The following is a 43,829-nucleotide window of genomic DNA, read 5'->3' as shown; positions in this document are numbered from 1 at the left end:
GGCTGGGGCAGGCGTTGCTGTTGCGGGGCGGCCTGCCGGTGGGCGGGGTTCATACTCGGTGCTCGTGTTCGACCCGGTCGTCAACCTGGTCGCCTGCCGCCGCGGACCGGGCATCGGGCGGGTCGGGCCGGTCCAGGTCGGCGCGGTCGGGCTGGCCGCGGAAGCGGTGCCACAGCCGCCGCCCGGCCAGCAGCACCAGCACGGCCGCGGCGGTCATCGTGATCGCGAACAGGACCTTGCCGTAGGCGTTGGAGTGCACCGACAGACGCACCGGTTCGCCGAGGCGCATGCCGTCCGGGGTCCGCAGCGACACGTCGATGGCGACCCGCTGGGTGAAGTTCACTTCGATCGGCACCCGCAGCGGCAGGTATCCGGGCGGCAACTCGATCTGGCCCACGTCGGTGACGGTCATCCCCGGCGGGGCGTCGACCTGCAGTCGCACCCGGATGGGAACGGCCAGGCCGTTGTGCAGCGCCAGCGGCAGCGGGCTGTGCTCGGTGGCCAGCGTGTACGAGCCGCCCGGGTTGACGATGGTGACCGCGCCGAACAGATCGTTGATGGTCTTGCCGACGACGGCCAGGCGCTGCTGGGCCAGACCGTTGCGGGTGTCGGGCGGCTCCGATTGGCTCAGCGCGCGCAACATGTCTTCGCGCAGGGGGGCGGTGTATGCGATGCCGGTCAGCCCGGTGCGTTCGTCGGTGCTGAGCGCGGAGGTCAGGCCCCACAGCCGGCCGACCTGACCGGCGACCGCGGCGGTGACGTCGTCGCCGAATCGGCCGCGCGCGGAGGTGTAGGCGCCCGCCGGCTGGGACGGCTCGGTGCGGGCGGCGGCCTCGGCGACCACTGCCGGCAACGGTCGTGGCACGGCCAGGCCGGAACGGACGCTGGTGGTCAGCGCGGTCAGGATGACGTGGGCGTCGTCGGCCTGCAGGTTCCACGTCCCCGGCGGGACCAGGATCTGGGTGCGGGGAGCGTCGTCGCGCCGCAAGGCGTGCCAGAACATGGAACCCAGGGCGTCCTGGCGGCGCGCGGTCACCGAGTCGTGCGCGAGCCGGACCGTCAGCGAGGAGTCCAGGTAGGTCGGCACGGCGGGGGAGCTGCCCGCCCCGGCCAGGGCGGCGCCCACCGCCGGGTCGAACGGCGCTTCCACCACCTGCGGGGACAGCCGCCGCGGGGCGGTGTCGACGGTGGTTTCGGTGGATCCCTGCGCATCGGGGGCGGACAGGTCGGCGGCGGCGATGGCGACGGTGCTTTCGTTGGCGCCCAGCAGGGACACCGCGCGGTTGGTCAGCGGGCCGTCGGGCAGCAGCGTGGCGCCGCGGACGGAGGCCACGTCGAGGATGCGGTCGACGATGCTGTTCACGCTGGTGGTGGCGGCGGCGCTGAGCCCTCGGTCGTTGACGCGCTGTAGGGCGTCCAGGTCGGCTTGCGCATAGGGCAGCGGCACGACACAGGTGCGGTGTGCCAGGGCGCGGAGCCGGTTGAGCCACTCGACCGCCGCGGCCTGCCCGGCGCCCGGATGCGTCGGGGTGCCCGGGAGTTGCGCGGGCCCCTCCGGGGAATCGGAGACCACGTAGCCGGCGGTCATCGCGTTGACGGTGACGAGTAGGTCGGGGTCGACGGCAAGACACAGGGCGCGGCCGACGGCGCCGTCGGGGTCGACGTCGTGGCTGGTGGCGACCTCGGCGGCCGACAGCAGGATGTCCAGCCGGCCGCCGCCGGCCAGGGAGGTGGCGAGGTCGTCGTCGACCAGCCGCACGGGGATGGTGCCGCCGGGGACGCCCGGGGCCAGCCGGGGCCGGTCGGCCAGCGGCCACAGCATGGTGATCCACACCGGTTTGGAGGTGTCGGGCGCGACGGCTGAACTCAGATCGCCGCTCTGGTCGGGGGGGACGCCGACCACGGGCAGCAGGAACCGCGCGTTGTCGAGGCGGGCGGGGGCGCCGTAGTCGGGTGTGCCGTTCACGTTGACCAGGACCGGATAGATGCCCGGCTTCTCGACGCCCAGCGACTGCTTGGTCAACGAGCGCAGCGGCGCGGACAGGGTGAAGCCGGCCTCTTGCCCGCGCTGCAGTTCGGGAGCCACCGTGAGGAAGTCGGCGGCCGGTTGGTACTGGTCGGTGTCGCCGTCCAGGCTGGTCCGCAGGCCCGTCGACGCGGTGACCGCACCGGCGTGTTCGAGCCGGACCATCACGTCGCGGACGGGACGGTCGCCGATGTTGGTCACCATGCCGCTGACGGTGACGACGGGCTGGCTGGACGTGGTGACCACGTCCGGAGTGACTTGGTCGACGCGGACCCGGACGAAGGGCGTGACACCGGGTTCGCCCGCGGCCGCGCGCGGAATGACCGGCCCGGTGAGCATTGCAATCCCGGCCACGATGCCGATCACTGCCGCGAGGCGCAATAAGCAGAGTCGGGACGCCGTCACGGCCCTGGCCTGTGGCCGTTCTTCCGGCTGGTGGCCGGCTTGTCGGCGTGCCGGGTGCGCGAGTGCGTCTGCGGGCGGCGCCGGGGAGAAGTGGCGGGCAACGGCGGCAAGGCGGCGGGGCCGTCGCTCTGCAGCTTGTCGATGAGCTCGTCGGCCACGCGGGCCAGTCGACGTTCGTCGGCGTAGGCCAGCTTCGACGGCAGTTCGTGGATAGGCACCCAGGCGACCTCGGCGACCTCGAGGTCGTCGTCGGACAGCTCGCCGCCGGAGAAGCGCATTAGATAGTGATGCACGGTCTTGTGCACCCGGCGGCCGTCGGTGACGAACCAGTAGTCGATGCGTCCCAGTGCGGCCAGCACGCTGCCGCGGATGCCGGTCTCTTCGGCGACCTCCCTTATGGCGGTCTGCTCCGCGGTCTCACCTTGTTCGATGTGCCCCTTGGGCAGCGACCACAGCATCCGCCCCCGCCGATCCGTGCGGCCGATCAGCGCGGCGACCTGCGAGTCGCGCGGACCGTCGAGGCCGTCGATCACCAGACCGCCGGCGGATGTTTCGTGCACGGTGCGCAACCGGTCCGGTCCGCGGCGAGACGAACGGGATCGGCGCGATTGCGTCGCCGTCGAGTCGGTGGGCGCTTGGCCGTTCGTCTGGTTCTCGGTCGGACCCGCAGCGTGGTTCTCGGTCGGACCCGCAGCGCCACGACCGCGGCGCCGCCCCCGGCGCCGACGTGGCTTGCTCTGTTCGCCGTCCGACACCCAAGCGATAGTAGCTGGCACGGCATCGTCTCCCAGGACATACTCGCCGCTGGGGGGCGTGCGATGAAGTTACCGAACGCGTCTGCTCAGATCGGGCCGATCGCGTTGGCGAGGACAAACGCGGGAATGAAGATCAGGAGTGAGAGGGGCCCGGACAGGCTGCCAATCATCATTCCGCGGCCGATCTGGCCCCATCGGCCCGATGCCCTTGCTATCACTGCGCCGATACCGATGTACGACAGCGTCACGGGGAGAACGACAATTACCAAGGGCCACATCGGCAGAACAAACAGCCAGGTGACGAGATCGACCAGCAAGACGTGCACTATGGCGACCGCGAAACTCAAGGGCCCGTAGCGATTCTCGGCGGTGGTGGCCAGGGGCGTATCTGTCATCGAGGGCCTTTCAGCGCAGGACTAAATAGGCGAAGATCGTTCCGCCCGCGAGCACGACCGCCGAGCAGCTGACGACGCTGATGCCAAGGCCGCGATTACGCGGCGATCCGGACTTCAGGAGTGCGGCGCCGACAACCAGCGACACCACCGCCGTAATCACGGTCGCGGTCAGCATCCATGCGCGCTCACCGGCGTACGCACTGTGCGTGTCGAACGGCCACTTACCCAGCAGCCACATCGCGACAAGCAACACTCCCACGATCAGTTGAACGACAAAGGGCGCCGACCATGTCGCCGTGCGCCAGGAGCGGGTGTCGAAGAAATCCGCTCGGGTAGAAGTCGACATGGTGTTGCTCTCTGTCACCTGATGCTCGTGCTGGCCGGCTGAATCGCAGTGTGCCCCGTAGCGCGAACGCTACTACCGCACGTCGACCGGTCAATTCACCGTCGGCGCGGGCCGGCGGTTGGCACGCGCGGGTGCGAGGCTCCTCACACGGGTTCTTCGGCCCCGGCCGACTACGCTGATCGAACGTGTCCGAAGCCGATGTCGAGCTGCTCGCCGCCGCCGCGGTTGCGCTGAACCAGCACGCGCCCATGCTGCGCGAGTTGGGGTCGGCGTTCGACGCGGCGGGCCACGAGTTGTACCTCGTCGGCGGTTCCGTGCGAGACGCCGTCCTGGGCCGGCTGAGTCCCGACTTGGACTTCACCACCGACGCGCGACCCGAACAGGTGCAAGAGATCCTGCGCCGCTGGGCCGACAACTTGTGGGACACCGGCATCGAGTTCGGCACGGTCGGCGTCGGCAAGGGCGGCCATCGCTTGGAGATCACCACCTTCCGCGCCGATGCCTACGACCGGGTTTCGCGCAAGCCCGAGGTGCAGTTCGGCGAGCGGCTCGAGGACGATCTGGTGCGCCGCGACTTCACGGCCAACGCGATGGCCGTGCGCATCACCCCCGAGGGTCCGGGTGAATTCCTCGATCCCCTGGGCGGTTTGGCCGCGCTGCGGGAGCGGGTGCTCGACACGCCGGCGGCTCCGTCGGTGTCCTTCGGCGACGACCCGCTGCGGATGCTGCGCGCGGCGCGGTTCGTCGCGCAGCTCGGCTTCGCGGTCGCCCCGCGGGTGCGCGAGGCGATTGAGGAGATGGCTGGCGAGTTGGCGCGGATCAGCGCCGAGCGGGTGGCCGCCGAGCTGGACAAGCTGCTCCTCGGCGACGACCCGGTGTCCGGCATCGACCTGCTGGTGCAGACCGGCATGGGCGAGGTCGTGCTGCCCGAGGTCGGCGGCATGCAGATGGCCATCGACGAACATCACCAGCACAAGGACGTCTACCAGCATTCGCTGACCGTGCTGCGGCAGGCAATCGCGCTGGAGGACGACGGCCCGGATCTGGTGTTGCGCTGGGCCGCGCTGCTGCACGACATCGGCAAGCCCGCCACCCGGCGGCACGAGGCCAATGGCGGCGTGAGTTTCCACCACCACGAGGTGGTCGGCGCCAAGATGGCGCGAAAGCGGTTGCGCGCGTTGAAGTATTCCAAGCAGATGGTCGACGACGTGTCGCAGCTGGTGTATCTGCACCTGCGGTTCCACGGCTACGGCGAGGGCAAGTGGACCGATTCCGCCGTGCGCCGCTATGTGACCGACGCGGGGCCGTTGTTGCCGCGGCTGCACAAGCTGGTGCGGGCCGACTGCACCACCCGCAACAAGCGCCGGGCCGCGCGGCTGCAGGCCAGCTACGACCGGCTGGAGGCGCGGATCGTCGAGCTGGCCGCCCAGGAGGATTTGGCGCGCGTGCGTCCCGACCTGGACGGCAACGCGATCATGAAGCTGCTGGACATCCCGGCCGGCCCGCAAGTCGGGGAGGCGTGGCGGTTCCTCAAAGAGCTGCGGTTGGAACGGGGGCCGTTGACGACCGAGGAGGCGACCGCGGAACTGCTGCAGTGGTGGCGGTCGCGGGGGAACCGGTAGCGGCGGTTGACCGTCCGACCTTGTGTGGACCTTTGTATGAGCGGTGACGACGGCAGCGCGGAGATCTGGCACCGGGATCTCGACCTCGATCTGGACGGCGATGGTCGGCTCGATGCCTTCGGGCTGGACTTCGATGGTGACGGCCTGCACGACGACGCATTCGTGGATCTCGATGGCGACGGCGTCGCCGATCATGTGGTGCTCGACCTCGACAACGACGGAACGCCTGAGGCCTACTTCACCGACGACGGGTCCGGGACGTGGGGGGTGGCCACCGACCAGGGGCGGCAGCTGCGCTGGTTCGGGCTCGACGGCGCCGAGCACACCGGCGGCCCGTTGGTCGATTTCGACAGCCACGGCGGCGCCGACGATCGGCTGTTCGATAGCGACGGGGACGGGGTGGCCGATCGGGTGCTGTGCGCCGGCGACAAGGGTGTCACCGGATACGTCGACACTGACGGCGACGGCAAGTGGAATGTCCGGCTGACCGATTCGGACGGCGATGGTCATGCCGACGGGGCCAGTGCGTTGTGAGGTGGACAAACTGTGCAAGGAGTCGAGGCGGTGCAGCGCCCTGCCGTAGGCGGAGATTGGTAGCCCGGACACCGCGACAGAGGTGTCGGGCAGTTAACCCGGAATCTGATTAAGGCAGTAGTTGGTGACATCGAGCGCAGCTTGCTGGCCCCTGTCGGTGTTTATCAGTTCGACACCGACGTCGATCAGCACGTTGTTTTTGGCAGCTATTGCGCGGTCAAGGCGCGATCGAAGCAAAGGTCCTTGCGCCGTCACCACCATGGTGGTGATCCCGTTCTCGCCGATGTCGGGGACGCCAATAGCCGTCTTAACGGGCTTCAAACCTGGAGACCCGTGCAGTGTCATGGTGGAACCCCCGCACTGGCGCCAGATCGACAATGAGTTCGCGAGCTGTTCTTGGGCTGCTGCGGGGTCGCGAAAGGTCAGAACTGCTTCGCCCACCATCTGGTAGGCGGGTCCATCGCGCGGTTCGAGGCTGACCAATGCGTAATAACCAGTGACCGCCTGCATGTCGTACGAATTGTGAGCACCGCCCCCTAGAACCGGGCGGCACTCCTCGGGGTCGAGATCTCCAGAAGTTTTGCTGGGCTGGAAGGTTGGCGGTTGGGCTACAAGGTTCTGGATACCGACGAAGTTTTTTACATCGTTCAGAGGTGGTAACAGCCGGGGTAGCTCCGCTGGCCTCACCATGGGCGGTGGCGCCGGTGAGGGCACAGTCGTTGGGGAAGCGAGGGTTGGATCAAGGATAGACTTGGCAGGTGGCGCCTTGTGTGGAGTCATGATTGCCGCGGTGATTGCGCCGCCGATCGCCAATATCACGGCCGCGACTGTCACTAGTATTCGTCGGCGGTACTTTCGTCCGGCTGGCGCGTAGTTTGCCTGGCCGTAAAAGGGAGTTGAGCCGACTGCGGTCGGCAGGCCGCCTGGATCCTGCTGCCACCATCGCGAATCAGGCGGGTTGCGAGAGGAAACATTTTGTGACCCGAAGTGCGGCGGAGTTCCCCCTGCGGCGCCACGTCCGTGCAAGGCCGAAGAGGCAGCATGGGCCAGCTCCCGCGCTGAAGTAAACCGGTGTGCGGGATCCTTTGCCATGGCGGTGGCGATCACCTCGTCCATCGCCGTCGACAGCCCAGGCAGCTTATCGGAGATCGTTGGGGGCGGCCTGTGCAGATGCGCTGCGATTACCGCTACAGCGCCACCCCCGGCCGAATACGGAACCTCGCCTGTGAGAAGTCGAAACAGCGCGCATCCCAAGGAGTAAAGATCGGCGCGCCCGTCGAAATGCTGTCCAGCGAGGACCTCAGGCGCCGCATAGGAGAGGGTGGCCAGGACTGAACCGGTTGCAGTCAGACCGGCATCGTCAAGTGCTCGGGCGATTCCGAAATCTCCTAGGAGCACCCGCTGATCGGCTCCAACCGGCCCCGACATCAGAAAGTTCGCAGGCTTGATATCGCGGTGCACCACGCCGCGTTGGTGTGCATAATCGACTGCTTTCGCGATCTCGCCGATTACGTATACGGCCTGTGCTGCGGGCATGGGCGCGGCCCGCATGGCGTCTTCAGCGTTAACACCGTCGACGTACTGCATCGCGATCCAAAGCTGGCCCTCGAACTGACCACGTTGATGAATCGAAACGATGTTGGGATGATCCAGCGCTGCGGCAACGTCGGCCTCCCGGATGAAACGGGTTCTGAAATCCGGGTCGCGCGACAGCTCCGCAGCGAGTACTTTCAAGGCTTCATTTCGCGGCAAGTCCGGGTTACGGGCCAGGTAAACGGTGCCCATCCCGCCGGCACCCAGCACCCGTTCGATTCGGTATCCGGCAAAGACAGACCCCACGCTCAGCATGACGGCGACCGGCCGTTCAAAATCAGCCGCGTCACCACACCCCACCCGCATGGCGCAAGCGCAATGACCCCAACCTCCTTAGGGCATACAACTACCAAATCACGATAAACAGCCTGAGCCGCGGGCGGCGCGATCTCCAGTCAGAGGACCGGATAAGTCTTTTCAGCACGCCGGACGCACCGTCAAGACCCTTCTTGCCTGTCGACGTGGGGCAGGTCATCCCGACCGCGGGGGACTGACAACTGGCCTGAGCGCCGGCAACGACGTTTTTGGCGGATGACCGAAGCATCCTCGGCGCTGTCGACGTACATGCTTCGCGGTTGAGGACGAAGCCACGGGCGGCAGCAGTGGGACGTGAGCGGTGGAGCGATTCGGACGGTGCGTTCAGGCAACAGGGTCAACGCGCTGGCATGGTGACAGCGGCAAACCACTTGAATTGACCGCTGCCGCTCGTCTATTTAGCCTGGTCAGTACTGGCGGGACTTGCGGTTCGATGGCTTCGTTCGTTGGCGCAGCCGATCGGGAGGGTGGCAAATGTTTGTTGATACAGCGTTATTGCACTCCGGGGGTAATGATTCGCACCGCGCCGGCGGGCATGCGCAAGAAGGAGCAGATCAGTTGGCCCGTGGGCCGTTGGCTTCGGGAATGTTCGGCGACTTCGCCGAAGCCGATTTATTCCACGAAGCGGTGAGCGCTGCGCACACGCGACACGTTGAGAACCTGCAAGGCCACACGCAGACATTGACCGATGTCGGTTCGAAGGCGCATTACGCGGCTCGAGGTTTCACCAGCATGGACCAGCACAACGCCGGCGAGATGGAGGCTGCGCGGCCGGGGCCTGGTCCTTCGACGTTGCGGGTGTGAGAGGCGGGTCGGGTAGGCACGAGTTCTGCGGAAGTGCCGTTTTTAGCCTGACCGAGAGCACGTCCCGGCGCTGACCTGCCGCATGCATTTTCAACGGCGGGTGCGCCCAACCTGTGGAAACACTCGAATAAGACCTGCAAGAACTGCGCCCTTGCCGTAGCTGCTCGCGAGAGGCGGACGTGCCGCACGACTGCGAGGTCGACTCGAAGCCGCAGAATGGGGCCCCTGCGGGTGGTTTCACTGGACAGTCAAAGCTGCTGAGCTGGCAGCTTCGTGGCGTTCAGTGATAGTTCGGCACAGTGATTTGATGGCATCCCGTTCGTTCCTTCACTATTGAAGGCGAAGGGCAATCATCCAGCGGGGATCTATCCGTCAGGGGCGGACAAGGAGGGCACATGGCGGGGGACCTACCTCCTAATCGTGGTGAAGGTTCGGCGGGTTGGCCAGCTTTTCCCGGGCCACCGAACCCGACCTATTCAACTGAGCGAGCCATATCCCGGAGTTCCTGGCTAACGATTGTGCTAGCCGCGATTGCCGTGTTACTAAGCGGTGCTGCACTGATCCTCACACTGATGAAGCCGTCGGCGCCGGGCCAGCCTTCAGCAACCACAGCGCCCACCTACACCGCCGCAGATATTACGGCCGCACACCAGAAATTGTGCGATGCGTACCGCCTGGCAGCTCATGCCGTGCAGATAGAAACAAACGGCACTAGCCCCGAGCGCGCAGGCATCGCCGAAGTGAATAGTGCGATGATCTTGGAAAGTGCGGTGAACGCATCTCCAGCGTTAGGGTCCAGCGACCGGGGCGCCGCAGTTGCCTTGGCCCGGGCGTATAACAACCTGGCAGCGGTCGCAAGCCTCAATGACAATTTACTTTGGCAGCCAGCACTCAACGACGCCAATGCTAAAGACACCGCAATGAGAAAGGTCTGCGGTGAGCCTTGATCTTCCGCCGGGCAAGTTCACGTGGTCGCTGATCGGGCCGTGGTGGCCCGCGCCACCCGCTGTTCTCCGGGAGGCTGCGCGATATTGGAATCAAGCCTGTCAACAACAGCAGCAGTTTGCACAAGATTTGCGCAATCAGCGGACCATGGTGACGGCTCATAATCGGGGTCGGACAGCTGAAGACTTAAGTGCTCGTTACTACAACGGTGAGCAATTTCATTTAGACCTTGCTGAAAAATACCGGGACAAGGCCTCTGCGCTAAACGCCTGCGGCGACCAGATCGATGCTTTGCGTTCCAAGCTGGCGGCTATCGCAGCTGAGGGAAACCAAGAGATTGATCGAATACTTGCATCTAAGGAACCGGAACTAGCGAAACTAGCGGAAATACAAGCCGCTCAAGCTCTATGCAATTCTCGGGCAGAAGTCGCCTCCGACGCTGCCCTGAGCAATATGTTTGCCGCCACCCAACCGATGCTCGCTAACGAGGGCATCCACGGTGATGCCAAATCGTGGGCGCGTGAGAGCGGCTTCGATACCGGTCATGTTCCAAGACCTCAGCCGATCAGCCAGGAAGACCTGAACTCACCGCAACCTTCGCCTGCAACGAAGGGGCTTGGTGGTGCGCAGGCTCCGAGTGATCCATTGCCCCACGGCACAACACCGACAACTTCGCCTGCGGCCGGCGGCGTTCAGGCGCCCGGCGGCTTGCCGCCTGGTGGGAGTACACCAGCGCCCTTGCCAGGAGGAGCAGGCATTGGAAATGCCCAACGGCCCGGGGTTCAGCTACCAGGCACTCATATGGCGCCAACGCCGGCCGGTACTTCTCCGGTTAGCGCTGGCGGGTCAGTTCCGAGCGCGCCGTCGATGAATGCGCCCGTACCGACGACCGGCGTGGGACAGGGTATGTCCGGGGGATTGGGCCAGTCATTCGCGAGCGGACTTGCGACGGGACAAACGGCGGGTGCGGGCCCGCAGTCGCTGTCGACGGGTGCGATGAACGCACTGGAAGGGGGGTCGCCCCCGGCTGCGCAGACGGGCAACCCGGTTCCTCCGCCAGTAACACCGAGCGTTCCGGCAGGGGGAGCATTTATCGCGCCAGGCCCTGCGGCCGACCCGTCTCCGACCACGACCGCTCCACCGGCACCCGCCTCTAGCAGTGGGCTCACTTCCGTCGCGGCACCTGTGGTGACCGGAGGCCGGTGGTCGGTGCCGGCGGCACCTGTCGCCGGCAGCCCTGCCGGTCCGTTGCCCGCGTACGGTTCGGACCTCCGTCCACCGGTGGTGGCACCCCCCACGATGCCAGCGGCCCCTTCGGGACCGGTATCCGGCGCCGCGGTCGCCCCCTCGCCGGGTTCATCACCCTCGGCCGGTGGTCCTTTGGTTTCCCCGGTAGAGCGGGCGGCGCAGGGAGCTGCGGCCGGGCAGGCAGGCACAGGCTCGTCCACGATGGCCGGCGCGTCGGCGCTCTCCGCGGCGTCCGGCGCGACAGCCGGCGCCGCGTCAAACAAAGCGGCGGAACAGCAACGGCTGCAACGGATTGTCGATTCGGTAGCCCGCCAGGAGCCGCGGCTGTCCTGGGCGGCTGGATTACGCGACGATGGCACCACGACCCTGCTGGTCACCGACCTAGCGGGTGGCTGGATTCCTCCACACGTCCGACTGCCCGCCCACGTCACTTTGCTTGAGCCATCAGCACGACACCGCGATGCCAACGTGGTTGATCTGCTGGGCCGCATTGTCGTCGCGGCCGCCCACCATGCCAAAACTTATGTGGGTGAGCCCGGCAACGACGAACCGCTGTTAACAGGCGATCGGCTCGCGCGGTCCGCCACGCCTCAGGTGGAAGAGCTCGGGCCGACCCTCGTAGAGGCTGTGCGCCGGCGCGATGGTCTACCACGTATCGCCCAGGCTGTTGCGGCGCCGGCGGCACGGAAGACAGGTGTCCTTGAAAACGAGGACCAGCTGCTGCGCGAATGTATTGCAGATATTCAGCATTCTGTGCTGACCACCTACCCACATCACGACCTAGCGGTGGTAGGGGATTGGATGCTTCTGGCAGCGATCGAAGCGTTGATCGACGAGCATCAGTACTTGGCGAATTATCACCTAGCCTGGTTTGCCGTCATTAACGAGCAAGGCAACGCATGAAGCATGCATCTCTGCTTGTCATTGACGATCTCGGTGGCCGCCAAGTGTCAAGGTGACTACCGCCCACAACGATTTGTGAGAAAATGGGGGTTCCCGCCGCCACCGCGCGGCGTGGTCGGCATCGGAAGCGGGGTGGAGTTGTGACTGTTCAAGCGGATTCACCCGGCTATCAGTGGGCTGCCAATGGTCCTTCGTTCCCGCCGCCGCTCGCGCCGTTCCCGCCTCCTCCGCCGGATTCGTCGCCGGCGGGTGGCCCCGCCACTCAAGCAGCAATAGCTGCTGCCAACGCCGGCGTGCCCAAAGATGCCGCGGACGCCGCCGCCGCCGACGCGGACCGCCGAGCTCACGCCGCCGACGCGGCCGCGAAATTTCCTGAAAACGAAGCTCAGTCGGCACAGCAGATGCAAAACGTCGGTCAGCAGGCCCCGCAGATGATGCAGCAGATGCTGCAGAGCATCACCGGCGCGCTCGGGGGAGCGGTCGGCGGCGTGATGCAGCCACTGACGCAGCTGCCGCAGCAGGCGATGCAGGCCGGCCAGAGCGCCATCCAGCCTTTGATGAGCGCGGTCCAGGGCGCCCACGGCGCGGGCCTCGTCAACGACGCGCATCTGGTCGACAGCGTCAAACCAGACGCGGGACTGGGCGGCGGCGCGGGTTCGGGCGGGGGCGGTGCCGGCCTTGGCGGTGGCACCACGCCCGCCAGCTCTCTTGGCCCGCCACCGGTGCCGACCTCGTCCCCGCCGACGACTCCCGCCGGCGCGGCCAAGGCGGGCATGCCGCCGCCGGTGAGCGGCGCGCCGACCACCGCGGGACCGACCAGCATGGGTGGCATGGGGATGATGCCCCCCGGCGCCATGGGCGGCCACGGTGAAGGCGGCAACAAAGAGAAGCCCCCGGAGAAGCGCATCTCGGCCCCGGGCGTGCCCAACGGCCAGCCGGTCAAGGGCCGCCTGACGATGCCGCCGAGCCCGCCGGCGCCCAAGCCCGGCGAGGACAAACCCACCGTGGTGACCAACCGGCCGAATCGGCGAATCGTGATCATGCCGACCGAGGACGAGGCCAAGGAATAGCCCACCCCGCGGCGCCATTTCTAAGACTCCGAAGGTGAGTGGTCGCAAGCCGGTCCCGGCAGTAGGGTCGCTACGTAATCGCTCGTTATTGACAGCGGAACAGCCGATTCGTGCATGCTATTGCTACGGATTTTTGCGGCCAGAGGGTGTGGGAGTAGCAGCTCGAGTGTCCAGGACGGATGGGCGCAATAGGGGACCAGGGTGGGGCAGTCATTGACTGATCCGCTGACGATGCACGCGGTGGCGGTCTTGGCCCGCGGCCACGGTCTGTTCGCCGGTGAGGTAACCGCCGCCCGGGTCGGCAACGCTCAGGGCCATCCCGAGCCCCGAACCGAGGGCCTCCCCGACGCGGCAGCGAGAAGGTCGACCAAAACCCTGAACGACCTCCGCCGGTCGAGCGCCACCGACCGCACGCTGGCACGAATCATGGCGATGGCGCACCAGGATCACGCGCAGGCGAGGGCCGCGACCCGGGCGATCCTGGACGACGCCACGACCGACCTGTCCACGGCCGATACCCCGATGGCACGGCGCGAGGCGATGGCCCGGATGGCGGGCAGGCTGCGGGCCCAGCGCCGGCACATCCTCAACTCGCGCCGGCGGGCACGGCTACTGGCGCTGCGGCTGCGCCGGCTGCGCTATCGACAGAGGCGGAAAATGCGTGGCGACCAGGGCAGCGGACGGCCGGCCGTCGTAGCGGCGATCCGTAAAGCGTTGGATATCAAGGGCCTTCACGATCCGGCCGCGCGTGCTCGCTGGGAGCGCGGCATGGATTTGGTCGCTCGTCGCGAGTCCAACTACAACGCCAACGCGGTCAACGACTGGGACTCCAACGCGGCGCGGGGCACGCCGAGCAAGGGCGCCTGGCAGTTCATCGCGCCCACGTTCGCGGCCTATCACCAACCGGGAACCTCGCGCGACATCCACGATCTGGTGGCGCAGGCGTGCGCGTTCATCAACTATGCGATGGGCCGCTACGGTGTCGCCCCGGACGCGTCGAATCTGGCCGATCTGATTCAGCAGGCCGATCCTCGCCGATCACCTAAGGGGTATTGAGCATGCCGCTGAGTTTGTCGAACCGCGACCAGAATTCCGGTCACCTGTTCTACAACCGGCGACTGCGCGCGGCGACCACCCGGTTCTCGGTGCGGATGAAACACGACGACCGCAAGCAGACCGCCGCGCTGGTGTTGTCCATCTTGCTGGTGGCCATCGCCGCCGGGTGGATGATGCTGCTCAACGTGCTGAAACCCACTGGCGCAGTAGGGGAGTCGGCGATTATCGGCGACCGGGACTCCGGCGCGATCTACGCCCGCATCGACGGGCGGCTCTATCCGGCGCTGAACCTGACGTCCGCCAGGCTGGCCACCGGAACGGCGAACGAACCGACCTGGGTGAAGCGCGGCGAGATCGCGAAGTACCCGACCGGGCCGCTGATCGGCATTCCCGGTGCGCCCGCGGCGATGCCGGTGAATCGGGGCGCGATTTCGGCGTGGGCCGTGTGCGACACGGCCGGGCGCCCGCGCAGCGGTGAGAAGCCGGTCGTCACCTCGATCGCGGGCACGCTCAACGGAGGTGGCCGCGCGGCACCGCTGGCCGACGATGCCGGCGTGCTGGTTACGTTCGAGGGCAACACCTACGTCATCTGGGGCGGTAAGCGTTCGCAGGTCGACCCGGCCAGCCGAGCCATCACCCTGAGCCTGGGGCTGGACCCGGGAGTGACGTCGCCGGTGGAGATTTCGCGCGCGCTGTTCGACGGACTGCCCGCCACCGAGCCGTTGCGCGTCCCGGACGTTCCCCAGGCGGGCGCGCCGTCGACCTGGGTGTCGGGATCGCAGGTGGGCGCGGTGCTGCAGGCCCAAACCGCCGGCGGCGGTAAGCAGTTCTACGTTCTCCTGCCCGACGGAGTCCAGAAGATCACCAGCTTCGTCGCCGATCTGCTCCGCAGCGCCAACTCCTACGGGTCGACGGCGCCCCGGGTGGTCACCCCCGACGTGCTGGTCAACATCCCCCAGGTGAACTCGCTGGCCGTCGACTACTACCCCACGAAGCGGCTGAATTTCATTGACACCGCGGCCAACCCGACCACCTGCGTCGGGTGGGAGAAGGGCTCGACGGACCCGCAGGCCCGCGTCGTCATCTACAACGGGCGCGGCCTTCCGGTGTATTCGTACCTGGACGACCGGATCGTGCACCTGGTGCGCGACGACCGCGACGCCGCGTCCGTGGTCGCCGACCAGGTTCTGGTGCTGCCGGGGGCGGCCAACTTCGTCACCTCGACCAGCGGGGTCATCACCTCGGATTCGCGCGAATCACTGTTCTGGGTGTCCGACAACGGGGTGCGGTTCGGCATCGCCGCCAACGACGACACCCTGCGGGCCCTCGGGCTCGACCCGGCCTCGGCGGTGCAGGCCCCGTGGCCGCTACTGCGCACTTTCGCTGCGGGCCCGGCCTTGTCGCGGGAGGCGGCGCTCGTGGCGCGCGACACCGTGCCGGCCCTGGGCAAGGCGGCCGTGGTGACGACATCAGCGAACGCGGGAGGCTAGGGGATGTCCAAGAAAGCGTTTCCCATCAACCGGGTCAAGATCGAGCCGCCGAAACCCGTTCGGGTGGCGCCGAATGCGCCGATCGCCCTGCCGGAGCGCGAACCGCGCAACATCTGGGTGATGATCGGGGTGCCGGCGCTGATCGTGGCCCTCATCGGCACCATCGTCATGCTCTACGTGTCCGGGGTGCGCAGTCTGTCCACCGGGTTCTTCCCTCTCATGGGCATCGGCGCGTTCAGCATGCTGGCGTTCTCCGGACGCTTCGGGCGGGCGCGCAAGATCACCTGGGGCGAGATGGAGAAGGGCCGCCGCCGCTACCTCCGCGACCTCGACTCCAACCGCGACGAGATCCAGACGGCGGTGTGCGCGCAGCGGGAATGGCAGCACGCGCTGCATTCGGATCCGCGTGGGCTGGGCGCGATCATCGGTGGTCCGCGAATGTGGGAACGTGGCCGCGGCGACGCGGATTTCCTGGAGGTACGGCTGGGCACCGGCGTGCAGCACGCGCCCGACTCGGTGTTGTCGGTGACATGGCCCGACATTCCCTCCGATGAGGAGCTCGAACCCGTCACCGGCCAGGCGCTGCGCGATTTCATCCTGGAACAGCGCAAGATTCGCGACATCGCCAAGGTGGTCAACCTGCGCTCCGCGCCCGGCTTCAGCTTCGTCGGCGAGGACCAGGACCGCCTGCGCTCGCTGATGCGGTCGGTGTTGTGCTCGCTGGCGGTGTTCCACAACCCGCGCGACCTGAAGTTGATGGTGGTCACCCGCAACCCCGAGGTGTGGTCATGGATGGTGTGGCTGCCGCACAACCTGCACGACGAGCTCTTCGACGCGTGCGGGTTTCGGCGCCTGGTGTTCGCCACGCCGGAGGAGCTGGAGGAGACCCTGGCCACCGAGCTGCACATGAAGGGGAAGCGCGGCGCGTGGACGCCGTTGGCGGCGGCCAGCCCGACCGCGATGGGGTCCGCACTCGAAACCGGCGCCGACGCGGTGGATCTGGGGCCGCACCTGGTGATCGTCGACGACAACACCGGCAGCCCCGACGCGTGGGAGAGCGTGGTCGGCCAGGTCGGCAAGGCGGGAATCACGTTGCTGCGCATCGCGTCCCGCGTGGGCACCGGGGTGGGCTTCGCGCAGGACCAGGTCTTCGAGATGGGGGAGCGGCACAAGCTACCGGTCAACGGAGAAGTCACGTTCGGCCAGAACGGCTTCGACGCCGACGGCGAGGACGGCCGGCCCGGGCCCCTGCTGCGTCTGCGCGGCAAGTTCTTCGCCCACGCCGACCAGCTGTCCATCCACCGTGCCTACCGTTATGCGCGGGCCATGGCGCGGTGGTCACCGACCAGCCGTAGCGAGATCGCCGATTCGACCGGCGGCGCCGCCGAGTTGCTCCGCGCGCTGGGCATCGCCGATCCGCGCGAACTGGACGTCGACCGGTTGTGGGCCGAGCGGCGCGGCCGCGGCGACGAGCGGTGGTGCGAAATCCCGGTCGGCGCAAAACCCACCGGCGAGCTGCAGAACATCATCATCCGCGCAAAGGACTTCGGCGGCTTCGGGTTTCACTCGGTGGTCATCGGCACCAGTGGTTCGGGCAAGTCGGAGTTCTTCCTGTCGCTGGTCTACGGCATCGCGCTGACGCACTCGCCCGAGGCGTTCAACGTCATCTTCGTCGACATGAAGTTCGAGTCGGCCGCCCAGGACATCCTGGGCATCCCGCACGTCGTGGCCGCCCTCTCCAACCTGGGCAAGGACGAACGGCACCTGGCGGAGCGGATGCGGCGGGTGATCGACGGCGAGATCAAGCAACGCTACGAGCTGTTCACGTCGGTGGGAGCGCGTGACGCCAACGACTACGAGGAGATCCGGCTCGCCGGGCGCGACCTGCCGCCGGTGCCCGTCCTGCTCGTCATCGTCGACGAGTATCTGGAACTCTTCGCCAACCACGAGAAGTGGATCAACCTGATCATCCACATCGGTCAGGAAGGCCGCGGCGCGAACGTCTTCTTCATGCTGGGCGGGCAGCGGCTCGACCTGTCGTCGCTGCAAAAGGTCAAGTCCAACATCGCGTTTCGGATCGCGCTGCGCGCCGAGTCCGGCGACGACAGCCGCGAGGTGATCGGTTCGGACGCGGCCTACCACCTGCCGTCCAAAGAGAACGGCTTCGCCCTGCTGAAGGTGGGTCCGCGCGACCTCGAACCGTTCCGCTGCTTCTACCTCTCGGCGCCCTTCGTGGTGCCCAAGGTCAAGGAGGTGGCGACCACCGTCGACATGACGTTGACCAAGCCGCGGCTCTACAACTGGCAGTTCCAGCCGCTCGAGGCGTCCGACGCCGCGGCGCTGGAGGCGGCCGCCGCCGTCGACACCGAACCCGACGAATTCCTCTACCACGACGACGGTTTCAAGCGGAAGAAGATCGTCGACGTGTTGCGGGAATCGTTGCACCAGGTTCCGCACCGCGCGCCACGCCGGCCGTGGCTGGAGCCGCTGGAGGATCCCGAGCCGGTCGACACCTTGGTGGGGGCCTACCGGGGCAAGCCGTGGCATGTGGACTACGGCCAGAACCCGGGGCTGATGTTCCCGGTGGGCGTCATGGACATCCCCGAGGAGTCCAAGCAGGTGGTGCACGCGATCGACGCGCTGCGCAGCAACGTCATCGTGGTGGGGGCCAAGCAGCGCGGCAAGACGACCACCCTGATGACGCTGATGTGTTCGGCGGCAACGATGTACACCCCGTCGCGGGTGACGTTCTTCTGCATCGGCGGTGCGACCCTGGCCCAGGTGGCGTCGCTGCCGCACGTCACCGACATCGTGTCCCCGAAGGACGCCGAGGGCATCGAGCGCATCTTGAGCAGCATGGACGCCCTGATCGACGCGCGCGAGGACTCGTTCCGCCGGCTGAAGATCGACCTCGATGGCTTCCGCGAGCGCCGGTTCGCTCCGGGCAGTGACGGGCTGGGCGGCACGGACCCGAACGACCCCTTCGGCGACGTGTTCGTGGTGGTCGACGACTACGACGACGTGTACTCGAAAGACACCGTCCTGGGGGACCGCATCATCTCGTTGAGCAGCCGGGGCCCCGAGTATGGGGTGCACGCGATGTGCAGCGCCGGCGGATGGATCCACGGGCAGCGGCAGAGCCTGCTGCAAAACGCCACCGCCCGAATCCAATTGCGGCTGGCCGACCCGAGCGAGAGTCAGATGGGCCACTCGTCGCTGGAATCGCGCGACGCCGCGCGGCGGACGCTGAACCGCCCGGGCTTCGGCCTGACGGACAGCCTGCACGAGCTGCGGGTCGGCGTCCCGGCGCTGGCCGATCCCGCCACCGGCGCGCTGGTGAGCATCGTCGACGTCGGAGCGCAGATCGCCGATGTTGCCGGTGTGACGAAACACGCGACGCTGCAGCGGCTTCCGCAGCGGGTGGAGCTGCGGGCGATCCTGGAGTACCACGCCGCGCATCCGAGCGGTGACGACCTGTCCATCGCGTTCGCCATCGGCGAGCGCCATGAACTGGGGCCGGTGCCGCTGCGGCTTCGGGAGAGCCCGGGCCTGATGATCCTTGGCCGGCAGGGCTGCGGCAAGACCCTGTCGCTGGTGTCCATCGGTGAGGCGATCATGAGTCGCTTCGCCCCCGAGGAGGCGCAGTTGACGCTCATCGACCCGAAGACCGCGCCGCACGGTCTGCGGGATCTGAGCGGGCCGGGCTATGTGCGCGCGTACGCCTACGACCAGGACGAGATCGACGAGGTGATCACGGAACTCGCGCAACAGGTCCTGTTGCCGCGGCTGCCCCCGAAGGGCCTGAGCCAGGAGGAGCTCCGCGCGCTCAAACCCTGGGAGGGCGCGCGGCACTTCGTGCTGATCGACGACGTGCAGGACCTGCGTCCCGACCAGAGCTATCCGCCCAAACCCCCGGTCGGCGCGGCGTTGTGGAAGCTGATGGAACGCGCCCGGCAGATCGGCCTGCACGTCTTCACCACCCGCAACAGCGCGAACTGGGCGACGCTGCAGATGGATCCGTGGATGCGGTTCCAGAATTCGGCGAAGGTGGCTCAGCTGTACATGGACAACGACCCGCAGAACCGGATCAACCGCTCGGTTCGTGCGCAAGCGCTGCCACCCGGGCGCGGCCTGATGGTGAGCGTCGACGGGGACGTCGAGGGGGTGCTGGTCGGGATGCCGTCCACCGCGGTTATCCCGCAGCAGTAGCGAACGGACGGCCTCCCACGGCGACGGCAGCGCCGTCCCGCGCTGGATGTTAGAGCGGCGCGCCCTGCTCGGCCAGGTTCAGCAAAAGGTAAGCCATGCACATCAGGAAGTTGAGCACCACCAGGACCAGCCCGGCGAACATCATCGAGCGGGTGCCCTGCCGCTTCAGCCGCTTGTACCGCGCAGCGCGCGTCTCACGGTCGAGCCGCAGCGCGATCAGCGCGAAATGGACGTCCACGACTTCATGAGCCGCAAGGGGCGCCCCCGCCAGCATCTCCCGCACGCGGTCGGGCGCCGTCCGGACGCCGACGCGCTCGAAGTTCTGGCACATTCTGCGCGCGCGTCTTCGCGCGAGTGGTTGATATCGCATCTGTAGCTGATGCGCGAGTTGCCCTCGGTCGTCCCCCCACGGGTTTGACGGGGTCATCACGAAAGGGATTCTAAATCGCATCGGACTGATTACGGCGTGTCTACACGGAATTATGTTGGAGGCGGTTCGACCGGCGCCCCGCTCATCCGCTCGGACTGGGGTAGCTCCAGGTAACGCTCCAAATTGCGGTGCGTGTTGATCACGCGCCGTTCTTCGCCGGACAGCACGAGATGGGTGAAGCCGGGTTGATGCATCCCGCGCTGCAGGCCGGCGAGCACCCGGATGTCCTGGCTGAGCACCACGCCGGGCTCGGCCTCGCCGGCGGTTACCCGGACATCGGTCGGCTTGGCGCGAGGGGCACCCGGCGGCATCCGCGTCATCAAGAACATGACCAGCTCGCCGTGGTCGGGGTCCGGGCCGGGCCGCGAGCACATCACGGTCAGGTGGTCCGCGTTGGCCAGCAGCGTCATGTTCGGGAAGACGTTGTACTGGTGCAGTCGGGTGATTCGGTCCGTGTCCGCCCACTCGAGGTCCACCCCGCGGGTGGCCGCAAACGCCCGGGTGTGGGCGGCGATCAGATCCTGGACCGTCTGTCCCGGCCGGCGTTCGTCACCCGGAAAGGGGGTGCCTTCGGGAGCGCCCATGAGCGCGCCCTGTGTGTAAACGTAAGCGTCCCAGACTTCCTCGTCGCTCAACGCACCGTCGAAGCGGGGGCTCTGCACGCCGTAGGGCTGGTCCGACTTGCCAGTGTGACCCCAGATGCGTTGTGGCGCATGGATGTCGTCGACGCAGCGCAGCAACTCCGGGTGCAGCGTCTGGATGTGGTAGGTCTCGCTGTAGCCGTCGGCGATCGTCTTCCAGTTCGCCTCGACATCGACCGTGAGCGTCGCATAACAGCGGAAGTCCCGCAGGCGGCACCAGGCGACATCGTCGGGCACGGCCTCCAGGTATTCCAGCAGCGGCATCGCGCCGGGGTCGAGATTGACGAAGACGAGCCCTTCCCAGGAGTCCACCCGGACCGGCACCAGCGGGAAGTCGGACAGCTGGAGTGATCCGAAGCCCTTGCGGTTCGGGACCCGTTTGAGCGTGCCGGCCAGGTCCCAGGTCCACCCGTGGTAGCCGCACTTGAGTTCGCGCAGTCCCGAACCCGAGCCCACGCACACCGAGTTGCCGCGGTGGCGGCAGGCGTTCTGGAAGGCACGCAGCACCCCGTCGTCACCGCGCACGATCAGCACCCCGTACGGCCCGCAGCGGTACTCGAAGTAGTCGCCCGGCTCGGCGACGTGGTCGACCATGCACGCGAGCTGCCACACCTTCGGCCACATCCGCTGAACCTCGAGCGCGGCGAACGCCGGGGAGTAGTAGCGCTCGGCGGGCACCAGGGTCGGGCTTTCCGGCGGCGTGCCGATCGCGTCCTCTTGGACGTGCGAGCGGGTGCGGGCCGGGTTGCCGGCGGACGCGTGCATGCCGGAAGCCCTTAACGCGCTCCGCGCACCAACCGGCCGGGGCGGGCCCCGGTGTCGACGTCATTGCGCCGGGTCACGGTCCCGCTGACGATCGTGGCCGCGTAACCGCTGGCCCCCTGCAGGATGCGGTTGCCGCCGGCGGGCAGGTCGAAGGCCATCGCCGCGGGATGCAGCGTCAGGGCGTCCATGTCGATCACGTTGATGTCGGCCTTCTTGCCCGGCTCGATGGTGCCGCGATCGGTGAGACCGAAGAGGTGGGCGGTGTCGCGGGACTGTTTGCGGATCACGTATTCCAGCGACAGCTTCTCGCCCCGACGGCGGTCCCGGGCCCAGTGCGTCAGCAGGAACGTCGGATACGAAGCGTCACAGATCATCCCGCAGTGGGCGCCCCCGTCGGACAGCCCGAGCACGCCGGCGGGATGCAGCAGCATCTCGCGGATCGCGTCGCAGTTGCCCTCGGCGTAGTTGAACAGGGGCAGCATCAGCATCGCGGTCGCGTCGGCCTCGAGCATGAGGTCGTAGAGGGTGGACAGCGGGTCCTCGCCGCGGGCCTTGGCGATGGCCGCGACCGTGCGGTCCGGGGTGGGCTCGTAGTCGGGCGGGTTGCCGAGCGCGTACAGCCGGTGCAGCGAGTGCTGCACCAGGGCGAACATCCCGTCGAACAACAGGGTGGGGTCGGCGGGCAGGTCGTCCTCGGCCAGGATCGCGGCCTTGACCGCGGGATCGGCCAGGCGCTGCGCGAGTTCCTCGCGGCCGCATTCGGCGGCCAGCCGGCGGTAGGTGGGCCGGTGGCTGAAGCCGTGGTGGCCCTGGAATCCGATCATCATGCCGAAGGGTCGCGCGGCGATCTGCGGATACAACCGGGCGCCCGCGGCATGCGCGTCCGCGGAGAGGTCCAGCATCTCGCGCCACAGGTTCGGGTCGGCGTCGACCTGGATCAGGGCGAACGACACCGGCCGGTCGATCTCGGCCCCCAGGCGCCGCATCCATTCCAATTCCTTCTTCGGCGCGACGATGTCCTCGCCGGCGGCGCCCTGCGGGGCGAGCTCGAACACGGCCTGCCCGCCGGCCGCCATGGCGCGGCCGAGGCCGAACAGTTCGTCTTCGGCCGCGTACGTGCCGGGCACCGGTTCGCCGTCCATCGCGCGGTGGCCCATCGTGCGTGACGTCGAGAAGCCGAGCGCGCCGGCCTCGATCGCCTCCCGAACCAGCCTGCCCATGGCCTCGATGTCCTCGGGCGTGGCCGGCTCGTTGCGGGCGCCGCGCTCGCCCATCGCGTAGGCGCGGATGGCGCCGTGGGCCACCTGGCTGCCCACGTCGACGGCGAATTTCTGCCTGCCGATGGCGTCGAGGTATTCGGGATAGGTCTCCCATCCCCAGGTGATGCCCTCGGTGAGCGCGGTGCCCGGGATGTCCTCCACGCCCTCCATCAACTCGATGAGCCACTGCTCCGTGCCGGGACGGACGGGGGCGAAGCCCACACCGCAGTTGCCGGTGACCACCGTGGTGACCCCGTGACCGCTCGACGGTTCCAGCAGGCTGTCCCAGCTCACCTGGCCGTCGTAGTGGGTGTGGATGTCGACGAAGCCGGGGGCCACCACCCGCCCGGTGGCGTCGATGGTTTCGGCGGCCTCCCCGCCCAGTGCGGGGTCGTCGGCGCCGCGCCGGACGACGTCGACGATCGTGCCGTCCTTGATGCCGATGTCGGCGCGATAGCGCTCGGCGCCGGTGCCGTCGACGACGGTGCCGCCGATGATCTTCAGGTCGAGCATGAGACTCTCCTCGCCGCCACGGGCCGAAGGCACACAAGATCCGCAGCATTACGCTACGCGAAGTAGCGTAACTCGCGCGGGCCCATCGCGATAGGTTCGGTCCCAAGTTGTTTGGCTCAGAGCGACGCCTGCAGCGCGGCGACCGTCTCCAGGTCGTCGAGCGCCGCGACGCCGCGCCGCAGCCCCTCGATGGCGATGTCCTCGACCTGCATGCCGCCCATCCCTGCGGTGATCAGGGGCGCCACGTAGGCGTACAGCGCGCCCTGGCGGAACCGCAGCCACAGGTCGTCGCGGTCCAGTTCGGGTCCACCGGCCGCCGCGAGCGCCCGGCGGTAGTCATCGAGCAGCTCGCGCTGGGTCGCCTGGCGATCCTCGGGCGTGAGGCTGGTGATCAGCGTGTAGGCCAGTTCGCGTGACGGGTGCCCGCGCCGCACCGCCTGCCAGTCCAGCAGCCCGGCCTTGCCGCCGTGGAAGTACATGTTGCCCGGGTGCGCGTCGCCGTGCATGACGGTGTGCGGGGGAGTGTCGATGAGGGCGGCGACGGCGCGGTAGTTGTCGGCGATGAAGCGGCCCCGGTCGACGGGAAGTTCCGTGCGTTCGGCGAGGCGCTTGATCGAAGCGTTCATCAGCGAGCCGGTCAGCAGGGACGTGGCGTCGCCGGACGGCGTGTAGAGCCAGCCCAGCGGCCCGCGCCCGGCCGGGGAAAGGCGGGTCCAGAACGCGGCGTGCAGGTCGGCGAGTAGCTCGACGATCAGGCTGGCCTGATCGGGCGACAGCGGGTGCAAGGTGTCGGGGAACTCGCACGACTCGGCGGGCAGATCTTCCAGAACCAGAAGGTAGCGCCCGGTCCACGGATCGAATGCCGCACCGTAGGCGTACGGCGCGCCAACGACTTGCGAGGCGAGCTGGCGGTAGAAGCGCACCTCCGTGTGCCCGAGCCGGCCCAACTCTCCCATCAAACGGGTGGCCGCCGTCTTCGCCGCGAGCTTGACGAACACCGAGTCCGGCACGTTCCTTCCGGTGAGCACCAGCCGGGCCCGCGACGACGTCCCCGCGTCGCTGCTCAGGGCGCGGACCGACCTGACGGCCGCGCCCATCACTTTGGAGAGCACCGCCGCGTCGATGTCCTGCACCCGGCGGGGTAATCCCCATCGGCCGCCGACCACTGCGTCGGTGGCCACCCGACCCACGCCGCGGCCCAGGTGGGCGGCCAGACTGACGGCCGAAACGGCGTGCGGCGCGGGGTTTTTCATAGGATTCGTTTCTCGGTGCGGACGTGTCACCCGCACCGCGAGCCGGTCGGGCGTCGCGGCACGGGGTCAGACAAAAATACCTGAACGTCTGGACATCAGACAATACGACGTTATTGTCTGATCTGTGGTACCAGGGCACGCACCACGAACTGCTCGACGAACTTGCGCTTGTCGGCCGTCGAGCGGTACCGCCACGAGGGTGCGAGCAGAAACAGCGTGGTCGCGTGCAGCCACTGCACCACCGACCGCGGATCGAGGTCGGCGTGCAGGCGGCCCGACGAGGTCCACCGATCCAGCAACGGTTGGTAGTGGCGCAACAGCGTCTCGACGATGGGTTCCGAACCCTTCTCGAGAGCCGTTCCGAGGGCGGTGCTCTCGGCGGCGAACAGCGCCTCGTTCAGCGGATCGCCGTCCACCGACTCGACTCGGGCCAGCACCATCTCGGGCAGCGACCGCACGGGATCGTCCGGCGCGGCCAGCGAGCGCACCAATTCACCGAGCGCGTCGTCGACGCGGGCGAGGATCAGGCCCAGCAGCACCTCGTCGCGGCCGGGGAAATACCGGTACACCGTGGACCGCGACACCCCCGCCTCGTCGGCGACCTCACCCATCCGGAATTGAGTGTTGCCGCGGTGCACGATGCAGCGGCCGGCGGCGTCCAGGATGCGCCTGCGCGCCTCCTCGTCGTCGAGGATCGCGCGGTCGTCACCCCACCAACGGCTCGGTTCCATGGCGCAGATGTTACGGGATCGACCGCGCCGAACAACGAATTCCATTGCGAATCAAGCACATCGCCAGGGAGGGCAGCCATGGTCTACTCCGCCGCCGATGAGTCGTTCACCCACCAGTTGCCGACGACGTTCGACGCGGTGCACGACACCGACCCGACGTGGTCGGATCGGTGCTACTTCTTCGCGGCCGCGCCGGACGGCACCATGCTGCTGGCCAGCGGCTACGGCAACAACCCGAACACCGCGAGCGGGCTGGGCTACGTCAAGGTCAGCCTCGCCGACGGCCGGCATTGGGACCTGCTGTCCGGTCGGCCGGTGACCGGCGGCGACCGCGCCGCGTTGAGCGCCGGGCCGATGCGCTGGACCTGCGTTGAGCCGCTGAGGAAGTGGCGGCTCGACGTGGAACCCAACGGGTCCGGAATCGAGTGGGAGCTCTATTACGAGCCCACCGCGCCGATGTGGGAACTGCTGCCCATGAGGGTGGTCGGCAACGACGGCAGGCTGCTCGCCGACATGTATCACATGAAGGAACCCGGACGCTGGAGCGGATGGGTGCGGATCGACGGCGAACGCATCAGTGTCGACGGATTCCACGGCGGCCGCGATCGAACCTTCGGCGTGCGAGTGTCCGACAAGATCGACTTCTGGCTATGGCTCGACGCCGGCTTCGAAGACCACGCGATAGAGGCCTGGATCATCGAATCATCGGACGGCACAGTGCAATACGTGGACGGCGGCATCACCTATGCGAACGGCGCCTTATCCAAGCGGTTCGTCAGGATCGAGCACGACGTCGAGTTCGACGGCAAGCTGAAACGGCCCGCCCGCGCGGTGCTGGTCTTCACCGACGAAGACGGCGGGACGCATCGGGTCACCGCCGACGCGCCGCACCAACACGTCAACGCCTACTACGGGCTGCCGATGTCGCACTGCCAATACGAGGACCTGGGCGCCGGCGCATACTTCATCCATTTCCGTTGGGACAGCGCCGATTCGGAGCAACTGGCTGAGACGGAAGGCAAGTCGATGGCGCTCGACCAGCTGATGCGCTTCCAGCGCGAAGGCCACACCGGATGGGGCGTCTTCGAGTTGCTGCTCGGCGGTGACGGCTACCGCCGGTACCCGAACTGGACGGCGATGGACATGTCCGCGTTCACCCAGGACAAGACCCCCGTCGAGCGGCTGCCGGCCGATAGCGACGCCGAAGGGGCACCGCAGTGACCCTCGACGCGGCCTTCGAGGAGCGCCTGACCGCCTGGCTCCGCGCCCGCCTGCCCGGCTCCGAGGACGTCCGCGTCGAGGGCCTGGACCGGATGAGCTTCGGGCATTCGGCGGAGATGCTGATGCTCACCGTCGTCACCCGCGGCGGCGACCGGCAGCCGCGGCGGGACGTGGTGCTGCGGCTGCGCCCCAGGCCGCCCGCGCTGCTGGAGCCCTACGACCTCGCGCGCCAATTCCGCATCATGCGTGCGCTGCGCGACACCCCGGTGCGGGTGCCGAGGGCACTTTGGCTGGAGGAGACCGGCGAGGTGCTGGGCCGGCCGTTCTTCGTGATGGAACGCGCGGCCGGCGACGTCTACGAGATGCAGGCGCCCGACGGCGTTCGCGACGACACCGTGGTGCGGATGTGTCAGAGCCTGGTCGAGCAGCTCGCCGCCATCCATTCCGTCGACCTCACCCAGACCGGGCTCGGCGCGCTCGATGACGGCAGGACGCACCTCGACCGGGAACTCGACCACTGGACCGCGGAGATGGACCGGGTCAAACGAGGCCCGCTGCCCGCCCTCGAGCGGCTGCACCGGGCGCTGCGCGACGGTCGGCCCGCGCCATGCCCGACGGTCACCCTGGTGCACGGCGACGCCAAACCGGGCAACTTCGCGTTCACCGGCGGGGAGGTGAGCTCGGTGTTCGACTGGGAGATGACCACGGTCGGCGATCCCCTGACCGACATCGGCTGGCTGGAGATGCTGTGGGCGCAGCCCGTCGGCATCAACAGCCATCCCGCCGCCCCGCCGATCGACACCCTGGTCGCCCACTACGAGCAGGCGAGCGGCATCAGGGTGCAGAACCGCGCGTGGTACCGCGCCCTCAACGCGTACAAGATGGCCGTCATCTGCCTCATCGGGGCGATGCTCATCGAGGACGGGCACAGCGACGATCAAAAGCTGGTCCTGGCCGCCTACGGAACCTCGCTGCTGACAAAAGCGGGCCTCGCCGAACTCGGCATCGACGGACCCCTCGACGACGGTCCGGTCCTGCCGCGCGAGGAGCGCATCCAGCAGGTCCTCGCCCACGCCACGTAGGGCGGTTCAGTCAGACCGTTGTGTGAGGTCGGCCCAGGTCAACGTCACGCGGGTGCCGCGCGGGGTGCGATCGATGGCGACGTCGTCGGCGAGGGCCTCCATCAGGGGGATGCCGCGTCCACGCAACTGCTGCCGGTACTGCGCCGGAACCTGCCGGCGCCAGCGACCGTGGTCGTCGACGGTGACGGCCAGGCAATCCGACCGGCGGTCGTAGGCGGCGCTCACGTCCAGCGTCCCGCGCTGCGGGGCCTCGCAGTAGGCGAATTCCGCCGCGTTCGCGATGGCTTCGTTCACCGCCAGCAGGACGTCGCTGAACCGGTCGGCGCCGAGGGTGAAATGCGTTTCGAGCCAGGCCCCGAAGTCGGCTCGCAACCGAGCGGCGCTGCGGGGATCGGCGGCGACGCGATTCCGCGCGAACCGGAACCGGCCATCGAGATTTGACGCGCTATGCGGTTGATGATCAAAGCGCCCCATCGTTCCCCGCTGTGCCCCCATCTCGGGGTTCACCCACCAGCGATGCCGCTCAGCGCGTCGTCGAGCGAGCTGTAGAGCGCGAGCACGCTGTCGATTCCCATCAGTTTGATCGGCCTGCTCGTCGCCGACCCGTTGGCGACGACCGCGAATTGGGTGGGCGCCTCGGTGTCCGCCTGCGCGGTGACCAGGACCGTCATCCCGGCCGACGCCAAGAAGTCCACTTTCGACAGGTCGACGATCAGCGCGGCCGGTTTGGTCGCCAGCGCCGTCTGAATCGCCTCAGCCAGGTGCGGCGAGCTGAGCATGTCCACTTCACCCGAGACGGTGAGTACGACCGCCTGTTCGACCTGCTGTTTTCCTACGGAGAAAGCGGCCGGGTCGATTGGATCGCCAGTAAGTTCGCCCATGGTCTATCACCCACATTCGGTCCCGCTGGGACGCTGTTAGCTATCAAAATAGCCGCTGCCAAGCCCGGGGGCTGCTTGTTCAACCCCGCGAAAGCGCGTGCCCTTCGGAGGAGACACACTCCGTCGATTCACGCTGCTAGCCACAGATGCAGCCGCAAGTTCTCCAGTCGATGGTATGTCACGCGGCAAACCACACTCAAAACGAGTGAACGAATCGGGGCGCGGCCACGTCCTGTGAGTGTGTGCGACGGACCCGCAGAAGTTGCGCACGGCGGTGGGCCATGCGTGAATTGCTTCCACCGGATTCGTGTCCACTGCGGGCTGTTTGGCCTGCGCAAACGCGGGAGGACGGTGGCCGTGGAGCCCGGTGAAGGCGATGGCGGGCCGGACGGTCCGCCCGGTGACGTCAAACCCGTGCGACCCCTCGTCGACGCCCTGACGAGACGGCGCGCATTGCTGGGCATGGGCGCCGTGGCCGGCGTCGCCGCGGTCGACGTCGGTGGTTTCGCGTACGCCGGCGGCTGGCTGCGGCCCGGCGCGCTGACGCCGCCCCGCTTCGCCGACCGCTTCGAGCACGTCTACGGCCGCCACGACGGTTTTCGCCGCAACCACGCCAAGGGGTTGAGCGCCGTCGGGACGTTCTCCAGCACCGGGGCGGGGGCGGAGGTGTGCCGGGCCGCGGTGTTCCGGGCGGGGAGCGTGCCGCTGCTCGGACGCTTTTCCCTGTCAGGCGGTCTCCCGGATCAGCCGGACGCGCCGGCCACGGTCCGCGGGCTCGGCCTGCTTTTCCAGGGCCCGGACGGCCAGCAATGGCGCACCGCGATGATCAATATCCCCGTGTTCCCGGACAGCACGCCCCAGGGTTTTTACGACCGGCTGCTCGCGTCCAAGCCCGTGCCCGGGACCGGCAAGCCCGACCCCGCAGGGATGGCCGCCTTCCTCGACCGCCATCCCGAGACGGTCGCGGCGATGAAGGTCATCAAGCAGGCCCCGCCGAGCGCGGGGTTCGCCGACAGCACGTTCTACGGGTTGAATGCGTTCCGGTTCACCAACGCGGCCGGGGTGACCGTTCCGGTGCGCTGGGCCGTCATCCCGCAGGAAGCGGTGGGCGCGGTGGCGTCGCCGGTCGGCCAGGACTACCTCTTCGACGAGCTCATCCGCGCCCTGGCCCGGGGACCGTTGAGCTGGCGGCTGATGCTCACCATCGGCGAACCGGGCGACCCGACCCACGACGCCACCCAGCCGTGGCCGCGGCAGCGGCACACCGTCGACGCCGGCACCGTCACCGTGACGGCCGCACAGACGGAGGCGCCCGGCAACGCGCGCGATATCAACTTCGACCCGCTGGTCCTCCCCGACGGCATCGCCGCTTCCGACGACCCGCTGCTGGCCGCGCGATCGGCGGTCTACGCCCGCTCGTTCACCCGCCGCGCCGAGGAACCCAAGACGGCCAGCGCGGTCGATGTCTCCCGGGCGCTTCGGTGAGGGAAAGCAGCGCAGCGCCCCGGTTCGCGCTGCCATCCCGGCTGCTGCACTGGCTGATGGCGCCCATGGTCATCGCGCAACTATTCATCGGCGTCGCCATGGTCGCGGCCCTGAGCTATTACCCGCTGCTACTGGCCATCCATCGGCCGCTGGGCGTGCTCATCCTGGTGCTCGCCGTGGTGCGGCTGGCGAACCGGCTGCGGCACCGGCCCCCGCCGTTCCTGTCCACGATGAGTGGCGCCGAACGGCGCATCGCGACGTGGTCGGAATACCTGCTCTACGCGCTGTTGCTGGTGCAGCCCCTGACAGGGTGGGCGATGCTGTCGGCGGCGCGGTTGCCGGTCACGTTGGCCGGCCCGCTGCGATTGCCCGGCATCGCGCCGCACGACATCGACGTGTTCGCGGTGCTCCGCGAATGCCACGGGGCCTTCGCGTTCCTGCTGTTCGCGGCGTTTACCGCCCACATGTGCGCGGTAGGATTCCACACGCTCGTCCTGCGCGATCGGCTCCTAGACCGCATGGCACTGTGGCGGGTCAGGGCCGCCAGCCCGCAGCCAGGCACGCCGGAGCTCTGACGACCTGCCTCCCGGGGCTCTGATCGGCCGAATATGATCGGCACGATCATCGCAAGGGTGCCCAGCGCCGGAGGCGCCGCGTCCACACGGGACCACGAAGGAGTGGAGAACTTCCATGCCGAACCAGCAGCAAGCGGAGCGGATGACGTCGGGGAAGGGATTCATCGCGGCGCTCGACCAGAGCGGCGGCTCGACGCCCAAGGCGCTGCGCCTCTACGGCATCCAGGACGACGCGTACTCCTCCGAGGAGGAGATGTTCGACCTCATTCACCAGATGCGTTCCCGAATCATCACCTCCCCGGCGTTCACCGGCGATCGCGTGCTGGCCGCGATCCTGTTCGAGCAGACCATGGACCGCCAGATCGCGGGCAAGCCGTCGACCACCTACCTGTGGGAGACCAAGGGTGTGGTGCCCTTCCTCAAGATCGACAAGGGCTTGGCGGAGGCGTCCGACGACGTGCAGCTGATGAAGCCGATCCCCGGCCTGGACGAACTGTTGGAGCGGGCTGTCGGTCTCGGTGTGTTCGGCACCAAGGAGCGATCGGTGATCGGCGGCGCCAACGCCAAGGGCGTTGCCGCCGTGGTCGCCCAGCAGTTCGAGCTCGCGCACCAGGTGCTCTCGCACGGGCTGGTGCCCATCATCGAGCCCGAGGTCACCATCTCGATCTCGGACAAGGCCGAGGCCGAGGCGATGCTGCGCGACGAGATCACCAAGCAACTCGAGGACGTGCCCGACGGGCAGCGGGTAATGCTGAAGCTGAGCCTGCCCAGCGAGGTCAACTACTACCGCCCCCTGATCGAGCACCCGAAGGTGATGCGGGTGGTCGCCCTCTCCGGCGGCTACTCCCGCGAGGAAGCCAACGAACTGCTGGCGAAGAACACCGGGCTGATCGCCAGCTTCAGCCGCGCGCTGACCGAGGGGCTCACCGCCGACCAGTCCGACGAGCAGTTCAACGCCACGCTGGACAAGGCGATCCAGTCGATCTACGACGCCTCGGTCGCCGGCTGACCTACCTAGTAGCGGTGGTGGGCCATGCGCGGCGGGCCCTCGTCGGTGTCGTCCTCGTCCGACACCACCGCGGGCACCATCTCGCTCGTCACCAGCCCCTCCTCGCGGGTCAATTCGTCGATCACATCGAAGGATTCGGCGGTGTGGGCCGGGGTGTCGATGACTGTGGTCAGCACGGGGACGCGGCGACGTAGCGAGAAGAACTTGTCACCGTGCGGTCGATGATCGCCGTGATATCCCCAGATGCCGCGCACCACCGTCGCGCCGTCGGGTGATTCGCGCTGGCGGAGTCGCTGCACGATCGCGCGATGAATCGGTACCCCGTCGTGCAGGGCGGACTCCGAGGTGTAGACGGTCAACTTCTGCCACAGCGGCAGACCGCGTTCGTCAACCCCCGGCAACACGTGCGGCCGTTCCAGGAGTGCGCCGTCGCGTTTGCACACGCGGACCCGCTCGAGCGTGACCAAGGGTTGGTGGAGCAGCTCCGCCAGCTCCGGCAGCACCGCGCCGATGCGCTCGGCGAAACCGACGGCGACGATCATCATCGGCACATCGGCGTTGCGGCCGAAGAAGCGCGCCCGGTGCCGTTGCCCGTCGGTGACGCCGTCGACCCCCAGTAGTACCGATGCGCCGGCTATCCGGCGCCGGTGCAGCAGATCGCAGACGGCGACGTAGGCGGGGGAGCCGTTGACACGTTCCTTGCGGCCGACGTACACGGTCAGCTTGACGGCTTCCCGCAACTCCTCGGGGAGTGGCAGCGGCGCGATGCCGTCGCGCAGCAGCCGCGCCCGCTCCAAGGTGACCAGGCCGCGCTGCTTGATGGCGAGCACCGGTTCGAGCAAGGCTTCCATCTTCGTCCTCGTGTCGACGGCGATGATCGCGACGGGCGGATCTTCGGACAACGACAACGATTCGTCGGTTCTCAGGTGACGTCCGCTGCCGAAGCCGCCGATGCCGCGCAGCACCACGCCGCAGGCGACGCGATGTCGCGCGTAGAGGTCGAGCAGCACATCGGAAAGGAAGCCCTGCTCGGTGCGCCGGCGCTCGGCCAGATACGTGGTGAGCTTCAAACAGTCTTCGTCCATGGCCGCTCCTAACGCGTTGCGGTGCAGGAGTCTTCGCGCGTCGGTGGCAGCAGGCAACCCTCCGCCGACGTTGTCCCGGCGCCTTTGCGGTGATCTTACGCGTTGTGCCGGCGGCCGATGGCTGCGCCGGCTTGTCGCCCGGTGGGGCAGCCTCTCACCGGGTGTTGGCGTATCTATCGGGAGGCCGCCTTCGGTCGCCATCAGCTCGGTAGCTGGGGACGAACCGTGTGCGGAGCGGCGATCGAACCGGGCTGCCAACCAGTGCCGCGCCGGAACGCTCGGCGGCGTGCTGCCGAAGCCCGAGTGCGAAATGCATTGCGGCTGTGGCCGACATGCCGAGCGGCAGTCGAGACCCCCTTCGCAGGCCGCTCCCACCCCGGGTGCCCGGCAGGCCCCTCGAGGACACCGACATAGCGAATGAGCCTCGGCCCGCTGAGGTTTCGCGACCGAAACGATCCTTCGCTTGGCGGCTGACAGCGAGTTTGCAGCTGAGACTCAGGACATGCCCACCCAGGCCGGAAGGGCGGCGCTACGCTTGAAGCATGCCGTGTCCAAACGGCGTGCCCACTGCTGGAGACTGCATCCAGCGACTGTTGGGATCTGGCGGAATGGACGAGGTCTGCCTCGCCCTACTTTCCGGGTTGCCCTGCCGCGAAGCGGTTCTGAGATTGGCCACTGATCGGTGCGTTGGCGTCCGCCGCCAGCGACTCGTCAGAGCGGCGATTCAGCGCTGTGGCATCCAAATGCTTTGCGCGTCAACGATTGAGGTGAGCCCATTGCTCACCGATTTCGCGCCGCGCCGGAGAGCTCGACCAGACAACCCACGCGCGCGGCGCAATTCATGATTCGAACCCCGTCAGTCGACGGCACTACCAGAAACGGAAACTCCCCATGTTCACCCGCATCACTGGCCACCTCAGCGCTGTCGTCGCCACCGTCGTGGTGCTCACCGGCGGCGCGGTTCTGCGCGGCGCCGCAGCAACGGCCGACCCAAACCAGGACGACCTCTTCAAGGCGCTGCTCAACCAGGAGGACATCCCCGCCCTCGAGGGCGTGCCAAGCCTGATCAGCACAGCCCACAAAATTTGTCTCGTGCTTGATCGCGGCATTCCGGCGCGCACCGTCGTGAGCACGATGGTGAACCATGCGTACGCCAAGGATCCGGCCGAGCGCAGCTACCCCCCGGCCCGCCTCGAATCCACCATGGTCCGGTTCATCACCGCGTCGGTCGAGGCCTATTGCCCAAACGATCAGAGCAAAATCACGTCCATCGTGGCGCATCCGGCGCCCGCTTCGTACGAGCCGACGCGAGCCACCGCCGGGTACGTGCCCGCCGCTGCATACGAACCGGGTCAACCGCCGACAAGCGTCGGTGTCGTGGGACGGCGTGCGACGGCGCCCGTTTCGCTGATCGGACCGCTTCCCTCCGGCGACATGACCCCGCCGAGCCCGCCGCCGATTCCGCCGCCGCCGCCGGCCGACCATCTGCGGACTCCGCCCAAGCTGATCGCGGCGCCGCGTGTACCCAAACGGCTGACCCCGCCACCGCAGCAGGCGCCATCCCCGCCGCAGCAGGTGAAGCCGCCCGCGGTTCGTCCCGTGCCGGGGGCGCCCGCCGGCGGCAACGGAGGTGGGAGCACCAGTGGTGGCGGTCCGGTCGCGCCGGCGCCGGCGCCCGCACCGCCCCCGCCGCCGGCTCCCCCCATGGGGCCCGGCTTCGTCAGGCTCGCACCCTAGCTCCCACAACCGGACGCGGGGTGCCGCCTCATCGCAGCGTTTCGGTCGGCACCCCGTAGCGCTCCTGATAGGCGCGCACCCGCTCCCGCACCTCGCCCTCTGGCAGGCCGGTGTCCGACCAGGTGTAGCGGCCGCGCCCGCCGTCACCGGGGTGGGCGGCGAGGAAGCCACGCATCTTCTGCTCGGCGTCGGGCCGCAGCTCGCGATCCAGCCGCTGGTAGATGTCCTTGATCGTGGTCCACGGGTCATTGACGAAGTCGCTGTACTGCACGTCGATCACCCGGTCCGCGGGCACCGCCCCGCTGTCCCGCAACGCCATCTCGCGCTCCAGGCCGACGGCGATCTCCTCGTAGGACTGGGCCGCGCACTCGGCGACGCTGGACTCGTCGCTGCACATCCGGCGCAGGTGGTGGGTCAGCGCGGCGATCGACGAGATGACGTTGAGCGGGTCGCGATGGGTCTGCACGATCAGCGCGTCGGGGTATTCGGCCAGCAGCGTGTCGAGCTGCCACAGGTGCGCGGGGGACTTGAGCAACCACTGGCCCGGGACTCCGGATTGCAAGTGCTGCAGAAAAATCCGGTGATAGCGGTAGGCGCCCGCGTGGTCCGCCTCGTAGAGCAGCCAGCGATAGTAGTTCGGCAGGCGGTACTGCACCGAAAAGATCATGCTGACGAACTCGCCGGCCGTGATGCGCACGCACTCCTGCCCGACGAGCGCGCCCATCGGATGAAACGCCAGGAACCCCGGCATGATCTGTTCGGACATGTCGATGCTTGCCTGTGTCTGCGCGATGCGCGGATCGTCGTGATAGGTCTCCGGCCGCGGCACCGGGCAGGGCTCGTCGACCTCCCACGTCAGCGGGGCGCGCAGCCCCGGATCCTGGGCAAGCAGGTCGTAGAGGATCGTCGTTCCGGTGCGCGGCTGGCCGACGATGAAGATCGGCGCCGCAACCGGTTCGGCGGCGATCTCGGGATGTTGCTTGCGCCAGGCGGTCACCCCGAGACGGTTCTTGAGTGCCCGCATGATGTCGAGGTGGGCGATCTCCACGCCGATGTCGGACAGCCGGGCGTCGTTGATCAGCCCGTCGGTGAGGCGGTGCAGGCCGGGCCGCCACCCCTCGGCGCCGAAGTCGTCGCTGCCGGCCTCCTCGCAGGCGGCGGCGATGAGCCGTTCGGGGGCGAAGCGGTCACGCAGGGTCATACCGGCTCCTCACATCGGCGCACCGACACCCTCACATCGGGTGGGCTGGGGTTGTCCAGCCAGCGCAGGACGACGAAGCCACGATGTCTGCCGCCGGTGTCGAGCCAGTGTCCCACGCCTAAATCCTTGGCGGAGATCGCGATTCGCACCCGCCCGTCCGCGTCGGGCAGCACGCCGCGATTCGTCACCGAGCTGTGCCGGACGCGCGGCTCCAGGCACTCGTGCCAGATGCTTTCCAGCGTGACGTTCCAGTACCGGGTGTCGGGGGGATCGATGTCGAGCACCAGGGCCTCATCGGGGTCGAGCCGGTAGGTCCCGAGCATGTACAGGTTGTCCGGCGTGGTATCGGCGGAGCCCAGGTTGGCGGCCTCGGCCGTCACCAATGAGTTTGGCGCGTCTAGCAATTCGGGCCGGATGGTGCGGTGCAGCGTCGCGAGCTTCATCAGCGACCAGGCCATCGCGGTGAACTGGTCGGCGAGCCCGCTGTCGGTCAGCGGCGTCAGCGGGCCGGGATCCAGCGCCTCGATCCGCAGCGCGGCCAGCTCCTCGCGCGCACGGTCGCCGATGTACTCGCGGACCACGACGGACGAAGCGTCGTCGGGAATCTTCACCCACTGCCCGCCGGCCAGATCGGATGGCTCGTCCGCCGCGAGCACGAGCGCGAATTCGCCGGCGCTCAGAGCCAGGTCGACGTCGCTGACGTAGGCCGCCATGCGGCGCGGCGTGAGGCCGGTGCCGGCCAGGATCTGTACCCCGAGGTAGGCGCTGGTGCCGCGGGACCCGGTGATCCGGTAGCTCCGGTCCCCGCGAATCATCGCCAGGTAGTAGTTGCCGTCGGGGTTGGGCCCGCCGACCATGCGGTTCTCCGAACACATATCGAAGAAGGTGGGCCGCTCGGCGTCGGACTCGACCGACATCTGCGCGCACAGCGAGGAAATTCGGGCGATCAGCCGCAGCCCCTCGAGCAATTCGCGCTCGGACTCGGCGTCCTCGGTCACGACCTTGGTGACGTCGGCAAGCATCTGCTGGAAGAACTGCCACGCGGCGCGCGCCGCTGGGCCGTGCTGATCGGACGAACCGGGATGCTGAGACATCGTCTCATGCTAAGACTATGTCTTACGATCTAGGCGTCGATTCGCGGGGAAAGGGGGGGGAATGGTTGCCACGACGTCGCTGGCCGAACGGAAGCGCACGGCGATGCGCCGGCGCATCGCCGCCGTCGCCGCCCAGCTGGTCGCCGATCGCGGCCTGGCGGGCACGACGATCGATCGCATCGCCGACCAGGCCGACATCGGGCGGGCCACCTTCTTCCGCTACTTCAACTCCAAGGAAGACGCCGTCGCCGAGGGCATGACCGTCCACTGGCTCAACCGCATCACCACCGCCCTGGCGGCCCAGCCCGATCACCTGAACGCCACCGACGCGGTCACCGGGGCCTTCGCGGAGCTCGCCGGCGGGTTCGCCGACATCGAAGACCAGATTCGTGAATTGGCCGTGCTGACAAGGTCTTCGGAGACACTGGACGCCTGGACGCTGCACATCTACGTGCGGTACGAACTGGCGATCGCCGAGCTCGTCGCGCCGCGGCTGCCGCGATTGGCGCCCCAGGACCCCAGGCCGCGGCTCATCGGTGCGCTGGCGATGGCGACGGTGCGCATTGCCCTCGATGACTGGCTCAGCCACGGGGGCTCCCTACCGGACCGCGTCGGTCAGGGGCTGGCGGCGATCACGGTCGGGTGATCGGCCGGTGTCAACCTTTGAGCGCGTCCACGATGAGCCGCGTCGTGCGCTCGGCGCGGCGCCGCGAGTAGGGCTGGGCGCCGGAAAGGATCGGATACACCACGCCGCCGACGATCGCGTCCGCGGCCGACTCGGCGGTGGCGGCGGCAATGCCCTCGGCGACCAGCCGCGCCCGCACGCTCTCGTGCAGCGGCGCGCTGAAGCCGGCCCGCAGCCGCACGGCGGTCTCCTCGTGTTCCATGCCGGCGACGGTCAGCGTCCGCAACATGGCGGAGCCGCGGGCCGTCGTCAGGCTGGTGACCAGCTTGCCCACCCAGCCCACCAGGTCGGTTGCCAGGTCGCCGGTGTGGGCTACCGACGCCAGCAGCTTGTCGGCGTCCTCGAGCATGACGTCGGCGACCAGCGCCGGGCGGCTGGGCCACCACCGATAGATGGTCTGCTTGCCCACTCTGGCCCGAGCGGCGACCGCCTCGATGGTCAGGCCGTCGAATCCGCGCTCGAGAAGCAGCTCGCGCGTGGCGGTGACGATCGCCGTGCGGGACTTCTCGCTGCGGCGCCTGGGCGGGCCCACCTGGGTGAGATCGCTTGGCATCTGGTGGTCCTCACTGCGCGGGGGCCCGCTTTACATCGCCCGACTACCGCCGGTAGTCTGCCACAAGACGAGACGGTCCGTCTTGTAAGTCGGAAGGATAGCAGTCGGTGCGGCCAACCTTAGTCACCTCTCGGCCGGCATCGTGACCCTCGGACTGAGCCCGGAGCAGCAGGAACTCAGCGTTGCCGTCGGGCAGTTCGCCGCCCGGCACGCGCCCATCGCCGCCACCCGCGACAGCTTCGACGCCCTCGCGGCGGGGCGCAGGCCGCCGTGGTGGGAGGCTCTGGTCGGCAACGGGTTTCATGCCGTGCACCTGCCCGAAAGCCTGGGCGGTCAGGGCGGCCGGCTGATCGACGCGGCCTGCGTCATCGAGGCTTCGGGCAAGGCGCTGTTGCCCGGGCCGCTGCTGCCGACCGTCGCGGCGGGAGCGGTCGCCTTGCTGGCCGATGCGACGCCGGCCGCCGAAGCGTTGCTGCGCGACCTGGCCGCCGGCGCCACCGCCGCCGTCGTGCTCCCCGGCGACGGCGACTTCAGCGCGCGTCCCGACGGCGGGGGATGGCTGGTCACCGGGGCGTCGGAGGTGACCGCGGGCGTGTGCGCGGCGCGGACGGTTCTCGTGGCCGCGCGCGATGAGGACGACGCGCTGGTCTGGGTGGTCGTCGACGCCGAAAAGCCGACCGCGAGAACCGAAGCCGTGAACAGTACCGACCTCGTCGCCGATGCCGGGGTGTTGCGGCTGGACGCCTACCGCGCGGCCGGCTCCGAGGTGCTCAGCGGCATCGATGCCGACCGCGCGCGGTGCGTCACGCTGGGCCTGCTGGCCAGCGCGATGGCCGGCATCGTGCAGTGGTCTGTCGAAGCGGTCACCGCACACCTGCGCATCCGGGAACAGTTCGGCAAGGTGATCGGGACCTTCCAGGCGTTGCAGCACAACGCCGCGATGCTGTTGGTCAGCAGCGAGCTGACCACCGCCGCGGCCTGGGACGCCGTGCGCGCCGCCGACGAGCCGATCGACCAGCACCGCATGGCCTCCGCCGGTGCGGCGGTGATCGCGATCTCGCCGGTGCCCGACCTCGTCCTCGACGCGTTGACCATGTTCGGCGCCATCGGCTTCACCTGGGAGCACGACCTGCACCTGTACTGGCGGCGGGCGATCAGCCTCGCGGCATCGATCGGCCCGGCGAATCGCTGGGCCCGGCGCCTGGGGCAGCTGACCTGCACCCAGCAGCGCGACATGTCGGTCGACCTGGGCGACGCGGAATCGCACTTCCGGTCCTGGGTGGCCGAGACCCTCGACGCCGCAATGCAGTTGCGCAACGACCAACCGGCACCGCACGGCGACTACCCGGACCAGGCCTCCGGCCCTCAGCGGACGTTGCTGGCCGATGCCGGCCTGATCGCGCCGCACTGGCCGGCGCCGTGGGGCGTGGATGCGGGTCCCCTCAAGCAGCTCATCATCGACGAAGAGTTCGCCAAGCGACCCGGTCTGGTCCGGCCGTCGCTGAACATCGCCGAGTGGATCCTGCCCTCGGTGCTGGCCGCGGCACCGACAGACTTGCAAGAAAAGCTGATTCCGCCGACCCAGCGCGGCGAGATCCATTGGTGCCAGCTGTTCAGCGAGCCGGGCGCCGGCTCCGACCTCGCGTCGCTGGCAACCCGGGCGACCAAGGTCGACGGCGGTTGGCGGATCAACGGCCACAAGATCTGGACGTCGTTGGCGCAGTACGCCGACCTCGGCGCCCTGCTGGCGCGCACCGATCCCGAAGCCGCCAAACACCGTGGCATCGGTTACTTCATCCTGGATATGCGCTCGCCCGGCATCGAAATCCAGCCGATCAAAACCGCCACCGGGCAGGCTCACTTCAACGAGGTGTTCCTCGACGACGTCTTCGTCCCCGACGAGATGTTGCTGGGCGCCCCCAACGACGGCTGGAACCTGGCGATCGCCACCATGGCCGAAGAGCGTTCGGCCATCAGCGGTTACGTGAAGTTCGACCGGGCGTCCGCGCTGCGCCGGCTCGCGGCGCAACCGGGACCGGACCGCGACGACGCGCTGCGCTCGCTCGGCGAACTCGACGCCTACGCCAACGCCATCAAGGCGCTGGGTGTGCGGGAAACCATCCGGCTGCTCGACGGCCAGGCGTCGGGGCCGGCGTCCAGCATCGCCAAGGTGGCGATGAACGAGCTGCTGCGCAGAACCTTCGAGGCCACCCTACGGTTGACCGGGCGCACGGCCATGGTCGCCGATGCCGACCCCGACGTCGTGGAGCGCTACCTGCACCTGCCCGCCGAGCTGATCGGCGGCGGCACCCGGGAGATCCAGTTGAACATCATCGCCCAGATGATCCTCGGGCTACCCCGAAAGTAGGACTGTACATGGGATTACGCGGTGAGGCCGCGATCGTCGGCTATGTCGAGCTGCCGCCCGAGCGGCTCAACAAGGCGTCGCTCGCGCCGTTCGCGATCGAACAGTGGGCGGAATTGTCCGCGGCCGCACTCGAGAATGCCGGGCTGCCCGGTGACGTCGTCGACGGGATCGTGGCATCGCACCTGGCCGAGTCGGAAATCTTCGTGCCGTCGACCATCGCCGAATACCTCGGCGTAGGAGCGCGATTCGCCGAACACGTCGACCTCGGCGGGGCGAGCGCGGCAGCCATGGTCTGGCGCGCGGCCGCGGCGATCGAACTGGGCATCTGTGACGCGGTCTTGTGCGCGTTGCCGGCCCGCTACATCACGCCCTCATCGAAGAAGAAGCCCAGACCTATGGTCGACGCGATGTTCTTCGGGTCGTCGAGCAATCAATACGGCTCTCCCCAAGCCGAATTCGAGATTCCCTACGGCAACCTCGGCCAGAACGGCCCGTACGGGCAGGTCGCCCAGCGCTACGCGGCGGTCTACGGCTACGACGAGCGGGCGATGGCCAAGATCGTCGTCGACACGCGGTTCAACGCCAACCACACCGAGGGTGCCATCTGGAAGGACAAGCCGCTCACCGTCGACGACGTCCTGGCCAGCCCGGTGATCGCCGACCCCCTGCACATGCTGGAGATCGTCATGCCCTGTGTCGGGGGCGCCGCGGTCGTCGTCGCCAATGCCGACCTCGCCAGGCGCGCGCGCCATCGCCCGGTGTGGGTCAAGGGATTCGGCGAACACGTGCCGTTCAAGACCCCGACGTACGCCAAGGATCTGCTGTGCACCCCGATCGCGGAGGCCGCCGATACCGCGTTCGCCATGACTGAGCTGAGTCGCGCGCAGATGGACATGGTGTCGATCTACGACTGCTACACCATCACCGTGCTGCTGTCGCTGGAGGACGCGGGCTTCTGCGAGAAGGGCAAGGGCATGGAATTCGTCGCCGGCCATGACCTGACCTTCCGCGGCGACTTCCCGCTCAACACCGCGGGCGGGCAACTGGGTTTCGGCCAGGCCGGACTCGCCGGCGGCATGCACCACGTCTGCGACGCCACCCGCCAGATCATGGGTCGCGCGGGTGCGGCGCAGGTCGCCGACTGTCATCGCGCCTTCGTGTCCGGCAACGGCGGAATCCTGTCGGAACAGACGACGCTCATCCTCGAGGGGGATTGATCGGACATGGCCACCTTCGAGCGCCCGATGCCCGTCAAAACCCCCACCAGCGCCCCGTTTTGGGACGCGTTGGCGCAGCACCGCATCGTAATCCAGTACTCGCCCTCGCTGGGAAGCTACGTGTTCTACCCGCGGGTGCGCGCCCCGCGCACCCTGGCTGACGACCTGGAGTGGCGTGAGATCTCCGGGATGGGGACGTTGTATTCCTACACCGTGGCGCGGCGGCCGGTCAGCCCGCACTTCGCCGACGCGGTCCCCCAGCTGCTGGCCATCGTCGAATGGGACGAGGGGCCAAGGTTTTCCACCGAGATGGTCAACGTCGACCCCGCCGATCTGCGGATCGGGATGCGGGTGCGGCCGGTGTTCTTCGACTACCCGGCGGACGACGTCACAATGCTGCGCTACGAGCCCGCCGGCTGACATCCCGGTAGGCGACTATTAGTCGCCATTTCGCGGACCGCTGGCCGCCAACCCACGGTGTAGACCGGGCTGCCTCCAGCGTGACGTGGCATTGCGATGCAGCCGTTTAGCCGCGGATTTAGACCGACGCGCACCGTTGACACTGCGATCGGCGCCATTGTCTACTAGTCACTGTATCGGTGAGGAGCGCGGCATGCACAAGGACGACTTGATCCTGATCAGCGTGGACGACCACATTGCCGAGCCCGCCGACATGTTCGACGCGCACGTCCCCGCGAAATACCGGGACCGCGCACCCCGGGTGGTCACCGAACCCGACGGCGTCCAGCAGTGGTACTACGGCGAGGTCCGCGGTCGGAACATGGGTTTGAACGCGGTGGCGGGAAAGCCCCGGGAGATGTACAACATCGACGCCTCCCGCTACGACGAGATGCGGCCCGGCTGCTTCAACGTGGACGAGCGGATCCGCGACATGAACGCCGGCGGGCAGCTGGCCGGCCTGAACTTCCCGAACTTCACCGGCTTCTCCGGCCAGGTGCTCAACCAGGGCCCCGACCGCGACGTCAACCTGGTGATGATCAAGGCCTACAACGATTGGCACATCGACGAGTGGTGCGCGGCCTACCCGGGCCGGTTCATCCCCTGCGGCATCCTGCCGCTGTTCGACGTGACGGAGGCGGCCAAGGAGGTCAACCGCCTCGCCGGCAAGGGCTGCCACGCGGTGACTTTCTCGGAGAACCCGGAAGCGTTGCAGATGCCCAGCATTCACACCAGGTACTGGTACCCGTTGTTCGAGGCCGTGTGTGACAACAAGACGGTGCTGTGCACGCATGTGGGTTCTGCCTCGCGTTCCCCCCAGGTGTCGAGCGACGCGCCGCCCAGCGTGCAGATGACGGCGTCGTCGATGATGAGCATGTTCACCTTCACCGAGCTGATCTGGGCCGAGTTCTGGGCGGACTTCTCGCAGCTGAAGTTCTCCCTCACCGAGGGCGACGTCGGCTGGATCCCGTACTTCCTGTGGCGGGCCGAGCACGTCTACAACCGCCATTCGGGCTGGACGCTGGCGAAGTTCCCGCCCGGCTACAGCGGGCCCGCCGACGTCTTCAAACGCCACTTCTACACGTGCTTCATCAGCGACAAGGTCGGCGTGCGCAACATGGAGTGGTTCAACGAGGACATGCTGTGCTGGGAGTCCGACTTCCCCCATTCCGACAGCAACTGGCCGTTCGCACCCGAGGACGTCATCGAGACCATGGGGCACCTCGGCGACGCCGTCATCGACAAGATCACCCACGAAAACGCCATGGCCGCCTACTCGTTCGATCCGTTCCGGCACATCCCGAAGGAACGGGCCCGGGCCGGTTCCCTGCGCGCCCAGGCCACCGACGTCGACGTGGTGACACACGTGGGCCGCCGGGCGAGCCAGCGTGATCGCGACGCGTGGACCCGGATGACCCAGTTCGCCCTGCAGTCCCAGGTGACGGCGGAAGCCGGCGGGATCGCGGGGCGCGCCACCAGCCTGGGCAACTGAGGGTGGCAGCCCGGGCGCCGTTCGAGGACTGGCGCGTGCTGGAGCTGTCGAACGGGATCGCGGTGTCCTACTGCGGCAAGATGTTCGCCGACGCGGGCGCCGACGTGGTGAAAGTCGAATCAGCGCAGGGGGATTCGCTGCGGGGTCGATCCGCCGGTGGGCCGCCCGGCGCGCTGTTCGGCTACCTGGCCGCGAGCAAGAAGTCCGTGGCCAACATTGGCCGGCCGGAGGTCACCGACCTGCTGGCCGGCGCCGACGTCGTGCTGACCGACCTGACCGACGGCTGGACGCTCCACGACATCACGGCCCACACCGGCGCCGCGGCCGTGGTCGTCGCCGTGACGCCGTTCGGCACCACGGGCCCCTACGTCGACGAT

37 protein-coding genes (1 of these 37 only partly in view) are annotated in these 43,829 nt (G+C 68.0%); 21 read left to right on the top strand and 16 right to left on the bottom strand.

Annotated elements, in window-relative coordinates; translation table 11 throughout:
* Positions 1 to 49: 49 nt before the first annotated feature.
* From BST44_RS14535 to BST44_RS14520, 4 genes are all read right to left on the bottom strand, one after another.
* Positions 50 to 2,431: a hypothetical protein gene (locus BST44_RS14535; RefSeq protein WP_083177800.1), complete on the bottom strand. Its 2,382-nt coding sequence runs from the start codon at positions 2,429 to 2,431 to the stop codon at positions 50 to 52.
* Positions 2,428 to 3,186, bottom strand: coding sequence for an NUDIX hydrolase (locus BST44_RS14530; protein ID WP_083177799.1), 759 nt, complete (start codon positions 3,184 to 3,186; stop codon positions 2,428 to 2,430). Before BST44_RS14530 ends, BST44_RS14535 begins: the two co-directional genes overlap by 4 nt.
* Positions 3,187 to 3,272: 86 nt before the next feature.
* Entirely contained in the window at positions 3,273 to 3,500 is a 228-nt protein-coding gene (locus tag BST44_RS14525; RefSeq protein ID WP_083177813.1) for a hypothetical protein, read from the bottom strand.
* Positions 3,501 to 3,591: 91 nt separating this feature from the next.
* The gene (locus tag BST44_RS14520; protein WP_083177798.1) at positions 3,592 to 3,834 is read right to left on the bottom strand and encodes a hypothetical protein; all 243 of its coding nucleotides are present in this window, start codon (positions 3,832 to 3,834) and stop codon (positions 3,592 to 3,594) included.
* A 278-nt stretch (positions 3,835 to 4,112) separates the two neighbouring features.
* On the opposite strand from BST44_RS14520, the gene BST44_RS14515 reads away from it, so the two are divergent.
* Positions 4,113 to 5,549: a CCA tRNA nucleotidyltransferase gene (locus BST44_RS14515; protein ID WP_083177797.1), complete on the top strand. Its 1,437-nt coding sequence runs from the start codon at positions 4,113 to 4,115 to the stop codon at positions 5,547 to 5,549.
* A 36-nt stretch (positions 5,550 to 5,585) separates the two neighbouring features.
* Complete coding sequence (locus BST44_RS14510) at positions 5,586 to 6,083, top strand: pullulanase (protein ID WP_439330724.1); 498 nt, start codon at positions 5,586 to 5,588, stop codon at positions 6,081 to 6,083.
* 93 nt (positions 6,084 to 6,176) lie between these two features.
* Here BST44_RS14510 and BST44_RS14505 read toward each other — a convergent pair whose 3' ends face one another.
* A complete protein-coding gene (locus BST44_RS14505; RefSeq protein ID WP_083177795.1) occupies positions 6,177 to 7,982 on the bottom strand; it encodes a serine/threonine-protein kinase PknH/PknJ in 1,806 nt (601 codons plus the stop codon).
* A gap of 483 nt (positions 7,983 to 8,465) precedes the next feature.
* On the opposite strand from BST44_RS14505, the gene BST44_RS14500 reads away from it, so the two are divergent.
* The 7 genes from BST44_RS14500 to eccCa all read left to right on the top strand — a co-directional run bounded on the left by BST44_RS14500 (position 8,466) and on the right by eccCa (position 19,716).
* Positions 8,466 to 8,795, top strand: a complete 330-nt coding sequence (locus tag BST44_RS14500; protein WP_083177794.1) for a DUF2563 family protein — start codon at positions 8,466 to 8,468, stop codon at positions 8,793 to 8,795.
* A gap of 572 nt (positions 8,796 to 9,367) precedes the next feature.
* Positions 9,368 to 9,742: a hypothetical protein gene (locus BST44_RS14495; RefSeq protein ID WP_244184816.1), complete on the top strand. Its 375-nt coding sequence runs from the start codon at positions 9,368 to 9,370 to the stop codon at positions 9,740 to 9,742.
* A 1,447-nt stretch (positions 9,743 to 11,189) separates the two neighbouring features.
* On the top strand, positions 11,190 to 11,891 hold the full coding sequence (locus BST44_RS31470) for a DUF5631 domain-containing protein (protein ID WP_142274495.1): 702 nt from the start codon (positions 11,190 to 11,192) through the stop codon (positions 11,889 to 11,891).
* 140 nt (positions 11,892 to 12,031) lie between these two features.
* Complete coding sequence (locus BST44_RS14480) at positions 12,032 to 12,961, top strand: hypothetical protein (RefSeq protein ID WP_439330723.1); 930 nt, start codon at positions 12,032 to 12,034, stop codon at positions 12,959 to 12,961.
* A 231-nt stretch (positions 12,962 to 13,192) separates the two neighbouring features.
* Positions 13,193 to 14,017 carry a transglycosylase SLT domain-containing protein gene (locus BST44_RS14475; RefSeq protein WP_083177790.1) on the top strand — a complete coding sequence of 275 codons (825 nt, stop codon included), beginning with the start codon at positions 13,193 to 13,195 and terminating at the stop codon, positions 14,015 to 14,017.
* Positions 14,018 to 14,019: 2 nt separating this feature from the next.
* A complete protein-coding gene (gene eccB, locus BST44_RS14470) occupies positions 14,020 to 15,507 on the top strand; it encodes a type VII secretion protein EccB (RefSeq protein ID WP_083177789.1) in 1,488 nt (495 codons plus the stop codon).
* Positions 15,508 to 15,510: 3 nt separating this feature from the next.
* Positions 15,511 to 19,716 carry a type VII secretion protein EccCa gene (gene eccCa / locus BST44_RS14465; protein ID WP_083177788.1) on the top strand — a complete coding sequence of 1,402 codons (4,206 nt, stop codon included), beginning with the start codon at positions 15,511 to 15,513 and terminating at the stop codon, positions 19,714 to 19,716.
* 49 nt (positions 19,717 to 19,765) lie between these two features.
* Here eccCa and BST44_RS14460 read toward each other — a convergent pair whose 3' ends face one another.
* The 5 genes from BST44_RS14460 to BST44_RS14440 form a co-directional block, all read right to left on the bottom strand.
* Positions 19,766 to 20,047, bottom strand: a complete 282-nt coding sequence (locus BST44_RS14460; RefSeq protein ID WP_142274494.1) for a hypothetical protein — start codon at positions 20,045 to 20,047, stop codon at positions 19,766 to 19,768.
* 149 nt (positions 20,048 to 20,196) lie between these two features.
* Positions 20,197 to 21,552 carry an aromatic ring-hydroxylating oxygenase subunit alpha gene (locus BST44_RS14455; RefSeq protein WP_083177787.1) on the bottom strand — a complete coding sequence of 452 codons (1,356 nt, stop codon included), beginning with the start codon at positions 21,550 to 21,552 and terminating at the stop codon, positions 20,197 to 20,199.
* Positions 21,553 to 21,563: 11 nt separating this feature from the next.
* Positions 21,564 to 23,324 (bottom strand): N-acyl-D-amino-acid deacylase family protein, encoded by a 1,761-nt coding sequence (locus BST44_RS14450; protein ID WP_083177786.1) that lies wholly within the window; start codon positions 23,322 to 23,324, stop codon positions 21,564 to 21,566.
* Positions 23,325 to 23,440: 116 nt separating this feature from the next.
* Positions 23,441 to 24,577, bottom strand: coding sequence for a phosphotransferase (locus tag BST44_RS14445; RefSeq protein WP_083177785.1), 1,137 nt, complete (start codon positions 24,575 to 24,577; stop codon positions 23,441 to 23,443).
* Positions 24,578 to 24,687: 110 nt separating this feature from the next.
* Positions 24,688 to 25,308 (bottom strand): TetR/AcrR family transcriptional regulator, encoded by a 621-nt coding sequence (locus BST44_RS14440; RefSeq protein ID WP_083177784.1) that lies wholly within the window; start codon positions 25,306 to 25,308, stop codon positions 24,688 to 24,690.
* Positions 25,309 to 25,386: 78 nt separating this feature from the next.
* Between BST44_RS14440 and BST44_RS14435 the strand changes: the two genes are divergently transcribed.
* Both BST44_RS14435 and BST44_RS14430 read left to right on the top strand, forming a co-directional pair.
* Positions 25,387 to 26,529 (top strand): Rv3169 family protein, encoded by a 1,143-nt coding sequence (locus tag BST44_RS14435; protein ID WP_083177783.1) that lies wholly within the window; start codon positions 25,387 to 25,389, stop codon positions 26,527 to 26,529.
* Positions 26,526 to 27,611 (top strand): phosphotransferase family protein, encoded by a 1,086-nt coding sequence (locus BST44_RS14430; protein ID WP_083177782.1) that lies wholly within the window; start codon positions 26,526 to 26,528, stop codon positions 27,609 to 27,611. Before BST44_RS14435 ends, BST44_RS14430 begins: the two co-directional genes overlap by 4 nt.
* A 6-nt stretch (positions 27,612 to 27,617) precedes the next feature.
* Here the strand turns inward: BST44_RS14430 and BST44_RS14425 are convergent, their stop codons facing one another.
* Both BST44_RS14425 and BST44_RS14420 read right to left on the bottom strand, forming a co-directional pair.
* A complete protein-coding gene (locus BST44_RS14425) occupies positions 27,618 to 28,106 on the bottom strand; it encodes an ATP-binding protein (protein WP_083177811.1) in 489 nt (162 codons plus the stop codon).
* Positions 28,107 to 28,114: 8 nt separating this feature from the next.
* Positions 28,115 to 28,492: an STAS domain-containing protein gene (locus BST44_RS14420; RefSeq protein ID WP_083177781.1), complete on the bottom strand. Its 378-nt coding sequence runs from the start codon at positions 28,490 to 28,492 to the stop codon at positions 28,115 to 28,117.
* A gap of 357 nt (positions 28,493 to 28,849) precedes the next feature.
* Between BST44_RS14420 and BST44_RS14415 the strand changes: the two genes are divergently transcribed.
* From BST44_RS14415 to BST44_RS14405, 3 genes are all read left to right on the top strand, one after another.
* Entirely contained in the window at positions 28,850 to 29,977 is a 1,128-nt protein-coding gene (locus tag BST44_RS14415; protein WP_279628976.1) for a catalase family peroxidase, read from the top strand.
* Positions 29,974 to 30,552, top strand: coding sequence for a cytochrome b (locus BST44_RS14410; protein ID WP_083177780.1), 579 nt, complete (start codon positions 29,974 to 29,976; stop codon positions 30,550 to 30,552). The genes BST44_RS14415 and BST44_RS14410 overlap by 4 nt, the downstream gene beginning before the upstream one ends.
* A 115-nt stretch (positions 30,553 to 30,667) precedes the next feature.
* Entirely contained in the window at positions 30,668 to 31,561 is an 894-nt protein-coding gene (locus BST44_RS14405) for a fructose bisphosphate aldolase (protein ID WP_083177779.1), read from the top strand.
* Positions 31,562 to 31,566: 5 nt separating this feature from the next.
* Here the strand turns inward: BST44_RS14405 and BST44_RS14400 are convergent, their stop codons facing one another.
* Entirely contained in the window at positions 31,567 to 32,646 is a 1,080-nt protein-coding gene (locus BST44_RS14400) for a DUF190 domain-containing protein (RefSeq protein WP_083177778.1), read from the bottom strand.
* An 891-nt stretch (positions 32,647 to 33,537) separates the two neighbouring features.
* Here BST44_RS14400 and BST44_RS14395 point away from each other — a divergent pair.
* Positions 33,538 to 34,383, top strand: coding sequence for a DUF732 domain-containing protein (locus BST44_RS14395; protein ID WP_083177777.1), 846 nt, complete (start codon positions 33,538 to 33,540; stop codon positions 34,381 to 34,383).
* Between the two features lie 28 nt (positions 34,384 to 34,411).
* Here the strand turns inward: BST44_RS14395 and BST44_RS14390 are convergent, their stop codons facing one another.
* Complete coding sequence (locus tag BST44_RS14390) at positions 34,412 to 35,584, bottom strand: sulfotransferase family protein (protein ID WP_083177776.1); 1,173 nt, start codon at positions 35,582 to 35,584, stop codon at positions 34,412 to 34,414.
* Positions 35,581 to 36,678 carry a DUF1214 domain-containing protein gene (locus BST44_RS14385; protein ID WP_083177775.1) on the bottom strand — a complete coding sequence of 366 codons (1,098 nt, stop codon included), beginning with the start codon at positions 36,676 to 36,678 and terminating at the stop codon, positions 35,581 to 35,583. Before BST44_RS14385 ends, BST44_RS14390 begins: the two co-directional genes overlap by 4 nt.
* Before the next feature lie 61 nt (positions 36,679 to 36,739).
* Between BST44_RS14385 and BST44_RS14380 the strand changes: the two genes are divergently transcribed.
* The gene (locus BST44_RS14380; RefSeq protein WP_083177774.1) at positions 36,740 to 37,324 is read left to right on the top strand and encodes a TetR family transcriptional regulator; all 585 of its coding nucleotides are present in this window, start codon (positions 36,740 to 36,742) and stop codon (positions 37,322 to 37,324) included.
* Between the two features lie 10 nt (positions 37,325 to 37,334).
* On the opposite strand, the gene BST44_RS14375 is transcribed toward BST44_RS14380, so the two are convergent.
* Positions 37,335 to 37,916, bottom strand: a complete 582-nt coding sequence (locus BST44_RS14375; RefSeq protein ID WP_083177773.1) for a TetR/AcrR family transcriptional regulator — start codon at positions 37,914 to 37,916, stop codon at positions 37,335 to 37,337.
* A gap of 142 nt (positions 37,917 to 38,058) precedes the next feature.
* On the opposite strand from BST44_RS14375, the gene BST44_RS14370 reads away from it, so the two are divergent.
* From BST44_RS14370 to BST44_RS14350, 5 genes are all read left to right on the top strand, one after another.
* On the top strand, positions 38,059 to 40,284 hold the full coding sequence (locus BST44_RS14370) for an acyl-CoA dehydrogenase family protein (protein WP_083177772.1): 2,226 nt from the start codon (positions 38,059 to 38,061) through the stop codon (positions 40,282 to 40,284).
* An 8-nt stretch (positions 40,285 to 40,292) separates the two neighbouring features.
* Positions 40,293 to 41,501, top strand: coding sequence for a thiolase family protein (locus tag BST44_RS14365; protein ID WP_083177771.1), 1,209 nt, complete (start codon positions 40,293 to 40,295; stop codon positions 41,499 to 41,501).
* A 6-nt stretch (positions 41,502 to 41,507) separates the two neighbouring features.
* The gene (locus tag BST44_RS14360; protein ID WP_083177770.1) at positions 41,508 to 41,921 is read left to right on the top strand and encodes a Zn-ribbon domain-containing OB-fold protein; all 414 of its coding nucleotides are present in this window, start codon (positions 41,508 to 41,510) and stop codon (positions 41,919 to 41,921) included.
* A 193-nt stretch (positions 41,922 to 42,114) separates the two neighbouring features.
* The gene (locus BST44_RS14355; protein WP_083177769.1) at positions 42,115 to 43,452 is read left to right on the top strand and encodes an amidohydrolase family protein; all 1,338 of its coding nucleotides are present in this window, start codon (positions 42,115 to 42,117) and stop codon (positions 43,450 to 43,452) included.
* A gap of 2 nt (positions 43,453 to 43,454) precedes the next feature.
* On the top strand, positions 43,455 to 43,829 hold the start of the coding sequence (locus BST44_RS14350; protein ID WP_083177768.1) for a CaiB/BaiF CoA-transferase family protein. 1,959 nt of this gene lie beyond the right edge of the window; only the first 375 of its 2,334 coding nucleotides appear in the window; its start codon is at positions 43,455 to 43,457; the stop codon falls past the right edge of the window.

Origin of the sequence: Mycobacterium scrofulaceum (genome assembly GCF_002086735.1) — a bacterium.
GTDB classification, from domain to species: Bacteria; Actinomycetota; Actinomycetes; order Mycobacteriales; family Mycobacteriaceae; genus Mycobacterium; species Mycobacterium scrofulaceum.
This window is presented reverse-complemented; position numbering and strand designations above follow the sequence as displayed.

Bases quoted from the DNA above. Each gene is read 5' to 3' on its own strand.
- BST44_RS14390 (WP_083177776.1), bottom strand. From the start codon at position 35,584: ATGACCCTGCGTGACCGCTTCGCCCCCGAACGGCTCATCGCCGCCGCC.
- BST44_RS14460 (WP_142274494.1), bottom strand. From the start codon at position 20,047: ATGTGCCAGAACTTCGAGCGCGTCGGCGTCCGGACGGCGCCCGACCGC.
- BST44_RS14405 (WP_083177779.1), top strand. From the start codon at position 30,668: ATGCCGAACCAGCAGCAAGCGGAGCGGATGACGTCGGGGAAGGGATTC.
- BST44_RS14475 (WP_083177790.1), top strand. From the start codon at position 13,193: ATGCACGCGGTGGCGGTCTTGGCCCGCGGCCACGGTCTGTTCGCCGGT.
- BST44_RS14500 (WP_083177794.1), top strand. From the start codon at position 8,466: ATGTTTGTTGATACAGCGTTATTGCACTCCGGGGGTAATGATTCGCAC.
- BST44_RS14360 (WP_083177770.1), top strand. From the start codon at position 41,508: ATGGCCACCTTCGAGCGCCCGATGCCCGTCAAAACCCCCACCAGCGCC.
- eccCa (WP_083177788.1), top strand. From the start codon at position 15,511: ATGTCCAAGAAAGCGTTTCCCATCAACCGGGTCAAGATCGAGCCGCCG.
- BST44_RS14420 (WP_083177781.1), bottom strand. From the start codon at position 28,492: ATGGGCGAACTTACTGGCGATCCAATCGACCCGGCCGCTTTCTCCGTA.
- BST44_RS14365 (WP_083177771.1), top strand. From the start codon at position 40,293: ATGGGATTACGCGGTGAGGCCGCGATCGTCGGCTATGTCGAGCTGCCG.
- BST44_RS14505 (WP_083177795.1), bottom strand. From the start codon at position 7,982: ATGCGGGTGGGGTGTGGTGACGCGGCTGATTTTGAACGGCCGGTCGCC.
- BST44_RS14425 (WP_083177811.1), bottom strand. From the start codon at position 28,106: ATGGGGGCACAGCGGGGAACGATGGGGCGCTTTGATCATCAACCGCAT.
- BST44_RS14495 (WP_244184816.1), top strand. From the start codon at position 9,368: ATGAAGCCGTCGGCGCCGGGCCAGCCTTCAGCAACCACAGCGCCCACC.
- BST44_RS14440 (WP_083177784.1), bottom strand. From the start codon at position 25,308: ATGGAACCGAGCCGTTGGTGGGGTGACGACCGCGCGATCCTCGACGAC.
- eccB (WP_083177789.1), top strand. From the start codon at position 14,020: ATGCCGCTGAGTTTGTCGAACCGCGACCAGAATTCCGGTCACCTGTTC.
- BST44_RS14450 (WP_083177786.1), bottom strand. From the start codon at position 23,324: ATGCTCGACCTGAAGATCATCGGCGGCACCGTCGTCGACGGCACCGGC.
- BST44_RS14375 (WP_083177773.1), bottom strand. From the start codon at position 37,916: ATGCCAAGCGATCTCACCCAGGTGGGCCCGCCCAGGCGCCGCAGCGAG.
- BST44_RS31470 (WP_142274495.1), top strand. From the start codon at position 11,190: ATGGCCGGCGCGTCGGCGCTCTCCGCGGCGTCCGGCGCGACAGCCGGC.
- BST44_RS14400 (WP_083177778.1), bottom strand. From the start codon at position 32,646: ATGGACGAAGACTGTTTGAAGCTCACCACGTATCTGGCCGAGCGCCGG.
- BST44_RS14355 (WP_083177769.1), top strand. From the start codon at position 42,115: ATGCACAAGGACGACTTGATCCTGATCAGCGTGGACGACCACATTGCC.
- BST44_RS14380 (WP_083177774.1), top strand. From the start codon at position 36,740: ATGGTTGCCACGACGTCGCTGGCCGAACGGAAGCGCACGGCGATGCGC.
- BST44_RS14455 (WP_083177787.1), bottom strand. From the start codon at position 21,552: ATGCACGCGTCCGCCGGCAACCCGGCCCGCACCCGCTCGCACGTCCAA.
- BST44_RS14510 (WP_439330724.1), top strand. From the start codon at position 5,586: ATGAGCGGTGACGACGGCAGCGCGGAGATCTGGCACCGGGATCTCGAC.
- BST44_RS14395 (WP_083177777.1), top strand. From the start codon at position 33,538: ATGTTCACCCGCATCACTGGCCACCTCAGCGCTGTCGTCGCCACCGTC.
- BST44_RS14445 (WP_083177785.1), bottom strand. From the start codon at position 24,577: ATGAAAAACCCCGCGCCGCACGCCGTTTCGGCCGTCAGTCTGGCCGCC.
- BST44_RS14385 (WP_083177775.1), bottom strand. From the start codon at position 36,678: ATGTCTCAGCATCCCGGTTCGTCCGATCAGCACGGCCCAGCGGCGCGC.
- BST44_RS14435 (WP_083177783.1), top strand. From the start codon at position 25,387: ATGGTCTACTCCGCCGCCGATGAGTCGTTCACCCACCAGTTGCCGACG.